Source organism: Pseudomonas sp. NFXW11 (genome assembly GCF_049887815.1).
Taxonomy (GTDB): domain Bacteria; phylum Pseudomonadota; class Gammaproteobacteria; order Pseudomonadales; family Pseudomonadaceae; genus Aquipseudomonas.
This window is the reverse complement of sequence record NZ_JAGEKI010000001.1, coordinates 631,399-687,317: the sequence shown is the minus strand read 5'-3', so window position 1 is coordinate 687,317 and position 55,919 is coordinate 631,399. Positions and strand designations below refer to the sequence as shown.

53 protein-coding genes and 1 pseudogene (2 of these 54 only partly in view) are annotated in these 55,919 nt (G+C 63.4%); 39 read left to right on the top strand and 15 right to left on the bottom strand.

Translation table 11 applies throughout. From position 1 onward, the window contains the following. Positions 1–1,389 carry the 3' portion of a catalase/peroxidase HPI gene (katG, locus tag J4P02_RS02985; RefSeq protein ID WP_426187608.1) on the top strand. Its footprint begins 792 nt before the window's first position, so only the last 1,389 of its 2,181 coding nucleotides appear in the window; the start codon falls outside the window, past its left edge; it ends in the stop codon at positions 1,387–1,389. Positions 1,390–1,577: 188 nt separating this feature from the next. On the opposite strand, the gene J4P02_RS02980 is transcribed toward katG, so the two are convergent. Further along, complete coding sequence (locus J4P02_RS02980) at positions 1,578–2,003, bottom strand: hypothetical protein (protein ID WP_426187606.1); 426 nt, start codon at positions 2,001–2,003, stop codon at positions 1,578–1,580. A 189-nt stretch (positions 2,004–2,192) separates the two neighbouring features. Here J4P02_RS02980 and J4P02_RS02975 point away from each other — a divergent pair, with 189 nt between their 5' ends. The 9 genes from J4P02_RS02975 (at position 2,193) to J4P02_RS02935 (ending at position 8,843) form a co-directional block, all read left to right on the top strand. After that, the gene (locus J4P02_RS02975; RefSeq protein ID WP_426187604.1) at positions 2,193–2,456 is read left to right on the top strand and encodes a hypothetical protein; all 264 of its coding nucleotides are present in this window, start codon (positions 2,193–2,195) and stop codon (positions 2,454–2,456) included. 2 nt (positions 2,457–2,458) lie between these two features. Continuing rightward, positions 2,459–2,647: a DUF6360 family protein gene (locus tag J4P02_RS02970; RefSeq protein ID WP_426187602.1), complete on the top strand. Its 189-nt coding sequence runs from the start codon at positions 2,459–2,461 to the stop codon at positions 2,645–2,647. A gap of 254 nt (positions 2,648–2,901) precedes the next feature. After that, a complete protein-coding gene (locus tag J4P02_RS02965; protein WP_426187600.1) occupies positions 2,902–3,189 on the top strand; it encodes a DUF3077 domain-containing protein in 288 nt (95 codons plus the stop codon). 378 nt (positions 3,190–3,567) lie between these two features. Continuing rightward, positions 3,568–4,395, top strand: a complete 828-nt coding sequence (locus J4P02_RS02960) for a hypothetical protein (RefSeq protein WP_426187598.1) — start codon at positions 3,568–3,570, stop codon at positions 4,393–4,395. Between the two features lie 188 nt (positions 4,396–4,583). Further along, on the top strand, positions 4,584–5,840 hold the full coding sequence (locus J4P02_RS02955) for a hypothetical protein (protein ID WP_426187596.1): 1,257 nt from the start codon (positions 4,584–4,586) through the stop codon (positions 5,838–5,840). Between the two features lie 3 nt (positions 5,841–5,843). Next, positions 5,844–6,977 (top strand): hypothetical protein, encoded by a 1,134-nt coding sequence (locus J4P02_RS02950; protein WP_426187594.1) that lies wholly within the window; start codon positions 5,844–5,846, stop codon positions 6,975–6,977. 354 nt (positions 6,978–7,331) lie between these two features. Next, the gene (locus J4P02_RS02945; protein ID WP_426187592.1) at positions 7,332–7,505 is read left to right on the top strand and encodes a hypothetical protein; all 174 of its coding nucleotides are present in this window, start codon (positions 7,332–7,334) and stop codon (positions 7,503–7,505) included. Next, positions 7,502–7,783, top strand: coding sequence for a hypothetical protein (locus J4P02_RS02940; protein WP_426187590.1), 282 nt, complete (start codon positions 7,502–7,504; stop codon positions 7,781–7,783). Before J4P02_RS02945 ends, J4P02_RS02940 begins: the two co-directional genes overlap by 4 nt. Before the next feature lie 127 nt (positions 7,784–7,910). Beyond that, positions 7,911–8,843, top strand: coding sequence for a hypothetical protein (locus tag J4P02_RS02935; protein WP_426187588.1), 933 nt, complete (start codon positions 7,911–7,913; stop codon positions 8,841–8,843). 177 nt (positions 8,844–9,020) lie between these two features. Here J4P02_RS02935 and J4P02_RS02930 read toward each other — a convergent pair whose 3' ends face one another. Then, complete coding sequence (locus tag J4P02_RS02930; protein ID WP_426187586.1) at positions 9,021–9,707, bottom strand: HD domain-containing protein; 687 nt, start codon at positions 9,705–9,707, stop codon at positions 9,021–9,023. Further along, positions 9,704–10,312 carry a TetR/AcrR family transcriptional regulator gene (locus tag J4P02_RS02925; RefSeq protein WP_426187584.1) on the bottom strand — a complete coding sequence of 203 codons (609 nt, stop codon included), beginning with the start codon at positions 10,310–10,312 and terminating at the stop codon, positions 9,704–9,706. Before J4P02_RS02925 ends, J4P02_RS02930 begins: the two co-directional genes overlap by 4 nt. Before the next feature lie 106 nt (positions 10,313–10,418). On the opposite strand from J4P02_RS02925, the gene J4P02_RS02920 reads away from it, so the two are divergent. The 4 genes from J4P02_RS02920 to J4P02_RS02905 all read left to right on the top strand — a co-directional run bounded on the left by J4P02_RS02920 (position 10,419) and on the right by J4P02_RS02905 (position 13,329). After that, entirely contained in the window at positions 10,419–11,933 is a 1,515-nt protein-coding gene (locus J4P02_RS02920) for a 2OG-Fe(II) oxygenase (RefSeq protein WP_426187582.1), read from the top strand. A gap of 32 nt (positions 11,934–11,965) precedes the next feature. Beyond that, positions 11,966–12,235, top strand: a complete 270-nt coding sequence (locus J4P02_RS02915; RefSeq protein ID WP_426187580.1) for a hypothetical protein — start codon at positions 11,966–11,968, stop codon at positions 12,233–12,235. A 114-nt stretch (positions 12,236–12,349) separates the two neighbouring features. Continuing rightward, entirely contained in the window at positions 12,350–12,871 is a 522-nt protein-coding gene (locus J4P02_RS02910) for a hypothetical protein (RefSeq protein WP_426187578.1), read from the top strand. 173 nt (positions 12,872–13,044) lie between these two features. Next, the gene (locus J4P02_RS02905) at positions 13,045–13,329 is read left to right on the top strand and encodes a hypothetical protein (protein WP_426187576.1); all 285 of its coding nucleotides are present in this window, start codon (positions 13,045–13,047) and stop codon (positions 13,327–13,329) included. A 15-nt stretch (positions 13,330–13,344) separates the two neighbouring features. Here J4P02_RS02905 and J4P02_RS02900 read toward each other — a convergent pair whose 3' ends face one another. Then, positions 13,345–13,986 carry a cupin domain-containing protein gene (locus J4P02_RS02900; RefSeq protein ID WP_426187574.1) on the bottom strand — a complete coding sequence of 214 codons (642 nt, stop codon included), beginning with the start codon at positions 13,984–13,986 and terminating at the stop codon, positions 13,345–13,347. A 73-nt stretch (positions 13,987–14,059) separates the two neighbouring features. Continuing rightward, positions 14,060–16,021, bottom strand: a complete 1,962-nt coding sequence (locus J4P02_RS02895) for an FAD-dependent oxidoreductase (protein WP_426187572.1) — start codon at positions 16,019–16,021, stop codon at positions 14,060–14,062. Positions 16,022–16,235: 214 nt separating this feature from the next. Here J4P02_RS02895 and J4P02_RS02890 point away from each other — a divergent pair, with 214 nt between their 5' ends. The 13 genes from J4P02_RS02890 (at position 16,236) to J4P02_RS02830 (ending at position 32,407) form a co-directional block, all read left to right on the top strand. After that, complete coding sequence (locus J4P02_RS02890) at positions 16,236–17,297, top strand: ABC transporter substrate-binding protein (protein WP_426187570.1); 1,062 nt, start codon at positions 16,236–16,238, stop codon at positions 17,295–17,297. A gap of 73 nt (positions 17,298–17,370) precedes the next feature. Then, entirely contained in the window at positions 17,371–18,168 is a 798-nt protein-coding gene (locus J4P02_RS02885; protein ID WP_426187568.1) for a class II aldolase/adducin family protein, read from the top strand. Between the two features lie 88 nt (positions 18,169–18,256). Further along, the gene (locus tag J4P02_RS02880; protein WP_426187566.1) at positions 18,257–18,895 is read left to right on the top strand and encodes a TetR family transcriptional regulator C-terminal domain-containing protein; all 639 of its coding nucleotides are present in this window, start codon (positions 18,257–18,259) and stop codon (positions 18,893–18,895) included. Between the two features lie 83 nt (positions 18,896–18,978). Beyond that, positions 18,979–19,695, top strand: a complete 717-nt coding sequence (locus tag J4P02_RS02875; RefSeq protein WP_426187564.1) for a response regulator — start codon at positions 18,979–18,981, stop codon at positions 19,693–19,695. Between the two features lie 58 nt (positions 19,696–19,753). Further along, complete coding sequence (locus J4P02_RS02870; RefSeq protein ID WP_426187723.1) at positions 19,754–20,494, top strand: substrate-binding periplasmic protein; 741 nt, start codon at positions 19,754–19,756, stop codon at positions 20,492–20,494. Further along, a complete protein-coding gene (locus tag J4P02_RS02865; protein WP_426187562.1) occupies positions 20,491–22,746 on the top strand; it encodes an ATP-binding protein in 2,256 nt (751 codons plus the stop codon). The genes J4P02_RS02870 and J4P02_RS02865 overlap by 4 nt, the downstream gene beginning before the upstream one ends. Before the next feature lie 208 nt (positions 22,747–22,954). Continuing rightward, positions 22,955–24,358, top strand: coding sequence for an amino acid permease (locus J4P02_RS02860; protein WP_426187560.1), 1,404 nt, complete (start codon positions 22,955–22,957; stop codon positions 24,356–24,358). Between the two features lie 318 nt (positions 24,359–24,676). Continuing rightward, on the top strand, positions 24,677–25,468 hold the full coding sequence (locus J4P02_RS02855; RefSeq protein WP_426187558.1) for an enoyl-CoA hydratase/isomerase family protein: 792 nt from the start codon (positions 24,677–24,679) through the stop codon (positions 25,466–25,468). A 95-nt stretch (positions 25,469–25,563) separates the two neighbouring features. Beyond that, positions 25,564–26,724 carry an acyl-CoA dehydrogenase family protein gene (locus J4P02_RS02850; RefSeq protein ID WP_426187556.1) on the top strand — a complete coding sequence of 387 codons (1,161 nt, stop codon included), beginning with the start codon at positions 25,564–25,566 and terminating at the stop codon, positions 26,722–26,724. 17 nt (positions 26,725–26,741) lie between these two features. Further along, complete coding sequence (locus tag J4P02_RS02845) at positions 26,742–28,841, top strand: acetate--CoA ligase family protein (protein ID WP_426187554.1); 2,100 nt, start codon at positions 26,742–26,744, stop codon at positions 28,839–28,841. 10 nt (positions 28,842–28,851) lie between these two features. Then, positions 28,852–30,459 carry a 5-guanidino-2-oxopentanoate decarboxylase gene (locus J4P02_RS02840; RefSeq protein WP_426187552.1) on the top strand — a complete coding sequence of 536 codons (1,608 nt, stop codon included), beginning with the start codon at positions 28,852–28,854 and terminating at the stop codon, positions 30,457–30,459. A gap of 28 nt (positions 30,460–30,487) precedes the next feature. Next, positions 30,488–31,696 (top strand): pyridoxal phosphate-dependent aminotransferase, encoded by a 1,209-nt coding sequence (locus J4P02_RS02835; protein WP_426187550.1) that lies wholly within the window; start codon positions 30,488–30,490, stop codon positions 31,694–31,696. A gap of 9 nt (positions 31,697–31,705) precedes the next feature. Continuing rightward, positions 31,706–32,407: an NAD(P)H-dependent oxidoreductase gene (locus J4P02_RS02830; RefSeq protein WP_426187548.1), complete on the top strand. Its 702-nt coding sequence runs from the start codon at positions 31,706–31,708 to the stop codon at positions 32,405–32,407. Positions 32,408–32,464: 57 nt separating this feature from the next. Here the strand turns inward: J4P02_RS02830 and J4P02_RS02825 are convergent, their stop codons facing one another. The 7 genes from J4P02_RS02825 to J4P02_RS02795 form a co-directional block, all read right to left on the bottom strand. Further along, positions 32,465–33,250, bottom strand: coding sequence for a hypothetical protein (locus J4P02_RS02825; protein ID WP_426187546.1), 786 nt, complete (start codon positions 33,248–33,250; stop codon positions 32,465–32,467). 113 nt (positions 33,251–33,363) lie between these two features. Continuing rightward, on the bottom strand, positions 33,364–33,714 hold the full coding sequence (locus tag J4P02_RS02820) for an SLOG family protein (RefSeq protein WP_426187544.1): 351 nt from the start codon (positions 33,712–33,714) through the stop codon (positions 33,364–33,366). Then, positions 33,702–35,387 (bottom strand): Na/Pi cotransporter family protein, encoded by a 1,686-nt coding sequence (locus tag J4P02_RS02815; protein ID WP_426187542.1) that lies wholly within the window; start codon positions 35,385–35,387, stop codon positions 33,702–33,704. The genes J4P02_RS02820 and J4P02_RS02815 overlap by 13 nt, the downstream gene beginning before the upstream one ends. A gap of 27 nt (positions 35,388–35,414) precedes the next feature. Continuing rightward, entirely contained in the window at positions 35,415–35,615 is a 201-nt protein-coding gene (locus J4P02_RS02810) for a hypothetical protein (protein ID WP_426187540.1), read from the bottom strand. A gap of 108 nt (positions 35,616–35,723) precedes the next feature. Further along, the gene (gene mgtA, locus J4P02_RS02805) at positions 35,724–38,435 is read right to left on the bottom strand and encodes a magnesium-translocating P-type ATPase (protein WP_426187538.1); all 2,712 of its coding nucleotides are present in this window, start codon (positions 38,433–38,435) and stop codon (positions 35,724–35,726) included. A 292-nt stretch (positions 38,436–38,727) separates the two neighbouring features. Beyond that, positions 38,728–39,012: a hypothetical protein gene (locus tag J4P02_RS02800; RefSeq protein ID WP_426187536.1), complete on the bottom strand. Its 285-nt coding sequence runs from the start codon at positions 39,010–39,012 to the stop codon at positions 38,728–38,730. Positions 39,013–39,414: 402 nt separating this feature from the next. After that, positions 39,415–39,765, bottom strand: a complete 351-nt coding sequence (locus J4P02_RS02795) for a hypothetical protein (RefSeq protein ID WP_426187534.1) — start codon at positions 39,763–39,765, stop codon at positions 39,415–39,417. 305 nt (positions 39,766–40,070) lie between these two features. Here J4P02_RS02795 and ltnD point away from each other — a divergent pair, with 305 nt between their 5' ends. The 6 genes from ltnD to J4P02_RS02765 all read left to right on the top strand — a co-directional run bounded on the left by ltnD (position 40,071) and on the right by J4P02_RS02765 (position 46,542). Further along, entirely contained in the window at positions 40,071–41,015 is a 945-nt protein-coding gene (ltnD, locus tag J4P02_RS02790) for an L-threonate dehydrogenase (protein ID WP_426187532.1), read from the top strand. A 10-nt stretch (positions 41,016–41,025) separates the two neighbouring features. After that, the gene (gene otnK, locus J4P02_RS02785; protein WP_426187530.1) at positions 41,026–42,318 is read left to right on the top strand and encodes a 3-oxo-tetronate kinase; all 1,293 of its coding nucleotides are present in this window, start codon (positions 41,026–41,028) and stop codon (positions 42,316–42,318) included. Then, entirely contained in the window at positions 42,315–42,953 is a 639-nt protein-coding gene (locus J4P02_RS02780) for an aldolase (protein ID WP_426187528.1), read from the top strand. The genes otnK and J4P02_RS02780 overlap by 4 nt, the downstream gene beginning before the upstream one ends. 189 nt (positions 42,954–43,142) lie before the next feature. Beyond that, the gene (locus J4P02_RS02775; protein ID WP_426187526.1) at positions 43,143–44,606 is read left to right on the top strand and encodes an SLC13 family permease; all 1,464 of its coding nucleotides are present in this window, start codon (positions 43,143–43,145) and stop codon (positions 44,604–44,606) included. A 21-nt stretch (positions 44,607–44,627) separates the two neighbouring features. Further along, positions 44,628–45,410, top strand: a complete 783-nt coding sequence (gene otnI, locus J4P02_RS02770) for a 2-oxo-tetronate isomerase (RefSeq protein WP_426187524.1) — start codon at positions 44,628–44,630, stop codon at positions 45,408–45,410. 64 nt (positions 45,411–45,474) lie between these two features. Beyond that, on the top strand, positions 45,475–46,542 hold the full coding sequence (locus tag J4P02_RS02765; RefSeq protein ID WP_426187522.1) for an alpha/beta fold hydrolase: 1,068 nt from the start codon (positions 45,475–45,477) through the stop codon (positions 46,540–46,542). A gap of 152 nt (positions 46,543–46,694) precedes the next feature. Here J4P02_RS02765 and J4P02_RS02760 read toward each other — a convergent pair whose 3' ends face one another. From J4P02_RS02760 to J4P02_RS02750, 3 genes are all read right to left on the bottom strand, one after another. Continuing rightward, positions 46,695–47,507, bottom strand: coding sequence for a DeoR/GlpR family DNA-binding transcription regulator (locus J4P02_RS02760; RefSeq protein WP_426187520.1), 813 nt, complete (start codon positions 47,505–47,507; stop codon positions 46,695–46,697). A gap of 125 nt (positions 47,508–47,632) precedes the next feature. Next, complete coding sequence (locus J4P02_RS02755) at positions 47,633–48,226, bottom strand: hypothetical protein (RefSeq protein ID WP_426187518.1); 594 nt, start codon at positions 48,224–48,226, stop codon at positions 47,633–47,635. Positions 48,227–48,233: 7 nt separating this feature from the next. Further along, a complete protein-coding gene (locus J4P02_RS02750; RefSeq protein ID WP_426187516.1) occupies positions 48,234–48,971 on the bottom strand; it encodes a substrate-binding periplasmic protein in 738 nt (245 codons plus the stop codon). 187 nt (positions 48,972–49,158) lie between these two features. On the opposite strand from J4P02_RS02750, the gene J4P02_RS02745 reads away from it, so the two are divergent. The 6 genes and pseudogenes from J4P02_RS02745 to J4P02_RS02720 form a co-directional block, all read left to right on the top strand. After that, positions 49,159–50,196 (top strand): lysozyme inhibitor LprI family protein, encoded by a 1,038-nt coding sequence (locus J4P02_RS02745; protein WP_426187514.1) that lies wholly within the window; start codon positions 49,159–49,161, stop codon positions 50,194–50,196. A gap of 221 nt (positions 50,197–50,417) precedes the next feature. Next, positions 50,418–51,614, top strand: a complete 1,197-nt coding sequence (gene fabV / locus J4P02_RS02740) for an enoyl-ACP reductase FabV (protein ID WP_426187512.1) — start codon at positions 50,418–50,420, stop codon at positions 51,612–51,614. A gap of 327 nt (positions 51,615–51,941) precedes the next feature. Further along, entirely contained in the window at positions 51,942–52,640 is a 699-nt protein-coding gene (locus J4P02_RS02735; protein WP_426187510.1) for an AzlC family ABC transporter permease, read from the top strand. Next, positions 52,640–52,951: an AzlD domain-containing protein gene (locus J4P02_RS02730; RefSeq protein ID WP_426187721.1), complete on the top strand. Its 312-nt coding sequence runs from the start codon at positions 52,640–52,642 to the stop codon at positions 52,949–52,951. The genes J4P02_RS02735 and J4P02_RS02730 overlap by 1 nt, the downstream gene beginning before the upstream one ends. 63 nt (positions 52,952–53,014) lie before the next feature. Further along, a complete protein-coding gene (gene nudK / locus J4P02_RS02725; RefSeq protein ID WP_426187508.1) occupies positions 53,015–53,965 on the top strand; it encodes a GDP-mannose pyrophosphatase NudK in 951 nt (316 codons plus the stop codon). Positions 53,966–54,136: 171 nt separating this feature from the next. Then, positions 54,137–55,919, top strand: a pseudogene (locus J4P02_RS02720) (bifunctional diguanylate cyclase/phosphodiesterase); it runs 788 nt beyond the window's last position.

Sequence of the window (55,919 nt, the reverse complement as noted above, 5' to 3'; positions counted from 1 at the left end):
CCGGCCAGCCATGTCGGCCCTGAGCCCGAAGCCGCCGGCCTGGAACAGCAGGGCCTGGGCTGGCGCAGCAGCTTCGGCAGCGGAGTAGGGGGCGATGCCATCACCAGCGGCCTGGAAGTGATCTGGACCACCACCCCGACCCGCTGGAGCAACGACTTCTTCAACCACCTGTTCGGCTATGACTGGGAACTGACCACCAGCCCCGCCGGTGCCCATCAATGGAGCCCCAAAGGCGGCGCCGGGGCCGACAGCGTGCCCGACCCCCACGACCCGGGCAAACGGCGCACGCCGTCGATGCTCACCACCGACCTGGCGCTGCGTTTCGACCCGGCCTACGAGGCCATTTCCCGGCGCTTCCACCAGCACCCCGAGCAACTGGCCGAGGCCTTTTCCCGGGCCTGGTTCAAGCTCACCCACCGCGACATGGGCCCGCGTGCCCGCTACCTGGGGCCGGAAGTGCCGAGGGAGGAGCTGATCTGGCAAGACCCGATTCCAGCCGTGGATCACCCATTGATCGATGCCCAGGACATTCAGCAGCTCAAGGCACAGCTACTCGCTTCGGGGCTGAGCGTGGCGCAGCTGGTGTCCACCGCCTGGGCCTCGGCCTCGACCTTCCGCGGTTCCGACAAGCGCGGCGGCGCCAATGGCGCACGCATTCGCCTGGCGCCGCAGAAAGACTGGGAGGTGAACCAGCCGCAGCAACTGGCCCAGGTGCTGGGCACCCTGGAAGGCATCCAGAGCGCCTTCAACAGTGCCCAGGCCGCTGGCAAGCGCGTGTCTCTGGCCGACTTGATCGTGCTCGGCGGTTGCGCCGCAGTGGAACAGGCAGCGCAGAATGCCGGCCATCGCATCAGCGTGCCCTTCGCCCCGGGGCGCATGGACGCCAGCCAGCAGCAGACCGATATCGATTCCTTCGCCGTGCTCGAACCCCTGGCCGATGGCTTTCGCAACTACCTCCGGCCGGGCCAGGGCGCCAGCGCCGAAGCCCTGCTGGTGGACAAGGCGCAACTGCTGACCCTTACCGCCCCGCAACTGGTGGTGCTACTGGGTGGCCTGCGGGTACTGGGGGCCAATGTCGGGCAGTCGCCCCACGGCGCGTTCACCTCGCGCCCGGGTACCCTGAGCAACGACTTCTTCGTCAACCTGCTGGATATGGGCACCCAATGGCAGCCCCAAAGCGACAGTCACGAATTGTTCGACGGCCGCGACCGCGCCACCGGGCAGGCCAAATGGACCGGCACCCGGGTCGACTTGCTGCTGGGTTCCAATTCGCAACTGCGGGCCCTGGCGGAGGTGTATGCCAGCGCCGATGCCGAGGGGCAGTTTGTCCAGGACTTTGTTACGGCCTGGGACAAGGTGATGAATCTGGACCGATTCGATCTGCACTGAGAAGGCGGCAAGCTGGCTGAAACAGCGAGTGCCTCACCAGGGGGTCATGCTGTTCAGCCCAGCAACCGCCCAAGCGAAAAGCACCCGTGGCGAGGGAGCTTGCTCCCGCTGGGTCGCAAAGCGACCCCAACAATGGGACTGCTACGCAGCCCAACGGGAGCCAACTCCCTCGCCACCCAACCAAGGCTTTAGCGAGTCTTCAGGTAGTCATTGAGAAAGGCCTGGGCATCGCCATAGCTGGACTGGTTGCTGTCATAACCCACCCGCAGCGGCTTGGCCTGCCCCGGCAGATGCAACTCGCCATAGCCATCCTGCAGCACCAGCACCACGAATTTCTGGCCATCGACCGTGGTGAAGTAACGGGTGTCCTTGGCGGTTTGCTCTACGCTCATTTTCTGGATGCGCATATTCCAGTCGTGGTCCACATCTTCCAGCTGCACCAGCGCCTGATTGTCGCTGCGCTCACCGATGCGTAAGGTCCAGACCTTCGCCCCCTGGCCGAAATAGGCCATCATCTTGTCCGCCACCTGTGGCCGTTCCTCGGCCTGGGCCAACCCGGCCCCCAGCATCAACGCCATGGCCCACAGGGCCGCCCAACGGCTAAAAAGCTGCATCCTTCAAGCTCCTGAAAAAATACAAGGGCGGTTATTGAAGCGAAGCTGCACGGCGCTGCCAAGCACCTGAGTGCCGCAGGCAATAAAAAAACTGCTCTCACCACCCACCGTGCACCCAGCACAAGTGCGCTACCATCCGCCGGCCCGGCAAGGTAGCCGGCAAGCCCAGCTTTTTCAGGACCACACCCCATGAGCCAATTGACCGCGCTGATCGAGCAAGCCAGAGCAGGGCTTAGCGTCCAGCAAAACATCCCCGCCGCCGCTTGGGAGGCCATTGCCAAACAGTGCGCTGAAGCGGAAGTTGCCGACATCAAAACCCGCATCGCCTCGCTGAAAGCCGCCAGGGAAGCCGTCGAAGACTGGGATGGCGATACCCGGGATGACCTGTATTTTGCAATTGCCAACTTCAACCGCTTGCTGGAATTGGCCCTGGCCAATGGGCAGGGAGAATAAGCATGGCGATTGCAGATGCAGGGGATTACTTCGAGAGCAGTGATGGCGAGGTGCGGTTATGGATAGAGCAGGGCAGCTCGATTCAGATCAAGGCGCTGAGCGAGCAGGGCGATCCGGTTGAGTTGAATGTGCAGCAGGCGTTGGAGTTGGCGAGGGTGCTGCAGGTGTTTGCGGGACGGCTGCAGGAATAAATGCACTTTCTAGCCGGGCGCCGTGACATAACCGGCGACGCATTAGCGGTTGTTCCATGCTGAGCACCGGCCTAGTCTGCTTCGGTCGCTGCAACGCCAGCGACCGGGCCTGAGAACCCGATCAGATACAGGCATATTTTTGATCAGGGAGTATCAATTATGTATGCCGGTAATCTTTCTGGGCTTTGCTGCTGCACCCTTCTTCCTTCCTCGCAAAACCGCATCCTCTGCCCGCCTTTGGCGGGAGGTGCCCGATGAGCACTGCAACTCCGATCAAGACCCAGGGCTTTGTCACCTTTGGCAGTTGCGCCGACCCTGAACTCACACTGTTTCGCGTCAATGCGGATGTGCCTTTGCAACAGGCGCTGGAGCAGGCTTCAGTGCTGCTGTACTACGCCAAGAAACTCGCGCTGGATGCGGCCATGGAAGAGCAGGGCGAGCGCTATGCCTGGGCTGCGCATTTTTTGGTGGAGATGGGGAAGGCGGTGATTGATGATGTGGGGTTGGGGTTGGGGGAAAGAGGGAGTGAGGGAGGGGACTGAGTTAGGGCTATACCGTACTACGTAGATAGAGGCGCCGCTTATTGCTGGTTGGTAAGCGGCGTTTTTATGACTTCAGGGGCGGCTTTCGGCCATAAGCGGACGCTCAGCAATGGCCGCCCCATAGTGGATCAATCTTCAAGCTGGCCAGCTGTCTATGTCGGAGCGAAGGATGTCCGGCACCGCGAATGGAACGCTAACTCAAACCGATTTGCCATTCATGAGCCATCCTCCGCTTTCTTCGGAGACGAAAGCCGGTTCCTGGACCAACTCTTGGAACACATCAAGTGCTGGGAAGCTCAGCTGGCTGACTAGGCTGGGCAAGCTTTATGATGTCAGTTTGTGCAACTGGGCCCTGCGGGCCCCTTTCTGGAGGAAGGAATGCTCAAGTGGTGGTGGAAAGATCGCTGGGAAAGGAAGCTGTTTTATGGTTTTTTGGCAAGCTTCACCTTTCTCTTGATGGTGAAGATTAAGTTTCCCGTCCCTACCTTCATGGCATCACCTAACTGGGCATACTTGATTTCAGCTCTCCAGTCCAAAGCCTTCGAGGACATCGTCGGCGACCTTATGACCGGTATCGCTGCGGCTTACATCTTCTACATCTTCATTGAAATTTTTCCGAGGCATCACCGGGAAAAAAATTCACTGCGCGCCTTGAATTACATTCTGGCATCTGTAGTGGACTCGTATGTGAATATCAGGACGTTCGGCCACGAAGATCTTATTAGCCATAATGATCTGGCGCTGCTTGAATCCCAGAGCACAAAAAAACTGATTGACGAGCTACAAAGAAAGCGTGAGAGGCGGAAATTCAGCGTTCAAGATTTTGCTCGGCTCAGGGTGATGCTGGGGTGTGTGAATTCACGAATCCAAGACATCCGCTTAGCTCTCCCAATAGCTGCAAGCCTTTCTCCAGAGCATGCTCTTCAGTGGCTGCAACTGTCTGACAGAGCCCGATTAATCCATGAGCAATTCGGCAAGGAGCCTGTTGGAATGGATGGCTGCTTTGAGCCCGAGCATGTCTTTGGAACCCCTAGTAAGGGAATGAATGATAGCAATGACTTGTATGTTGCTTACAGGCAAGGCTTGACGTTCTATGCAGATGGCTTGGCTCAGCGGCTTGTGCAATTCGTTACGGAGATCGAGGCGTGGATAAAGCTGCCAGTTGAATCAGATATTAACAGGCATGAAATCCCTTCAGCTAGCTGATCGACGTCGTGAAGCGAGGAGCTTCAAAACATTGTAGATTCGCTGCGCGTAGTGTCCGCACTGGAAAGATGGCGTTGTCGTGGCCAGACATTAAAAATCAGGTAACCTGCGTGCTTGGAGCGCTGGAGAGACCTCCAGTGCAAAGCAGCTCATCAAGGACCTAACGGGGGCAGCAGATGGATTTGAGCTTGGATAAAGAGACAACTGGCGCGTGGATTATTCACCACTCTAGGAAAATTGCTTCGGATACTGCAGCACCGGCAGAGTATTCAGTTCTAGACGAAGCCGGAAAGGCTGCACAGCTTTTAATGCGGCTCGGAGAAACTAACGAATCCAATCTTGGGAAGCAGGAGGTTGCCGCAATCGCTATGGCTACCGGCCTGAACCCTCGGGTTGAGCTTCCGCACTACCTAGAGCTCCTCAAGGCTAAGCGTTTGATTGATACCGGCGGGGATGAAATTCAAGTTATAGGTGTGACGACCCGCGCAGTTTTGTCACATGCAGCCGACATTTTCAAAGATGCTCAACCGGGTATGCATGAGCATGCAGCGATTGCTATTGGGGAAATGGCGTCTCAAGCTCCAGTCTCGCTCATCATTGCCAAAGAGTTCGTTGGCGACAGTTACAGAATGAAGTCATCTGACGTTGATGATTTCATACGGCGCTCCACTGAGATTGGCTTCATAGATCAAGAGGGCGATGACCCTTCGAATATTTTGCTATTTAATGGAAACCTATTCAAAAAGGACTCAGTAAGCAAATCCGCCAGAGTACTCTCCTCTCTTTCAACAGCAGAGCAAAGTAGTTTTCTATCAATAACAGAGAAACTTAAAGGCGTAGGCTGCATTTACGCTGACAATTGCGAAAGGGAGCTTGGAGTACCACTTTTTGAGAAACTCAAGGCGGCTGGCGTTCTAGAAGTAAACACAGTTTCTAACGAGCGAGGTGATCACGCTTTTGTGACGCTACCTGGTGCTTTCCACAAATATGTAAGCCCATTGATCGACGACACTTTCGACATGGCAAAAGCCCTCGTGTCTGCCTTATCATATGGAATGCAACTACGCCCAGCCTCACAAGGGCGGATTCTTAGTTTCGACTGGATCTTGGACGCTCTGATTGCGGGCCGGACTATTGGCCCCGCTTCTGCAATCGGCGCAGACTATCGCGTTTTGGAGCAGAACCGAGTCATCCAATTGTTCCCCGCTAGTTCTGGTATGTTCCGCATGAAACTGCTAAAAAAAGAAGTTGGTGAGCTTGCCCTTCAAGTTCTCAAGCGCGGGAATGCAAATGCGGAAGCAATAAATACGCCCCCAAGCGCTCCTATGACTAATTATCAAGGGCCAGAGTACGCACGCGAGCAAACAAGAAAAAGACAATCACAACCGAGCAAGCGCCATACTCATGATATCCTGAGTACACTTCGGAGCAAGAGAGGAATCTGATAAATGGCCAAGACTGGAGATAAGGGCTACGTACTAGAGGAGCTTCTTCGAGCTTACTTTCTTCGAGCGGGAATGTACGCAGTCCGCGGTGTGCCACTACAACTCGATGGCGACGACTTAACAGATGTCGACATATGGATCTATGAGCAATCAAATGGTTCTTCTCGCAGACGTCAGATCGTGGACGCGAAGTCAAAGCTGAAGCCCAAAGCTATCGAGCGCGTATTGTGGACTAAGGGCTTGCTTGAATTACTCCAGGTTGATGGGGCACACGTCGCCACGACTGATTGCAGGTCTGTAATTAAGGACGTTGCAACGCGCCTTGGAATATCGATCCTTGATGGCGCGGATCTCAAGCGAATGTCGGAAAGTGAAAAAATTATATTTCCAGAAAGACTCAGCGAAGAAGATCTCGACAAGTTAATAAAATCGATAGATAAGGGCCGTAGGAGCAAAGAATTTCAAACTGGCTACCAAGACCTAAAGGCTGGGTTAATTGATGAATTTGGCCCAGGGACGGTGAACAGATCGCTAGATCACTTCATTGCCTTTTCACGTTTATTAGCGTCCAGTCACCCCAGTAGTCCTGCAGCCGAGACAGCGCTGCGACTAGCATATATTGCTGCATCAATAATTGCGCTGACATTAGATTTCTGTCTTGCAAAAGTTTTCTTTAAATCAGCAGAAGACAGACGAAAAACCATCTCCAACATCATTAGATTCGGCGATGAAGAGGAAGGCTCTGGACTTGAAAAGGTTCGAGTTGCTGCTGCTCTGATTGAACGCTATACACCGAATGGCCGGGCAGTTTCGCAATCAATGCTTAACTCGATACGTACAGACCTCCAAAATATCCCTGCCGAAGTGATCACGGATCATGTGTTGACGCAGATGAAAGGCGTTTCGCTATTTCAATTAGCACGCTCATTAGAATCCGAAGGATTTAGGATAAAGCCACGAGGGTTCGACCAACTAAAATTGGAGGAGAAATCCTTCCTCGGGGTGCTACTGGATTTCGCAGGGCTGGAGCGCTCAGCATTTGCGGATTCTTGGATTGGAGGCTCTGCACAGATACAGGAGGCTCCGAAAAGTACCGAGGCTAATGCGACAGGCTCACTTTTTGAAAATCTTTATTAACTGAAAGCTGGAGCATTGTCTGTTCGCACGGACAGCAATGCTCCCCAAACATGTTTTCTTATGCCCAGCTTGCCTGACGACCGATACCGGACCCTTCTAATGAATTGAATATTGATTTTGACGAGCCGGCGAACAAGTTCGGTAGCGGCGAGCTAACATGCCACGGTGTTGAGGTACAGCTACATGAACGTCCGCTTTTGGCCGAAAGCCGCCGATCAAGAGAGGCAGCAGACGGCCAGAAGCGACCTCTCAGACATTTGAACAGTCAGAGTTAGCTAGCTGGCTAAAGTAAAGATCGAAAATGCCGACATAGTGAGACGATCGCTATCATTATATTTATAAGGATGTAATTCAATGTGGGCAAAAATCGTAAGTATTTTCTTGTCTTTATTCGAAACTTGGTCAAAGCTGCCTGACGAAACAAAAGAAAAAATCATAGATTCGATTGTAGATGTTTTCAGCGATCTATTTCGCCAGCAATATAGATCATCAAAAGGCGGTTCAAGTAAGGAGCAAGGTGACGCATGAGTACAAAAGACTACTTGGTTACTAAAGCCAGTACTCAGGTATTGGCTAATGCACTGACAGATGTGGAGTTTTCGGTAGGGTCAGCAGCTATTGCAACGTTGGGCAAAACGAAGGCTGGCGAGTTTGCTGGGGAAGTTGTGGAGCTTGTAAGCAATAAAGAATTTTTGTCACAGCTAAGTAATGATATCGGTGAGCCTGCCGAAGCTGAAACTGAAGAGCAATTTATAGCGCGTGCTAAAAAAACCATGAAAGCACTTTTGAAGTCTAAGCTGAAGTAAGTTTGTTGGTGTCTTTATGGTATTTACCAATATTCCCTAGCCATACAAAAATCGAGGTCGTGTAAAGCCTTACAGTTTTTTCGCTGGCGGCACTAAGCTTTATAAATTTGACGCAAGGAGTAGGAAGTTGACCGAAAGCCCCGAGTCGCCCTCAAAACATCATGTATTTGGTCGTGCTTTGAATGATGTCGAGCATGCCATAAGTATGTATGCCTACAGTTATTGCACTATGCCTGCTGAAGCTATTTACGACAAAGCCATTTTGCAATCTATGATGAGCGTCATTGAAACGTGTCACATTTACTGCATCGGATACACACCAATTGTGGATTTCACTGGTGCAAGCCAAACGGGAGATGAACTTAATATACAACTGAATGTATTAAGCAAAGAATACACCGTAACGTACTCAATACCTGGTTTAATCTATAAGGTGGAGGACGGTTATAACTTCCTGGAGGATGCGAGCGGAGAAAGGTTTTGGCCTGATATGGAGCATGTACAAGCTCGTTTAAGCAATGAATTTAAAGCTGTTACTTTCGACGTAAAGTATATTGGCCAAGCATACGGTCAAGACGGCTCAAGAAACGCCATTGATCGACTTCTTAAACATGAAACCCTGCAAAAAATAGCGCTAAAGGGAGTTCCATTAGGATACAAACTGACTCTGCTATTACTTTCCATTCAGCCTAGCAATCAACTTATTACAATTATGAACCCATTTGCTAAAAATGGTGATAGCGGTGAAGCACGGATAAAACAAGGATTGGATAAAGCGCAAAATACTACAGAGGCGGAAAAAATTTCTCTGTATGAAGCAGCGCTAATTAGATATTTTTATCCAGAATTTAATAAGGAATTTAAGGACAGCTTTCCGTCTACTAATCTAAAAATTCTTCAAGATTGCTATGATAAGGATTTTGGCGCCGTTGTAGCTGAAATCTGCATAGATGAACTACCTTTCATGTTGTTTTCAGATAAGATTGAGCCAAAATTTTATCACGTCGCAAAGCATAACTTGCACAAGAGTGAAGATCGAAAAATGTTCTTTGGCATTTGATCTTTTGTCAGAATGAATTGCCCCTGATTTTTAGACATGGGACAACTGCTTTTGGCCGATTCCTGTCATTTGAAAAGGACATCTGCTCCCAAGACTCAGCAGCGAATTAGGGGTCTTGTCGTTATGCTCAGACACCGAGAAAGGTAGTCTCTCCTCGCTGCCACGCGAACCCAATTCTCAGTCAAGCCTGCCAATAGCACGCCCAAGATTCTCCCGCGCCTGCCGCTCAAATGCCTCGAAGTAAGGCGCACTGGTATAGATGCGCCCACGACCCAGAAACCCCTCCAGTACCTGGCGTCGCTTCAGGCGATACACCGACAACGGAACATATTGATACTCCCGGCGAACTTGCCGGTCATACTCCTCAAACCGCTCAATAGATGCCCCAAGAATCGCCAGATCCGTATCCACCAGCACTGCTTCATCCACCGACGTCGGGGCGCTGGCGTGTCGGGTCACCATGATCAGCTCGTAAAGCCTGCGTCGTACTTCTTCCGCAAGGCCGCTATCACTAGCCACCTGGTCCAACCACTGTGCGCTGCGCAGTTCGTTGTCGCTGCGCAGGGGGTCGTAGATGGCGTCGTGGAACCAGAGTGCAAGGTCGATTTCGGCAGGGGCCTGGCAGGTGGTGTTGAGCTGGCGGCGCACTTGCAGGCATTCGGCCAGATGCTGGCGGTTATGGTAGACGCGGTGGGGCTCGTCGTAGTGTCGGATTAGTTGTTCGTAGGTTTCTCGCGACGGGGCTGTGGCCCCAAGCTCCGTCCAGAGCCGAGCCCAGGCGGCAAAACTCACCGCTTCAAGGGGGCCGAGGTCGTCTGGCTCCCTGGCGTGGAATAGGTTGCTGGCTGCTGTCTGTTCGGTCATAGCGCTTGCTCCGCATCCATATAGCGCTCCACCCAGGCGATCAGGGTCGGTGCGGCGAAGGCTGTTGGCAGCAGCGGTCGAGCGCTGGTGGAGAGGGTGAAGGCGCCCTGGATAAAGCAGCTGATGCCCGCCACCAATGAGTCGAGCCCCCGGGCGCGGCGGCCGCGTTCGGCGAGGCGCTGGCGCAGCAGTTTTTTCAGCAGTTTCATCTGCGCCGCCAGCGCCGCCTGGTACACCTCGCGTACATCAGGGTCGTGCGCTGCTTGCTCGCCAATCATCACCCAGGCTGCGACCGCATCGGGCTGCGCATCCTCGCCGTAGCCCAGGTGGGCGGTGATATAGGCCTCAAGCCGTTGCTCGGCGGTTGCGGCCGAGGCGGCCCGGGATTCGTAGCGCTGCTGGGCGTAGCCGGCCAGGGCATCCACCAGGGCCACCAGGATTTCGCGCTTGTCGCGGAAGTGGTAGTGCACCAGGCCAGGGGTAAGGTCGGCGTGCCGGGCGATGGCCGCGATGGTGGCGCCCGGGTAGCCGGTGTTGGCCATCACGGCCTGGAGTGCCGCCACGATCTGGCTGCGTCTTTCATCGGTGTTCGAGCGCCGTGCCATGTGCGTATTTCCAATATTGGTCACACAACCAGCTTAGCATTGACATTGATCTTGCGGCACCCTAGCTTTCGCAATATTGGTTGTGAAACCAACTTTGGAGAGTGCGATGAATTCCTTCGCTGAACTGCTGCTGGCAAGCGCCGCTGTACCCTCGGCCTCGGTCGAGCTGCCGTTGGGTGACTCGGTGCGCTGTGTGCTGGTCCACGGCTTTCTCTCGGCCAGCGAGTGCCAGGCCCTGATAGAGGCAACGGAGAACTGTGGGTTCGTCAGCGCCGGGCCCGACTATCCGTCTTCCTACCGCGACAATGACCGGATCGTCGCCGACGACCCGGCCCTGGCCCAGCGACTGTTCGAGCGCTTGACCCACTGCGCCTCGCGGTTGCCGGAGCTGGGTACTGTGCTCGATGAGGACGGCTGGCGCCGGGTCGGCATCAATGAGCGGCTGCGCTTTTGTCGCTACCGGCCCGGCAGCCAGTTTCGTGCCCATCAGGACGGGGTGCACCATCGCCAGGGCAGCGAGTCGCGCCTGACCTTTATGATTTACCTGAATGACCATGCCTTCAGCGGCGGCGAGACGCTGTTCTTCGAGGAGCGCTCCGCGGCCATGGCGAACCAGGGCGTTACCCTCAGCCTACGCCCGCGCCAGGGCAGCCTGATCCTGTTCGACCACCGGCTCTGGCACGCCGGCGCCATGGTGGAGTCCGGGCAAAAATACGTGATGCGCAGTGATCTGATGTACGAGCCTGAGCATTGCCCACAAGCCGAGGGGCCCTTCCAGCCGGGCCACCGCGGTTACCTCTGGGCCCTGGCCGACCTGGGTGACAGGGGTTTTGCCAGTGCCGGGCGTGACGCCAGCATCCGGCTTTGGGATCGCCAGGGCAGCGGGCTGGGGCAGCTTGAGGGGCATACACAGTCGATCCTGGGGCTGGTGGAATCTGCGCCGGGCGAGCTGGTTTCCCACTCGCGGGACCGTACGATTCGCCATTGGTGCTTGGCGAGTGGGAAATCCAAAGTACTCGGCACAGCGGATTCGGCCGTGCTGTCCTCGGCAAAATTAAGCTGTGGCCGCCTGGTGACCGGGACCGCTGACGGCAGTGTGACGCTGTGGAACCTGGAGACAGGTGCCGCGGATAGTGTTCAGGCCCACGACTGCTGGGTCTGGGCGCTCGCGCCTTTGGCTGACGGTGGTTTCGCCAGCGCATCGGAGGATGGCAGGGTCAAGCTGTGGCAGCCCGAGGGCTGGCGCTGTACTCAGGTGATCGATCTGGGCCGGCCGCTGCGGACGCTGGCGACTTGGGTCGATAGCGAGGCGGGCATCATCCTGGCCGCGGGCGATATCGACGGCAGGGTGCATCTGTTGGCCATCGACCCGACACTGAAGCACCTGGATAGCCTTGACGCCCACTACGGCCCGGTTCGGCGTGTGCGATTTGAAGCCAGGCAGGTGCTGCTGACTTGTGGCGAGGATGGATTGGTTCGACGGTGGGATCTGCGATCACGCCAGAGTGTTGTGATTGGGCAACATGAGAACTTTGCAACCGATGTTCTGCCAATGGGCGGCGGTGGTTGGATCAGCTGCGGATATGATGGCCGGATAATCATGCAGGGCGCCAAGGCCTAGCGCTTTGAGGTCGGCAACAGGGAAGGAAACAAATGAAGTTTAAAGACGGTGACAGGGTAAAAATCAAGCCCCACTTGTGGTGGCCGAATGGCGCAGTTGGGGTGGTTTCCTTACCTCCAGAGTTTATAAACGAAGCCATGGCGGGTGAGGTGGAGCTCACGGGTACTCAGCGAACCATTGCTGGAAAAGACCGAATTATTACCAGTATTTGGATCAAATTTGACGAGCCGACGATGGATTACAGTGATGACGGCCCCTACACCGGCGGAGAGGTTCGCATGGAATATTTGGAGCCTATATGAAACAGCTCGGTGTTATTTTCCCGTCCCGCGGTATCTGCTTCCGTTAAGCCAGAAGCGAATCTAAAGGCGTTTGCATAATATCTGCCTCTATCTCCCATCTACATGAGGTGCCTGATGTCTGGCCGCTACTCCCCGTCCCCAACAAGAGCTGCACAGGACCTGCAGAACGCACGCACGCTTTTGGGAAAGCGACTGAGCTTGCTGCTGCACAACCAGTATTATTTCAATGAGGAGAGGGACCTGAGAGACATAGGCTCTCTAGAGTGGCGTTTTGGCGATCGAGAAGTTTTGTCCATGTATCTTCTGAGTGATGGCGAGAGAGTAGGAGCGGACTTACTGCCATCTGATACGCCAGATTCCTTCGAGATAGAGCCGAACCAGACCTGCTCCTGGAAGAGGGAGAATCTGCTTGCAGGTTTATCAGCAACCCGCCTCGAGAACACAAGAATTTGCGCAGTTGAGGGGATTCTTGACTCCTTCAACGGGCAAGAGCCCTGGTTGGCCGGATTCAGAGTTACGTTCGAGACCAATGACTCTTTGATCTACCTTAACCAAGGCGACGATGCTGTCGTATTGATTAATACACTACCGCCAGTAAGTCCGGACCTCGAAACCCGCTACGTTAGTTTCATTTAATGGCAGCTCCGGGTTGACCGCGGCCCTTGGTGAGGAGCGGCTTTCTACTGTGAGGTCAACCAGTTGACACCATTAGCTAAGTCGCCCTGCGGGTGTTTCTTAGCCCAGTGTTTCTCGAACTCGACATCATTCTGAAGTCTGTATAACTAAACCCTCTGTTTAAGAAATCAAACATGGCCGTTGCAATCATCGAGTTCAGAAAAATGCTTGAAGCCGCTCGGCGCTATCTAGCGGGAGTCGGCACCCTCGCTGAGTTGAACGGTCGGGTAAGGGCGACATTGGAGGCCGGTCATTTCTGGAGAGCAGCGGCGCCGCTAATGGAAACTGCCCGAGACTGGGAACGCATGGTTAACCGCACTTGGAATGAGATGGGTGAGCAAGGTGCTCCGCTGAGCGAGATCCAGTTCAGCGAATGGTTGCGGCAACAGTTCTATTTCCCCGCCCGCGATATCCAGTAAGTCACTCAAGCCCCCTCAAAACGTCGGCGGCGTAATCACCCACAACACCACCGCATCCTCCTCCCCAGGATTCCCATACTTGTGCGGCTCCTGGCTGGAAAAACTAAAGCTATCGCCCTCGCTCAGCTGAAAATAGCGTTCCCCCACCCACAGCTCGAAGCACCCCGACAGCACATACCCGGCTTCCTCGCCCTCGTGGCTGTAGCTCTCCTTGCTGTAGGTGCCCGGGGGAAAGCGTGAGTGCAAAAACTCCAGCTGGCGGGTCGGCTGCGGGGTCAGCAGTTGGTCGACGATGCCGTTTTCATAGTTGACCTGCAGCCGCTGTTTCTTGCGCACCACATAGCCTTGGTCTTCCGGTGCGGTCTGGGTTTCGCTGGCGAAGAACCATTGGATGGTCACCCCCAGGCTACGGGCGATATTGAACAGGGCGGGGATGGAGGGGTAGGCCAGGTTGCGTTCCAGCTGGCTGATGTAGCCGGCGGTGAGTTCGCTCTGCTTGGCCAGTTCACTCAGGGTCAGGCCGCGGCGTTTGCGCAGGCCACGAATGCGCGTGCCGAGAAACTGCGGGCCGCCGGGGGCGCCCAGGGCCTCGCTGTCGGTGACGGACCGGGCCTCGGGCGACGGGGCGGTGGGCGGCGTCTTGCTGCGGTTGTTCATGGCGGGCTCCAGGCCGGGAAGGCGGGCGCATCCGAGCGCCCCGCCTGCAAAAGCCCTGGAGTATAAAACAGCCTCAAAGCGCCCAGGCGACTTTCAAGCCTTCATGGATGGCTTCTTCCACGGTGCGCGGCGCCAGGCAGTCGCCGATGCGCTGGAATGGCACCAGGCCCTGGAGTTGCTCGCCCAGGTCGTCCACCGCTTGATGGCCCTGGCACAGCACCAGGCTGTCGACGTTTTCCAGCAGCATGGGTTCGCCGCTGGCCGTGTGTTGCAGGTAGACCGTGCTGTCGTCGCAGCCGTAGAGGCGGGCGTAGGGAATGATCGGAATCGCCAGCTTGTGCAGCTCCCCGGCCAGTTGGTCGCGCACATACAGCGGCAGGCTTTCGCCGCAGTGGGTGCCATTGACCGCCAGTTGCACCTGGTGCCCGGCGCGCACCAGGCGCTCGGCGATGCCGGGGCCGATCCAGTCGCAGCGCCAATCGACCACCACCACGCTGCGGCCCAGTTGCACTTCATCGCGCAGTACTTGCCAGGCGTCCACCACTTGCAGCTCGCCGCCGCGCTCGAAGTTCGGCCAGTAGGGCTGGGCGCCGGTGGCGATGATCACCTGATCGGGTTTTTCCCGCTCGACCAGGGCGCGGTCGACCCGGGTGTTGCGCAGCACCTCAACGCCCGCCAACTGCATCTCCCGTTGCAGGTTGGTGCTGGCGCCGCCGAACTCGCTGCGCCGGGGCAGCAGCTGCGCCAGCAGTACCTGGCCGCCGAGCTGGCTGCCGGCTTCGTAGAGGGTCACCTGGTGCCCGCGCTGGGCGGCGACGGCGGCGGCTTTCATCCCGGCCGGGCCGCCGCCCACCACCATGATCCGCTGGCGCCGGGCAATGGCCCGGGGTTGGCCGTAGATCAGTTCGCGGCCGGTTTCCGGGTGCTGGATGCAGGAAATCGGCAGGCCCTTGTGGAAGTGGCCGATGCACGCCTGGTTGCAGGCGATGCAGGCGCGCACATCCTCGACACGGCCGCTGTCGCTCTTGTTGGGCATTTGCGGGTCGCAGATCAGCGCCCGGGTCATGCCGCACACATCGGCCTGGCCCCGGGCGATGATCGCCTCGGCTTCCTGGGGCTGGTTGATGCGCCCGGTGACGAACAGCGGAATGCTCAGCCCGGCCTTGAAGCTGCCGGCCTCGCGGGCCAGGTAGGCCGCTTCCACCGCCATGGGCGGTACGATGTGCACCGCGCCGCCGAGGGAAGCCGAGGTGCCGGCCACTATATGTACGTAGTCCAGCTGCCCTTGCAGGTGTTGCACCGCCGCCAGGGATTCGTCCTCGGTCAGGCCTTCGGGGTCACGCTCATCGGCGGAAATGCGCAGGCCGATGATGAACTCGGCATCGGTGCTGGCGCGCATGGCGTCGAGCACTTCGCGGATAAAACGCAGGCGCTGCTGCAGCTCGCCGTTGTAGCCGTCAGTGCGACGGTTGACCCGCGGGTTGAGGAACTGCGCCGGCAGGTAGCCGTGGCTGGCCACCAGCTCCACACCGTCCAGCCCGGCCTGATGCAGGCGCCGGGCGGCGTCGGCATAGCCCTGGATGATCTCCTCGATCATCGCCTGGTCCAGGGCCCGGGGCATCACCCGGAAGCGCTCGTTGGGCACCGCCGACGGCGCGTAGGCCACCGCCAGCAGGCCATCGGCCGACTCCATGATTTCCCGCCCGGGGTGGAAGATCTGCGACAGCACCACAGTGCCGTGGGCGTGGCAGGTGTCGGCCAGGCGCCGGTAGCCGTCGATGCAGCTGTCGTCGGTGGCCATCAGCACATGGCTGGTGTAGCGCGCACTGTCATGCACCCCGGCCACCTGCAGCACGATCAGGCCGACACCGCCTTCGGCCCGGGCCCGGTGATAGGCAATCAACTGTTCGTTGACCTGGTTGTCGGTGGGCATCGAGGTGTCGTGGCCGCTGGACATGATGCGGTTCTTCAGGCGTTTGCCGCGGATCTGCAACGGCTCGAACAGGTGGGGAAAGGCGGGCGCGAGGGTCGTCATGGGGCGGGGCTCCAGGCTGGCCGGCGGAATGGGGCAGGGCCGCGGCGTTGTTATTATGAGCCTATACAAATTTACCTGTAGTAAAAAATCAACTTGTTTTTTTACTGGTGCTTGCAGTAGCTTCGATCCGTGCCCGTTTCCGGGGCCCACCTCACAACAATAAAAAAGGGCCATGCCGCCGCGTGCGGCGTGGCACCGCGACGAGGAACCAGCGATGAAAGCGCTCTCTTGCAAGTGTGTTCGTTCTTTCCTGGCCCTGAGCCTGGCCACGGGGCTGACCCTGGGGCAGGGCAGCGCCCAGGCCGCCCCCGACATGGTGGTCGTGGGCTACGGCGGAGCCGGCCAGAAAGCCCAGGATGTGGCGTTGTTCCAACCCTTCAGCCAGGCCGATGGCAGCAAGCTCATGCAGAGCGAGTACAACGGCGAGATGGCGCGGATCAAGGTCATGGTGGACACCGGCAATGTCGACTGGGACCTGGTGCAGATCGAAGGCCCGGACCTGATGCGCGGTTGCGACGAAGGCATGTACGAGCGCCTCGACTGGAAAGCCCTGGGCCGTGCCGAGCAGCTGATTGCCGATGCCGCCCAGCCTTGCGGTTCGGCGGTGCTGGTGTGGAGCGTGGCGATTGCCTACGACCGCAACAAGCTGGCCCAGGCCCCCGCGTCCTGGGCGGATTTCTGGAACGTCAAGCAGTTCCCCGGCAAGCGCGGCCTGCGCAAGCGCGCGGTGTACAACCTGGAGTTCGCCCTGCTGGCCGATGGGGTCAAGGTCGAGGATGTGTACAAGGTGCTGGCCACCCCCGAAGGCGTGGACCGGGCCTTTGCCAAGCTCGGCGAGCTCAAGCCCTATATCCAGTGGTGGGAAGCCGGGGCCCAGCCGGCGCAATGGCTGACCGCCGGCGATGTGGTGATGACCTCGACCTACAGCGGGCGCATCGCCGCCGCGGCCCAGGGCGGTGCGCCGCTGGCGGTGGTCTGGCCCGGCAGCCTGTACGGCATGGACTACTGGGCGATCATCAAGGGCTCGAAACACGTGGACCAGGCCAAGCGCTTCATCGCCTATGCCAACCGCCCCGAGGCCCAGGTCAAGTACGTGCAGCAGATCCCCTACGGCCCCACCAATACCCAGGCCGCGGCCCAGCTCGACCCGGCCCTGGCACAGTGGGTGCCCACCTCGGAACAGAACCTCAAGGGCGCCCTGGCGATGAACGTGGAGTTCTGGGTCGACCATGGCGAGGAGCTGGAAGAGCGCTTCAACGCCTGGGCCAGCAAGTAGCCCAGACGGGCTGGACGTCGCCCGACGTCCGGCCCTATTGTTGCCCGGCCCACCTGCCTGGAGAAAACCAATAATGAACAAGACCGCTCCCAGCTCCGCCCCCAGCGCCCCGGTGCGCGACGCCAGCGAACAGCGCCTGCGCGAAGAGTTGGCGGCCTGCTACCGGCTGATCGCGCACTTTCGCATGACCGACCTGATCTTCACCCATATCTCGGTGCGCCTACCGGGCCCCGAGCACCATTTCCTGATCAACCCCTACGGCCTGATGTTCGACGAAATCACCGCCTCCAACCTGGTGAAGATCGACCTTCACGGCCAGGCCGTGGAGCCTTCGCCCTACCTGGTCAACCCCGCGGGTTTCGTGATCCACAGCGCCATCCACGGCGCCCGGGAAGATGCCCAGTGCGTGCTGCACACCCACACCAAGGCCGGTTGCGCGGTGGCGGCGCTGAAGTGCGGGCTGCTGCCGGTAAACCAGATTTCCATGGAGTTCTATGGCCGCGTGGCCTACCACGACTATGAAGGGGTGGCCCTGGACCTGGCCGAACAGCAGCGGCTGGTGGCCGACCTGGGCAACCACAGCGTGCTGATGCTACGCAACCACGGCCTGCTCACCGTGGGCGAGACCGTGAGCCAGGCGTTCCTGCGCATGTACTACCTGGAGAAGGCCTGCGAAATCCAGCTGGCGGCCCAGGCGGCGGGGGAGATTGTGCTGCCCCCGGCGGCGGTCTGCGCCCATACCGAACGCCAGTTCAACGACCCGGGCCGGCCCTTGCAGGAAGGCGAGCTGAACGACCCGGACGCCATGCAGCTGGCCTGGGGCGCGCTGTTGCGCCTGCTGGACCGGGTGGCGCCCGACTACCGCGAATGAGCCCGAGGGCAGGGCTGGATCAGCGTGGGCGGCCTGCTGTACAGTCGTTCAGTTTTCGCCCTCCGGCCACTGCCCAAGGAACCTGCCCATGAGCCAGGAAGCGCGCTTTTCCCGCCTCGAACCCGACCTGCGCAAGGCCGAGCTGATCGAGGCGACCCTGGTCTGCCTCAAGCGCCACGGCTTCCAGGGCGCCTCGATCCGCAAGATCAGCGCCGAGGCCGGGGTCTCGGTGGGGCTGATCAGCCATCACTATGCCGGCAAGGACCAGCTGGTGGCCGAAGCCTACCGCGCCATCACCACTCGGGTGATGAACCTGCTGCGCGAGGCCATGGCCCAGGCCGCGCCCGATCCGCGGCAACGGCTGTCGGCGTTCTTTCGTGCCTCGTTCTGCGCCGAGCTGTTGGACCCCAGGCTGCTGGATGCCTGGCTGGCGTTCTGGGGCGCGGTGAAAACCGCCGAGGCAATCAACCTCGCCCATGAACATTCCTACGCCGAGTACCGCAACGAACTGGCCGGGCTGCTGGGCCAACTGGCGGGCGACCAGGGCTGGGCCGGGTTCGACGCTGACCTCGCGGCCATCAGCCTCAGCGCCTTGCTCGACGGCCTGTGGCTGGAATCCGGGCTCAACCCCGGCACCTTCAGCCCCCAGCAGGGGGTGCAGATCTGTGAAGCCTGGGTCGAGGGGCTACTGGCCAGCCAGGGGCGCGGTTTCATCAGGCCGACATAGGGCTGTTGATCGGTTGTTCAGTAATGGCTAGGCTGCTGCGTTGTAAGTGATCTCTCTAATAAAAATAATCAGGAACACAGGCGATGACTCCTCGGGTTTTGATCGTCGACGACGATCCGCTGATTCGCGAATTGCTCCAGGCTTACCTCTCGCAAGAAGGTTATGAAGTGCATTGCGCCGCCACCGCGGAGCAGGCCGAGGCCTTTCTCGGCGAGCACACGGTGGACCTGCTGATGCTGGATATCCGCCTGCCGGGCAAGGACGGCCTGACCCTGACCCGCGAGCTGCGGGTGCGCTCGGAGGTGGGGATCATCCTGATCACCGGGCGCAATGACGACATCGACCGCATCGTCGGCCTGGAATGCGGCGCCGACGACTATGTGATCAAGCCCCTCAACCCTCGCGAACTGGTGTCCCGGGCCAAGAACCTGATCCGTCGCGTGCGCCATGCGCGCCAGCCGCAACCGGCGGCGGTGAGCCCAAGTTCGGTCAAGCAGTTCGCCGCCTGGGCCCTGGACACCGACCGCCGCCGGCTGATCGACGCCCGGGGCGGCGAAACCCTGTTGACCCACGGCGAATACCAGCTGCTGAGCGTGTTCCTGCGCAACAGTGGCCATACCCTGAGCCGCGACCAGTTGATGGACCAGATCCGCAACCGCGAATGGGTGCCCAACGACCGCTCCATCGATGTGCTGGTGGGCCGCCTGCGACGCAAGCTGCACGACGACCCCGCCGAGCCGGAGCTGATCATCACCATCCACGGCGCCGGTTACCTGTTCACCGCCAGCGTGGCCGCCTGAATTGCGCCACCGTGCCCTGGGTCTGGGTCTGGGTCTGGGTCTGGGCCTGTTGCTGCTGATGGCCCCGGCCTGGGCCCGGCCGCTGGCGCGCTATTGCGATTACCCGGTGTACCCGCCGATTTCCTGGAGCGATGGCCAGCAGGTGCGCGGCCTGGCGCCGACCCTGGTGCGCCAGGTGCTGGAAGGGCTGGGTTATGAGGTGCAGATCGTGGTGCTGGGCAACTGGAAGCGCTGCCTGCTGGACGCTGCCGCCGGCCGGGTGGATGTGGTGCTGGCCTACAGCACCGGCCAGCGCCAGCAGGACCTGCTGTTCTCCCGGGTGCCGGTGCTGCGTGAAGAGGTGGCACTGTTCGTCAATCGCCGCCGGCCGCCGCACTTCCTCCAGTTGCAAGACCTCACCGCCTACCGTGGCGGGCTGCTGTTCGGCGAAAGCTACGGCCAGGACTTCGACCGCGAGGTGGTGCAGCACGGCAATATCGAGTGGGTGTCCAGCAGCCAGCAGAATTTCGGCAAGCTGATCCGCCAGCGCATCGATTTCATTCCCCATGAGCGCCGCACCGGGCAGCTGTTTATCGAGCGCTTGCCCGGTGCCCAGGACATAGTCGCCTTGCCCCAGGCGGTGAGCGTCGACTACCTGCGCCTGGCCCTGTCGCGCCAATCGCCGCTGGCCCCGCGCATGGCCGAGATCGATGCACGCCTGCAACAGTTGAACGACAGCGGCGCCATCCAGCGCTGGCTGGAGCAGAGCCAGGCCGACTACCGCGCCATGCTCAAGGCGCAAGCGGCGGCTGCGCCATGATGCGCCTGCACCCCGGTGGCCTGCTGCGACGCCTGCTGCTGTTCATCCTGTTGTTCAGCCTGTGCTTCACCCTGATCGCCAGCGCGGTGCAGCTGTACTTCGAATACCGCCGGGAAATGCGCGATATCGACAGCCGCATGGAGCTGATCCGCGCCGGCTACCTGGGCAGCCTGGAGCGCAACCTCTGGGACCTCAACCAGGAGCAACTGACCGTGCAATTGCAGGGCCTGGTGGACTTTTCCGATGTGGCCCGGGTGCACCTGGTCAGCAGTGATTTCGACTTGCAGCAGGGCAGCGCCACGCTGATCGGCCCGCTGCGGGTGGAGCGTTTCCCCCTGGGCTATCAGCCGCCGTCGGGGCCACGGCGGGAGCTGGGCGAGCTGCAAGTCAGCACCGACCTGGGGGCGGTGTATCGGCGCCTGTATGCCACCGGGCTCACCAGCCTGCTGTGGATGGGGGTGTTTCTCTGCGGCCTGGCCCTGGCCCTGTCCGGGCTGTTCCATCGGCTGGTGACTCGGCACCTGGAAGTGCTGGCGGCGTTTGCCCGGCGCGTGGCTGGCGGTGATTGGCACGAGCCGCTGCACCTGGACAAGCGCCAGGGGGGCGAGGGCGATGAGATCGACACCGTGGCCCGGGCCCTGGACGAGATGCGCCGCGCCATCCTCGCCGATATCCAGCGCCGCGAGCAGGACCGCCTGGCCCTGCAGGACAACCGCGACGAACTGCAGAAAAGGGTCCAGCGGCGCACCGCCAGCCTGCTGCGGGCCAAGGACGAAGCCGAGGCCGCCAACCGCGCCAAGTCGCGTTTCCTGGCCACCATGAGCCATGAACTGCGCACCCCGCTCAACGGCATCCTGGGCATGGCCGAACTGCTGCGCGACGCGCCTCTGGGCCGCCAGGACCGGCAGCGCCTGCAGGCCCTGCACAAGGCCGGCGAAGGCTTGCTGACGATTCTCAATGAAGTGCTGGCCTTCGCCCGCCTCGAAGAGGGCCAAAGCCGCCCTGAAGCCCGGGACTTTTCCCTGCGCCAGCTGCTGCAGGAAGTCACCACCCTGTTGAGCCCCCGGGCGCTGGAACATGGCACTGCGCTGGAACTGCAGGTGGACCCGCAACTGGCCCCGCTGCAGCACGGCGCCGAGCAGTACCTGCGCCAGGTGCTGAGCAACCTGCTGGCCAATGCCATTCGTTTTACCGAGGGCGGCTGGGTGCGGGTCGAGGTGCAGGTGTTGCCGGGTATGGGCCCCGGCCAGCAACTGCGCTGCTGCGTGCGCGACAACGGCATCGGTATTGCCGAGTCGATGCGCGAGAAGATCTTCGAGCGTTTCGTCCAGGCCAGCGACGAGGTCAGCCGGCGCTATGGCGGCACCGGCCTGGGGTTGGCGATCTGCAAGCACCTGCTGCAACAGCTGGACGGTCGCATCGGCGTCGACAGCGAGCTGGGGCAGGGCAGTTGCTTCTGGTTCGAGCTGGCCCTGGGCATTGGCCGCGAGCAGCCCTCGACGCCCGCGCGCTTGCCATCGCCGGTGGGGCTCAAGGTGCTGGTGGTGGAAGATGTGCCGCTCAACCGCGAGGTGGCGCGCGGCCTGCTGGAGCGTGACGGCCATCAGGTGTGGCTGGCGCCGGACGGTGAAAGCGCCCTGGAACTGTGCCGGCAGCAGGGCTTCGACCTGTTGCTGCTGGATGTGCACTTGCCGGGTATCAGTGGGGTCGAGCTGTGCCGGGAAATCCGTCGCCAGCCCGGGCCCAACCGCCAGGTGCGGATCTTCGCCCTGACCGCCAGCGTGCAGCCGTCCCTGGTGCGCGGTTACCTGGAGGCCGGCATGCAGGGCATTCTCGGCAAGCCCCTGCAGCTCGACAAATTGCGTCAGGTGCTGGCCGGGCAACTGCAGCCAGAGCCCGCGGACAGCACCGCCGCGCTCCTCGACAATGAGTTGCTGGCCACCCATCGCAGCCTGCTGGGGCCGCAGAAGTTGCAGGGCCTGCTGCAGGTGCTGGCCCACTCACTGGACCAGCAGCAACCCCTATTGGCCGAGGCCCTGGCCGCCGAAGACTGCACGGAAATCTTCCACCTGGCCCATCGCCTGGCCGGCAGCGCCGATTCCATGGGCTTCTGCGCCCTGGCCCAGGCCTTGCGGCAACTGGAAAGCGCGGCCCAGGCCCAGGATCGCGGGGCGCTGGGCAACCTGACGCCGACCGTGGAGCAGGCCTGGCAAGCGTCCCGGGCCTTGCTGGAGGAGTTGCTGGGGGCTTGAGCGACAAAATCCTTACGACTTTTTACATCTTCGATCTTTTGCGTCAAACCCACCTTACATGGCTTTCCAATAATCGCTGAAGCCGCGCTCGCCGCGGCCCTCGAAGCTTATTGGAGATAATAATAATGAACTGCCTGCAAGCCGCTTCCGCCTCCCGCACCACCCGATCTTCCCGCGCCCTGCGCCTCACTGACTGCTGAGGTGCGCCATGACCACCCGTACTGAACGTAAAGGCATTCAACTGACCCGCTCCTTGAAGAGCCGGCATATCTTCATGCTGTCCCTGGGCGGCGTGATCGGCACCGGGCTATTTATGGGTTCCGGGGTAACCATCAACCAGGGCGGCCCCTGGGGCGCGATCCTGTCCTACTTGGTAGCCGGGTTCCTGATGTACCTGGTGATGGTCTGCCTCGGCGAGCTGTCGGTGCAGATGCCGGTGTCCGGCTCGTTCCAGGCCCACGCCACGAAATACATAGGTCCGGCCACCGGTTTCATGATCGGCTGGGTGTACTGGATGAGCTGGGCCACCACCGTGGGCCTGGAATTCACCGCCGCCGGCATGCTGATGCAGCGCTGGTTTCCCGCGGTGCCGATCTGGTACTGGTCGGCGCTGTTCGTGGCCTTGCTGTTCGGCATCAACGCCCTGGCCACCCGCGCCTTCGGCGAGGCCGAATACTGGTTCGCCGGGGTCAAGGTGCTGGCGATCCTCAGCTTTATCGTGGTGGGTGCGCTGGTGATCTTCGGCGTCATCCCGCTGCCCAACAGCGTGCCGGCACCGATGTTCGACAACCTCAAGGGCGACTCGCTGTTCCCCAACGGCTTGCCGGCGGTGTTCGCGGTGATGATGACCGTGGTCTACGCCTTCCAGGGTTGCGAGATCATGGGCGTGGCGGCAGGGGAGACTGACCAGCCGGAGAAGAGCATTCCCCGGGCGGTGCGCAATGTGGTGTTCCGCGTGCTGATCTTCTATGTGCTGGCGGTGATGGTGCTGGCGGCGATCATTCCCTGGCAGCAGGCCGGGCTGGTGGAAAGCCCCTTTGTCCAGGTGTTCGACATGGTGGGCATTCCCTACGCCGCCGACCTGATGAACTTCGTGATCCTCACGGCGATTCTCTCGGTAGGCAACTCCGGCCTCTACGCCTCCACGCGCATTCTCTGGGCCATGTCGAAGAACGGCATGGCGCCCAAGGCCCTGTCGCCCCTGAGCCGGCAAGGCGTACCGCTGCGCGCCCTGGCGGTGACCCTGTGCTTTGCCCTGATTTCGCTGATGACCAGCTTTATCGCCGCCGACACCCTGTTCATGGTGCTGATGGCAGTCAGCGGCATGGCCGGCACCGTGACCTGGATCGTCATTGCCCTGGCCCAATACCGCTTCCGCCGCCAGTTCCTGGCCGAGGGCGGCCAGCTCGAACAGCTCAAGTACCGCGCCCCCTGGTTCCCCCTGGTGCCGCTGCTGTGCATCGTGCTGTGCAGCTCGCTGTTCGTGTTCCTGGCCCTGGATGAAACCCAGCGCCCCTCCCTGTACTGGGGCTCGGGCTTTATTGCCCTGTGCTATGGCGCCTACTTCCTGATGCAGCGCAAACGCCAATTGCAGCCCGCCACGGCGCTCTAGCATCGAGCTGCACGTAGGAGCCGGCTTGCCGGCGAAGAGGCCCCTGAGCCTTGTGCCGCTCTTGCGGACGCCTTCGCTGGCAAGCCAGCTCCTACACGCCGGTAGCTGCACCTTGGTGCTTTGTCGAGGGTTGTTCGAAGTTGTAACAGCCCTCTCGCAACAACGTCCAAACCTCCGAATATTTTCAAATAAAAACAATGGGATACATCAATTTTCAGGCTGCATTCAGTCTCCGCTCCAGCCAATTGCCGCCTTGTTGAACACTCGTTTAGTATGGCCCCACTCCCTCATCCCAAACACAATAATTCGAGGACGCACATGAGCCCTTCATCATCCCTGCAGATTCGGCTCGAAGCCGGCGTAGCCTGGATCACCCTCAACCGTCCGGAGCAACGCAACGCCCTGGACATCCCCACCCTGCAAGCCCTGCACGCACAGCTCGAACGCTGCAACGCCGACCCCGCGGTGCGGGTGCTGGTGCTCACCGGCAGCGGCCGCAGTTTCTGCGCTGGCGCCGACCTGGCGGAGTGGGCCGCGGCCGAGGCCCGGGGCGCCCTGGAAAGCTACGGCTGGACCGAAACCGCCCATGCCCTGATGAGCCGCCTGCACAGCCTGGACAAACCCACCATCGCCGCCATCAACGGCACCGCAGTGGGCGCCGGCATGGACCTGAGCCTGTGCTGCGACCTGCGCCTGGCCGGGCAATCGGCGCGTTTCAAGGCCGGCTACACCAGCATGGCCTACTCGCCGGATGCCGGCGCCAGCTGGCACCTGCCACGGCTGATCGGCAGCGAACAGGCCAAGCGCCTGCTGTTTCTCGATGAACTCTGGAGCGCCGAACGGGCCCTGGCAGCGGGGTTGGTGGGTGAAGTTTGCGCCGACGAACAATTGCTGGCCGTGGCCGGGGAGCTGGCGGCACGCCTGGCCACAGGCCCGACCTTCGCCTACGCCCAGACCAAGCGGCTGATGCGCGAAGGCGCTGAACGCAGCCTGGCGCAGCAGCTCAAGGCCGAGCTGGCGGCCGGGCTGCTGTGTGGACGCAGCGCCGACGGCGCCGAAGCCCTGCGCGCCGCCACGGAAAAACGTCCACCCCATTTCACCGGGCTGTAGGCGCGGCCGGGCGGCGTTCCGTTTGCCAGCCAAGACTCCTACGAGAAACGCAAGATCCGCAGCTTTTGCACCGTCACTCAATCACAGGTAGCGCCATGAATTTCCAACTCAGCCAAGAACAAGAAATGTTGGTGGACGCGGTACGCAGTTTTGTCAGCAAGGAGTTGCTGCCCCACGAAGAAGCGGTGGATCGCGCCGATGAAGTGTCGGCCGACCTGGCCGGGGAAATCCGCAGCAAGGCCATCGCCGCCGGTTTCTATGCCTTCAACATGCCCGAGGAGGTGGGCGGTGGCGGTCTCGACTACCTGTCCCAGGCGCTGATCGAACGCGAGCTGGCCAAGTGTTCCTGGGCCCTGCATGTGTTCGTTGCGCGGCCGTCGAAAATCCTTATGGCCTGCACCGGCTCGCAGATCGGCGACTACCTGCTGCCCTGCGTGCAGGGGCGCAAGGTCGACTGTTTCGCCTTGACCGAACCTGGGGCCGGCTCCGATGCCAATGCGATCAAGACCCGTGCGGTGCGTGATGGCAGCGACTTCGTGCTCAATGGCAGCAAGCATTTCATCAGCCATGCCGGGCACGCGGATTTCGCCATCGTGTTCGCGGTCACCGGCACCTATGAGCACAATGGTCGCCAGCGCAACGCCGTGACCGCCTTCCTGGTGGACCGCGACACCCCAGGCCTGACCATTCGCCGTGGGCCCAAGTGCGTGAGCAACCGCGGCTACCACACCTTCGAGATGTTTTTCGACGACTGCCGGGTGCCGGCCAACAAGGTGCTGGGGGAGGTGGGCAAGGGCTGGGACGTGGCCAATGCCTGGCTCACCGCCGGGCGGGTGATGGTGGCCGCCAACTGCGTGGGCCAGGCCCAGCGCGCCCTGGATGCCTCCCTGCAATGGGCCGCCGACCGCAAGCAGTTCGGCCAGGCCATCGGCAGCTACCAGGGGGTGTCGTTCAAGCTGGCGGACATGGCCACGCAGATCCGCGCCGCCGAGCTGCTGACCCTGCACACCGCCTGGAAGATGGACCAGGGCAGCATGACCGATGGCGAGGCCGGCATGGCCAAGCTGTTCGCCAGTGAAGTGCTGGGCCGGGTGGCCGACGAGGCGGTGCAGATCTACGGCGGCATGGGCCTGATGGATGAAGGGCCGGTGGAACGCATCTGGCGCAATGCGCGGATCGAGCGCATCTGGGAAGGCACCTCGGAGATCCAGCGCCACATCATTTCCCGTGAACTGCTGCGCCCGCTGATGCGCTGAGCCTGTGGAGATTGACCATGAATGCTTCTCTGCGTGACAACCTCAAGCGCCTACTGGCGCCCCGGCACCTGGCGTTTGTCGGCGGCCGCAGCATGGCCCGGGCCCTCAAGCGTTGTGCCCAAGGCGGTTTTGCCGGGCCCCTGTGGCTGGTCAACCCGCAGCATGCCGAGCTGGAAGGCGTGCCCTGCGTGGCCAGTATCGAGCAACTGCCCTGCGCCCCGGATGCGGTGTTTATCGCCACCAACCGCGAGCTGACCTTAAGCTGCGTGGCCGAGCTGGCGGCCAAGGGCGCTGGCGGGGCCATCTGCTATGCCTCGGGTTTTGCCGAATCCGGCGCCGAGGGCCAGGCCCTGCAACGGCAACTGCTCAAGGCCGCGGGAGACATGGCCCTGCTGGGCCCCAACTGCTACGGCCTGCTGGACTACCTACACAACGCCGCGCTGTGGCCGGTAGCCCACGGTGGCAAGGCGGCGCAGCGCGGCGTGGCGGTGCTGACCCAGAGCGGCAACTTTGCCTACAACCTGTCCATGAGCGACCGCTCGCTGCCAGTGGCCTATATGGCCTCGGTGGGCAATCAGGCGCAGCTGGGCATCGCCGAGCTGATGGACGTGCTGCTGGACGAGCCCCGGGTCACGGCCATCGGCCTGCACCTGGAAGGCCTGAAGAATGTGCCGGGCTTTGCCCGGGCGGCGTACAAGGCCCTGGAAAAGGGCATTCCGATCATCGCGCTGAAGACCGGGGTGTCGCAGATCGGCACCGAGCTGGCCTTGAGTCATACCAGTTCGCTGTCGGGTTCCGATGCCTTGTACGACGCACTGTTCCAGCGCCTGGGGGTGATCCGCGTCAGCGGCCCGGTGAGTTTTGTCGAAACCTTGAAAGCCGCCTCCTGCGGCCAGTTGCCTAGCGGCCCGAGGCTGCTCGCCCTGGCCTGTTCCGGTGGCGATGCCGGGTTGATCGCCGACTACGCCGAAGGCAACGGCCTGAGCCTGCCGCCGCTGGACGCCGGGCAGTGCGTCGAGCTGGCCCGGGTACTGCCGCGCTACGCCAACCTGGTCAACCCGCTGGATTTCACCACCGCCATCTGGGGCGATGCCCAGGCCCTGCAATCCATGCTCGATACCGCCCTGGGCAGCGAGGCCGATGCGGCCATGCTGGTGCTGGATTACCCGGCCGAATTCACTGGTGAGCGCAAGGAGTGCGACCTGTTGCTGGAGCTGTTCTGCGCCGCGCTGCAAGGTTATGGCCGGCGCGGTTTTGTCACTTCGGCCTTTCCCGAGCTGCTGCCGGCCGCCGCTCGGGAACGCCTGCATGCCCTGGGCATTCCGGCCCTGCAAGGGGTGGAGGAGGGATTGGCGGCCTGGGGCCGGATAGTCACTTATCAAGGACGACGCCAGGCGCTGCTGGAACTGGGTGAAGCGGCGCTGGTGCCGCTGTGCCCGCAGGCCTTTGAAGGCCCGGCCGAGCTGCTGGATGAATGGCAATCGAAACAGGCCCTGGGCAGTTTTGGCTTGCCGATTCCGCAGGGTGTTTTGAGCACTCCGGAACAGGCCCTCGGCGCCGCCGCGGAGGTGGGTTATCCGTTGGTACTCAAGGCGCTGAGCGCACAGTTGCCGCACAAGACCGAAGCCGGGGCCGTGGCCCTCAACCTGCAGCACCCGGAAGCCCTGGAAGCGGCCCTGCGCCTGATGCGCACGCGGATCGCCGAGCATGCGCCCGGCGTGGCCTTTGACCGGGTGTTGCTGGAGCCCATGGCCGCGCCGCCCCTGGCGGAGCTGATTGTTGGCATCAAGCGCGAGAACGACTTCGGCCTGGCCCTGGTGATCGGTGCTGGCGGGGTGCTGGTGGAACTGCTCAAGGACAGCCGCAGCCTGCTGTTGCCCACCACTGAAGGGGCGATTCGCCAGGCCCTGCTGAGCCTGCGCAGCGCAGCCTTGCTGCAGGGCTTTCGCGGGCGTCCGGCAGCCAACCTGGAGGTCCTGGTGGCGGCCATCGGCGCGGTGGCGGCTTATGCGTGCGAGCACGCCGGGCACTTGCTGGAGCTGGATGTGAACCCATTGTTGGTCGGTGCTGAAAGCACCGTCGCGGTCGATGCGCTGATCCGCCTTGGCCAGGCTTGAGGAGAGAGACATGCACAATCAGACCTTGACCGGTGGCCAGGCCCTGGTGCGGCTGCTGGCCGGCTACGGCGTCGACACGGTATTCGGCATTCCCGGGGTGCACACCCTGGAGCTGTATCGCGGCCTGCCCGGCAGCGGTATCCGCCATGTACTGACCCGCCATGAACAGGGCGCGGGGTTCATGGCCGACGGTTACGCTCGGGTCAGTGGCCGGCCCGGGGTGTGTTTCGTGATCAGCGGCCCGGGGGTGACCAATATCGCCACCCCCATCGGCCAGGCCTATGCCGACTCGATTCCGCTGCTGGTGATTTCCAGCGTCAACCACAGCGCCAGCCTGGGCAAGGGCTGGGGCTCGCTGCATGAAACCCAGGACCAGCGCGCCATCACCGCGCCGATCACCGCCTTCTCGGCCCTGGCCCTCTGCCCGGAAGACCTGCCGGAGTTGATTGCCCGGGCCTTTGCCGTGTTCGACAGCCAGCGCCCGCGGCCGGTGCATATCAGCGTGCCCCTGGATGTGCTGGCGGCCCCGGTGGCCCGAGACTGGACCGGCGAGGTGGCGCGGCGCCCACGGCCAGGCCCGGCGGCGGCCGCGGATATCCAGGTGGCGGCGGACAAGCTGCGCAGCGCCCAACGGCCGATGATTATCGCCGGCGGTGGCGCGCTGCACGCCGCCGAGCCGTTGCAGGCCCTGAGCCGTCGCCTGGGGGCGGTGCTGTTCAGCAGCGTCGCCGGCAAGGGCCTGCTGCCGGACGACGCGCCGCTGAATGCCGGTGCCACCTTGTGCGTGGAGCCCGGCTGGCAGTTGATCGCCCAGGCCGATGTGGTGCTGGCGGTGGGCACCGAGATGGCCGACACCGATTACTGGCGCGAGCGCCTGCCGCTGACCGGCGAGCTGCTGCGGCTGGATATCGACCCGCGCAAGTTCAATGATTTCTACCCCTGCTCGGTGGCCTTGCAAGGTGACGCCCAAGCCACCCTGGAAGCACTGCTGCAGGCCTTGCCGCAACAGGCCCAAGCCGCCACGGCGGCAAGCCAGGCAGTGGCCGAGTTGCGCCGCGCGGTGCAGGACGGGCAGGGGCCCTTGCAACAGATTCATCGCTCGATCCTGCAGCGGATTGCCGCCGAGCTGCCGGAGCAGGGCTTTATCGCCAGCGACATGACCCAGCTGGCCTACAGCGGCAACTACCTGTACCCGACTCGGGCCCCGCGCAGCTGGTTGCACCCCACCGGCTACGGCACCCTGGGCTACGGCCTGCCAGCGGGCATTGGTGCCAAGCTCGGCGCCCCCGAGCGGCCGGGGCTGGTGCTGGTGGGCGACGGCGGTTTTCTCTACACCCTGCAGGAACTGGCCACCGCGGTGGAAGAGCTGCGCAGCCCGCTGGTGGTGCTGCTGTGGAACAACGACGCCCTGGGGCAGATCCGCGATGACATGCTCGACCTGGACATCGAGCCCATTGGCGTGCTGCCGCGCAACCCGGATTTTGCCGCCCTGGCCCGGGCCTTTGGCTGCAGCGTCAGCCAGCCGGCCAGCCTCGACGCCTTGCAGCAGGAGCTGCGCAGCGGCTTTGCCCGCAACGGCGTGAGCTTTATCGAACTCAAGCACGCTTGCGCGCGCTGAAGCCCTGACCCCTTTTCTGGAGCATGCCATGCGCTATTCCAAGCTGACCCAACGTATCGCCGGCGACGGCGCCGCCGCCTGGGACATTCACTACCGGGCCCTGGCCAAGCGCGAGCGCGGCGAGCCGGTGTGGCTGCTGTCGGTGGGCGACCCGGATTTCGACACCCCGCAGCCCATTGTCCAGGCGGCCATCGACAGCCTGCACGCCGGGCATACCCATTACGCCGACGTGCGCGGCAAGCGTGCCCTGCGCGAGGCCATTGCCCGTCACCATCAGCGGCGCAGCGGCCAGGCGGTGGACGCCGAGCAGGTGGTGGTGCTGGCCGGCGCCCAGTGCGCGCTGTACAGCGTGGCCCAGTGCCTGCTGGACCCGGGCGACGAGGTGATAGTCGCCGAGCCGATGTACGTCACCTATGAAGCGGTGTTTGGTGCCTGCGATGCCCGGGTGGTGCCCTTGCCGGTGCGCGCCGAGGACGGCTTTCGCCCACGGGTGGCCGAGGTGGCCGCGCGCATCACCGGCAACACCCGTGCCCTGGTGCTCAACAGCCCGCACAACCCCTCGGGGGCGAGCATTCCCCGGGCCACCTGGGAGGCCCTGGCGGCGCTGTGCATCGAGCATGACCTGTGGCTGATCTGCGACGAGGTCTACAGCGAGCTGCTGTACGAGGGCGAGCATGTCAGCCCGGCCAGTTTGCCGGGCATGGCCGGGCGCACCGCGACCCTTAACAGCCTGTCCAAGTCCCATGCCATGACCGGCTGGCGCCTGGGCTGGGTGGTGGCGCCGATGGCGCTTGCCGCGCACCTGGAGAACCTGGCGCTGTGCATGCTCTATGGCTCGCCGGAATTTATCCAGGACGCCGCCATAGTCGCCCTGGAGCAGCCCTTGCCGCAGTTGCGGGAAATGGCTGAGGCCTACCGCCAGCGCCGCGACCTGGTGTGCGACTGCCTGGCCGATTGCCCGGGCGCACGGCCGCTGAAGCCGGATGGCGGCATGTTCGTGATGGTGGATATCCGCGCCACCGGGCTCAGTGCCCAGGCCTTCAGCAAACGCCTGCTGGACGACCATGGCGTTTCGGTACTGGCCGGCGAGGCCTTTGGCCCCAGTGCCGCCGGGCATATCCGCCTGGGGCTGGTGCTGCAGCCGGAAGGCTTGCGCGAAGCCTGCCGGCGGATCGCCCGCTGCGCTGAAGATTGCCTGGCCCAGCGGGCCGCTCCTGCCACTGTGCACACTGTTTGAGGACGCTTTATGAATGTGTTGATCGTTCACGCCCACCCCGAGCCGAACTCCTTTACCGCCGCCCTGCGGGACCAGGCGCAGCGCACCTTGCAGGACCAGGGGCATCAGGTGCAGGTCAGCGACCTGTATGGGATGGGTTGGAACCCGGTGGCCAGCGCCGCGGATTTCGCCCAGCGGGAGAACCCGGACTACCTGGTGTATGCCCTGGAACAGCGCCTGGGGGTGAAGAACGCCAGCATTGCCGCCGACATCCAGGGCGAGCTGGAAAAACTGCTGTGGGCCGACCTGCTGATCCTCAACTTCCCGGTGTTCTGGTTCTCGGTGCCGGCCATGCTCAAGGGCTGGATCGACCGGGTGCTGGTGTCCGGCGTGTGTTATGGCGGCAAGCGCTTCTATGACCAGGGCGGGCTGGCGGGCAAGAAGGCCCTGGTGACCCTGACCCTGGGGGGGCGCGAGCATATGTTTGGCGAAGGGGCGATTCATGGGCCGCTGGAGGACATGCTGCGCCCGCTGCTGCGCGGCACCCTGGCCTATGTCGGCTGTGAGGTGCTGGAGCCTTTCGTGGCCTGGCATGTGCCCTACATCAGCCACGAAGCGCGGGAGGACTTTCTGCACAGCTACCAGCAGCGCCTGCAGGGCCTGATGAACGAAGCGCCGCTGGTGTTTCCGCGCCTCGATCAGTTCGACGAGGCCCTCAGGCGCAAGCGCTGAGCGGCAAGCTCCAAGCTCCAAGCTCCAAGCTTGAGGCTTGCCGCTTGAAGCTGCTTCTCAGAAACGCAGGGTGGCGCCTGTGGTCAGCCAGCGTTCGCGGCCTTCGGTCAGGTGCTGGCCGAGGATCAGGTCCAGGTCCAGGTGCTGGCCCACATGCAGGCGCGGCCCGGCCTGCCAGCCTTGTTCGCCGCCGCGCTGGCCATAGCGCTCGGCGATCAGGGTCAGGCTTTGCACCAGGTCGTATTCGACCCCGCCGCCCCAGGTTTCACGGTGCTTTTGCTGGCCGTCGTCATAGGCGTGGCTCCAGCCGGCATTCAGGTTCAGCCGCAGGCGCTCGCTGGCGCTGAAGGTCAGCGGCAGGCTCAGGTCGCCGCCGTCGAAACTATGCTGGCGGTGGGTCGCCCAGTGCGCGGAACCGGCCAGGGCCAGTTGCAGGCCCAGGTCTTCGCGGTTCAGCAGTTGCAGCTTGATTTGCGGGCTGAGCTGGGTTTCGCCATGGCCGTCGGCCTGTTGGCGCTGCAAGGCCGCGCCCAGTTGCACCCCGGGCAACTGGCTGAAGGTACAGGCCGGGGCGAGCACGCTGCCGTGGGTGGAACCCTGGTGGCGCTGGCTCTGGTACCAGAGGTCCACATTGCATTCGCCAGGGGCATTGATGGCGCCGTCGTCCACCACATAGGCACCACCCGCGGCCTGGGCCTTGGAACACAGGGCCAGGGTGGCGGTGGCGCCGGCGGTGAGGGCGAGGAACAGCAGGTTGCGCTTGAGCATGCGGGTCTTGGCCGCAGGCAGGGACTGGCCCCAGGCATTGGAGCGCGAGGGGCGGTGTGGACGGTGGTGGGACATGGCAACTTTCCTTGGGTGACAGGCAGGGAAGGGCGCCGGGGCGTTTGGGCCCGGGGCGTGGTGCTTGGCAATGGCCGTGGATGGGTTATCAGGTAGGCGCGGGCGCGGGGCGGCTAGGGATCGTCCACCGACAGGCAGCGAATGCCACGGGCCCGGGCCTGGGCCAGCAGCTCTTCGGTGTCGTCGCCACCGGGCAGGGCGAGGACGATATCGGCGCGGCTGTCGGCCAGCATAAAAGCGTTGCGCAGGCGCTCGGCGTGCTTGCCGTGCATCTGCCAGTTGGGCGGGTAGCGGACGATATCGGCACCGGTTTCCCGGGCCCAGTCCTCGATCTGCGCGCCGAGGAACTGGCTGCCGCCATGGATCACCACCCGCACCTCATGCAGGCGCTGGAAGGCCTGCAGCACCTGGCGGCACAGGCGGCCGTTGCTGTAGTGGCGGCCGGCACAGATCAGTACGCGCATGGGTTGTGCTCCTGATGGCTGGCCACTGGCGTGGTAGCGGCCTGGTGTTCGCGCTCCCGCTCCCCGGCACGCTCCAGGGCCGGGTAGGCCAGGGCGGCGATATGGTGGTGAACCCGGCGATAGTCCCGCAGCAGACGCTGGAAGATATCCCCGGACTCGGCCCAGGCGCTCTGGTCCTCGCGCAGCTGGCGAAAGTGCTCGCGGCCGGCGGCGGCTTCCAGGCGCCGCACATTTTCCTTGCGTGCCAGCAGTTGGTGGGCGGTGGGCAGGTCTTCCCGCAGGAACACGGTAACGGCCAGGCTCAGGCTTTCCAGCAATTCCTGGTGCAAGGGGTAGAGGGTGCCCAGCTCGAAGGCCGAGAACGGCTCGCCGCGGCGCAAACGTCGTGCCGCCAGTTGCGCCAGGCTGCTGGCGAGAATGTCGCCGGCGTGCTCCAGGTTGATCACCAGCAGGAGGATCTCCTGGGAGCGGTCGGCGTCCTGGTCGCTGATGCCTTCCTGGCCGATGTCCGCCAGGTAGGCACGGATTGCCGCGCTGAGCAGGTCCAGGGACTGGTCGGTGTGGCGCACCTGCTCGGCATGGCCGAGGTGGGCGCTGCGCAGCAGTTGCAGCACCCGGTCGAGCATGCCCGAAAGCATGTCGGCCATGCGCAGGGCTTCCCGGGCGGCGTTGGCCAGGCCGATATTGGCCACTTCCAGGCCGGCCTGGTCCAGGTACAGCGGCATGCCCGGGTCGCTGGCCACGGGTGGCGCCGGCAGCAGCCGGGTCAGCAGTGTCGCCAGGGGCCCGGTGAGGCCGATAAACAGCAGGCCCAGCACCAGGCTGAAGGCGCTGTGCAGCAATACCACCAGCAGTTGCGGTGGCAACTGAGCGATGCTTTCCAGCTGAGCCAAGTAGGTGATCCACGGCATAACCAGGGCCACCCCCAGCAGGCGCACCAGCAAGTTGCCCAGGGGCAGGCGCCGGGCCACGTTGCCGTCGGCGCCCAGCAGCGCCGGCAGGGTGCCGCCCAGGTTGACCCCCAGCACCAGGGCCATGCTGGTGGCTGGCGACAGCAGCCCGGTGGCGGCCAGGGAGGCGATCAGCAGCACTACGGCGACGCTGGAATGGCACATCCAGGTCAGCAGCATGGCCACCAGCAGCGCCAGCAGCAGGTCGCCGTCGAGGCTGCTCATCACCAGCTGGAACACAGGCGTGTTTTCCACCGCCTTGAGGGTCGAGCCCAGCTGGCCCAGGGCCAGGAGCATCAGGCCCAGGCCGATCAGCGCGCAGCCGAGGCTTTCCAGGCGCGAATCGTCACGCAGGCGCAGGCCGAGGAAACCGCACAGCAGCAGGATCGGCGCCAGCAGCGACAGGTCGAGGCTGAGCAGTTGGACCACCAGGGTCGAGCCGATATTGGCCCCCAGCATCACCGCCAGCGCCGGGGCCAGGCCCAGGGTGCCGGCGGCGCTGAAGGAACTGGCCATGAGGCTCACCGCGGTGCTGCTTTGCAGGACCCCGGTGATGCCGATGCCGCACAGCAGCGCCAGCCAGCGGTTGTTCAGGTGTTGCCCGAGCCAGCGCCGCAGCGGGCTGCCAAAGCCTCGCAGGAGTGAGCCGCAGATCATCTGCGAGCCCCACAGCAGCAGCGCGATGGCGCCGGCCAGGTTGATCAGAAGAGTGGTGCCCGACATGAGTATTCTCCCGGGACTGTCTGGGCTTCAGGCAATCGCCAGCCGCACCGAGGCGCGGGTGATGGCGGCGCTGGCGCCCAGTAGCAAACGAATTTCAACCGCGCTCAACAGGCCGCGGACATACAGCCGGACGCTGAGCCGGGTCAGCAGGCCGGCGCTGGCGCTGAGGCAATAGACCAGTAGTGCGCGGGGCGCACGTTGTAGCGATGCAAATGGCTGAAAGTGCATGGCGCGGCTCCTGGCAGGCGAAGCGGGTCGCCGTCGGCGTGGTGCCGACGTTGGCGAGGTGTCTGGGTAGCCCGGCGCGAGGCGTGCCCCGCGCTGGGTTTCAGGCCCTTAGAACCACTGCTTGAAGCGGCGGATGTACAGGGTCTTCATGGTCTGGGCGACCACGCAGTAGGCGAGCAGGGTGCCCACCAGCCATGGGAAGTATTCCCAGGGCAGCGGCACCAGGCCGACCATGCTGCCCAGTGGCGAGAAGGGCACGTAGATGCCCAGGGCCATCACCAGCCCGGTGGCCAGCATCACCGGCAGGGCCGCGGTGCTCTGGATGAACGGGATCTTGCGGGTGCGCAGCATGTGCACCACCAGGGTCTGCGACAGCAGGCCTTCGATAAACCAGCCGGACTGGAACAGGGCGGCCATTTCCACGCTGTTGGCGGCGAACACGTACCACATCAGGGCGAAGGTGGTGATGTCGAAGATCGACGAGGTCGGACCGATCCACAGCATGAAGCGGCCGATATTGTTGGCGTCCCACTTGCGCGGCTTGGCCAGGTATTCCTTGTCCATCTTGTCCCAGGGCAGGGCCAGCTGGGAGAAGTCGTACATCAGGTTCTGCAACAGCAGGTGGATCGCCAGCATCGGCAGGAAGGGGATAAAGGCACTGGCCACCAGCACCGAGAACACGTTGCCGAAGTTGGAGCTGGCGGTCATGTTCAGGTACTTCATGATGTTGCCGAAGGTCTCGCGACCCTTGATCACCCCTTCCTCCAGCACCATCAGGCTCTTTTCCAGGAGGATGATGTCTGCCGATTCCTTGGCGATGTCCGTGCCGCTGTCCACCGAGATACCCACGTCGGCATCCCGCAGGGCCGGGGCGTCGTTGATCCCGTCGCCGAGGAAACCCACGGTGTGGCCGTTGGCCTGCAGGGCCTTGAGCACCCGGGACTTCTGCAGTGGGGTGAGCTTGGCGAACACTGTGCGCTCTTCCACCAGGCGCGCCAGCACCTGGTCGTCCATGTGCTCGATGTCCCGGCCCAGCAGCGGCTCGCCGGCTTCCAGGCCGACTTCGCGGCAGATCTTCGCGGTGACTATGGGGTTGTCGCCGGTCAGCACTTTTACCGTCACGCCGTTGTCGCGCAGGGCAGCAATCGCCGGGCCGGCGGTTTCCTTGGGCGGATCGAGGAAGGTCAGGAAGCCTTCGATCACCAGCTCGCGCTCGTCGCTGGCGCTGTACTGGCTGCGGGCCTCGCCCTTGGCCAGCTCGCGGGTGCCCACCAGCAGCACGCGGAAACCGTCGCGGTTGTAGTCCTCGGCCAGTTGCAGCAGGGCCTGGCGGCGCTCGGCGTCGAGCGCCACGGCGATGCCGTCCTGGCGCACCCGGGTGGCGGTTTCCAGCATCTCTTCCACCGCGCCCTTGCACACCATCAGGTGCTGGCCGCGGGCGTCGGCGAGGATCACCGACAGGCGCCGGCGGACGAAGTCGAAGGGCAGCTCGTCGACCTTGCGCCAGGCAGCGGGCGGGGTGAACTGCGGGTTGTCGGCGGCGAAGCTGACGATGGCGCGGTCCATCAGGTTCTTCATGCCGCTCTGGTGGTGGCTGTTGAGCCAGGCCAGTTGCAGGACTTCATCGCAGCGGTTGCCGCTGATATCGACATGGTGCTCGAGGATGATCCGGTCCTGGGTCAGGGTGCCGGTCTTGTCGGTGCACAGCACGTCCATGGCGCCGAAGTTCTGGATCGCGTTGAGGCGCTTGACCACCACCTTGCGCTTGGCCATGGCCGCGGCGCCCTTGGCCAGGTTGGCGCTGACGATCATCGGCAGCATTTCCGGGGTCAGGCCCACGGCCACCGCCAGGGCGAACATAAAGGCCTCGGCCCAGTCGCCCTTGGTGAAGCCGTTGATCAGCAGCACCACCGGCACCATCACCAGCATGAAGCGGATCAGCAGCCAGCTGACGCTGTTGACCCCGCGATCGAAGGCGGTCTGCGAGCGTGAGCCGACGATGGAGCGGGCCAGGGAGCCGAAGTAGGTGCGCCCGCCGGTGGCCACCACCACCGCCGTGGCGGTGCCGCTGACCACGTTGGTGCCCATGAAGCAGATGTTCGGCAGGTCCAGCAGGTCTTGCTGGTCGGCGGCCAGGGCCTTGGCGGATTTCTCCTGCACGGCGCCCAGGGTGTCGTACTTTTCCACGGGCAGGGCTTCGCCGGTGAGCACCGCCTGGCTGATGAACAGGTCGCGGGACTCGATCAGGCGGATGTCCGCCGGGATCATGTCGCCGGCCGACAGCTGGATGATGTCGCCCACCACCAGCTCGCGCATCGGCACTTCGCGCACCCGGGCCTGCATGCCCATCTGCTCGCGGCGCAGTACCGCAGCGGTGGTGCGCACCATGGCCTTGAGCGCTTCGGCGGCCTTGGCCGAGCGGTGTTCCTGCCAGAAGCGCATCAGGCCGCTGGCCAGCACCATCACCAGCACGATGATCACCCCGGTGAGATCGGTTTCTTCGCCGGCCTGCAGCGGCAGCCAGAAGTCGGTGAAGAAACTGATACCGGTCAGGGTCATCAGCACATAGATGAAGGGGTTGTTGAAGGCTTGCAGCAATTGCACCAGGGCGTGTGGCGGACGGTCGTGGGCGACCTCGTTGTGGCCGTCCCGTTGCAGGCGGCCTTCGGCGTCCAGTTCGGTGAGGCCGGCGGTGCTGGAGTTGACGTTGGCCAGGGTCACGGCCAGGCCGTTCTGGGCCTCGCGGGCGGCGCGCATCGACAGTTTCTGGCTGTCGTTGCTGGCGCTGGTGCTACGGGAAGTTGCGGTTTTTACAGTCATTGTGTGTGCTCCTGCCGCCTGGCTGCGGCTCAACACACCGACAACTCAACTAATTAAAGGCGAGCGCAAGTATGTCGAACCGCAGATGAGCGATCGATTCTGATCTTGGCGTTTTTCAGGTTTTAACGTTCGCTGGCCAAACAATGAAATTGCCTGGGCAGCGAACCTACTACTGGCCTCTTCCATAACCTTCTCCAATGAGACTTAGTTGTTTAAAGGCAATAAGGGGCCCGCAAGTTTCTGAACTAGGAAACTTGTCTGGAAACTGCGGAAAGTGTCCGTCAGATGCGGGTCAGGCGCGTGCCCCGAGGTACAGGCCGAGGATCAGCCCGGCCTGCTGCAAGAGCGCCAGCGCGCCCCGACACTGCGGGTCCTGGCTGTCGTCCAGGCTCCAGCGCTGCTGTAACTGGCCGCTGATCGGGCAGACGCGCCAGTTGGCCCGCAAAGTGGTGCCGGTCGAGGGGGCGGAAGGGGCATAGGGCGAGCGCGCCAGAACCTTGGGCTCAGGGCGCAGCCTGACCCGCATGGTGGCCGCAAAGGCGCGTACGCCGGGCATTACAGAAGTAGTGAAGTGCATAACTTGTGCCTCGTGACCGGAGCGTTTCCGGGGAGGCAAGTTACGTTGGAGCGTCAAGCCCTAGCGCAGCTCACCCGACCGCGGAGTCGAGTCCCGTCATTTTCAGGGGTGCCTGGCAGCTGCGCAGCGGCAGTGACCAGACAGCGTCTAGATACTGTGTCCATTGGCTTCTTTGGTGAGTTGAAAAAGGGCCGGATTTACCGGCCCGCGCAATTTACTCAGGGGGCTCTGGGGAGTCAAGTATAAATTGCCCGGGAAAGTTGCTGGCTGCTGAAGTTTCAGCTGAGGTTCAGCCAATAGCGACAGTTAATTAACCGAGGAAGGGAATATATAACGGGCCAAATAAAAAGTGCTCATGACCGATGAAGGCTTCATGAGCACTGGATATAACCGGTAGGAGCATCAGTTCAGCAAGTGCCGGGAGATGTCCTTGTAAGTGTCGCTGTCGGTGGCGGCCATCAGTTGCCGGCCATCCTTGAGGGTGCCGATAAAGGTCACTTCGTTTTCCGTACCGGCCATCAGATACCCGGCAATCGCGCCCACCGGGCCCAACAGCATGGCGCCGGCAATGCCGTAGCCCAAGGCGTCCTTGTTGGCGATGGGACTTTCAGTGGCGATTTCCAGGCTCTTGAACGCCGATGCCTTGATATCGACACCGGTGCTGTTGAATGGCGTCTTGAGCCTGAAGGTGCCGTGCCGGTACTCGCCGGCGCCTTGCAGAAAATCACCCGATAACACTTCGATCTTTGCCATGTTGAACCGTCCTTATCCAAGCATAACTAGATTAACCATTGAGCTCTCGGTGACCGGGAGCGTCAACGCAGTGGCGATGAAGGGTGCTACCGCCAGTCTGCCGCCCTCATGTCCTGAGCCTCTGCCTGGATGGGGCGCTCAATGCTGATCCAGATCAGGGCTGTGAAAGGTTGTAGCAGCCCCCACTGGCCGGCCCCCGAGCTTCCGACCAGCGGTGGCCTGCACAGGGGTGGGCCGGGTGCCTGAGAGTGATGTTAAAAAATGTTAGATTGAAAAATGTCTTCACATAATCCGTTCATTGGTGGATGATCGCCAGCAGCCCGATCACAACTTCTGGAGTCCCCATGAATAACAACAATGTCGGTGTCATCGGTCTTGGCGCCATGGGCCTGGGCATCGCCCGTTCGTTGCTGCGCAACGGCTTCAATGTGCATGCCTGTGATGTCCGCAGCGAGGTCAGCGCACAGTTCGCCAGTGAAGGCGGCGTGGCCTGCGCTTCGGCGGCGCAACTGGCCGCCGAGTGCGAAGTGATCATCACCGTGGTGGTGAATGCCGAGCAGACCCACAGCGTGCTGTTCGACGAGGGCGGGGCGGTGGCCGCCTTGCGCCCCGGCAGCCTGGTGATCGGCTGCGCCACCGTGGCCCCGACCTACGCCGTGGAACTGGGCCAGCGCCTGCAGGCCCTGGGCCTGCAGTACCTGGATGCGCCGATCTCCGGTGGTGCGGCCAAGGCCGCGGCGGGGGAGATGACCATGATGACCTCGGGCCCGGCTGCCGCTTACGCCAAGGCCGAGGCCGTGCTCGCGGGCATGGCCGGCAAGGTCTATCGCCTGGGGGAGGCCCATGGCCTGGGCTCCAAGGTCAAGATCATCAACCAGTTGCTGGCCGGGGTGCATATTGCCGCTTCCGCCGAGGCCATGGCCCTGGGCCTGCGCGAAGGGGTGGACGCCGACGCCCTGTACGAGGTGATCACCCACAGCGCCGGCAATTCCTGGATGTTCGAGAACCGCGTTCCGCACATCCTCAAGGCCGACTACACGCCGCTGTCTGCGGTGGACATCTTCGTCAAGGACCTGGGGCTGGTGCTGGATACCGCCCGCGCCAGCAAGTTCCCGCTGCCGCTGTCGGCCACCGCGCACCAGATGTTCATGCAGGCCTCCAGCGCCGGTTTCGGTCGCGAGGACGATTCGGCGGTGATCAAGATCTTCCCCGGTATCGACCTGCCGGTGGCCAAGCCCGATGTCGAGTGAGGAACCTGTGATGACCACTGCCAATCCACGCCCATTGCTGGGCTGCATCGCCGACGATTTCACCGGTGCCACCGACCTGGCCAATATGCTGGTGCGTGGCGGCATGCGCACGGTGCAGAGCATCGGCATTCCCGGCGCCGAGGAGGCCGGCGGGCTGAATGCCGACGCCCTGGTGATTGCCCTGAAATCCCGCACCACGCCAGCCGCCGAGGCGGTGGCCGAATCCCTGGCGGCGTTGCACTGGCTGCGGGAGCAGGGCTGCGAGCAGATTTTCTTCAAGTACTGCTCGACCTTCGATTCCACCGCCGCGGGCAATATTGGCCAGGTCAGCGAGGCCCTGCTCAAGGCCCTGGGCGGCGATTTCACCCTGGCCTGCCCGGCGTTCCCGGAGAACGGCCGCACGGTGTTCCGCGGCCACCTGTTCGTGCAGGACCAACTGCTCAACGAGTCGGGTATGCAGCAGCACCCGCTGACACCCATGACCGACGCCAACCTGGTGCGCGTACTGCAGGCGCAGACTGCGCTGCCAGTGGGCCTTTTGCGTTATGACAGCATTGCCCTGGGGGTGGACGCGGTGCGGGGCAAGATTGCCGAGTTGCGGGCAAAGGGCGTCGCCATGGCGATTGCCGACGCGCTGTCCGATGCCGACCTCTACACCCTTGGCACAGCCTGCGCCGACCTGCCGCTGCTCACCGGCGGTTCCGGGCTGGCCCTGGGCCTGCCGGAGAACTTCCGCCGCGCCGGCAAGCTGCGCCACCGGGATGCCGCAAGCCTGCCCCAGGTGGCAGGCGGCGAAGTGGTGCTGGCCGGCAGCGCCTCGCTGGCCACCAACGCCCAGGTGGACGCCTGGCTGGAGGCCGAGCGTCCGGCCTGGCGCATCGACCCGCTGGCCCTGGCGGCCGCTGAGCCGGTGGTGGCAGAGGCGCTGGCCTTTGCCCGGGAGCAGCAGGACACGGTGTTGATCTACGCCACCAGCACCCCGGAAGAGGTCAAGGCGGTGCAGCGCCAGCTGGGTGTCGAGCGTGCCGGAACCCTGGTGGAGAACGCCCTGGGCGAGATTGCCCGAGGCCTGCGTGACAGCGGTGTGCGGCGCTTTGTGGTGGCCGGCGGCGAAACCTCCGGCGCCGTGGTCAAGGCTTTGGGGGTGCGCCTGTTGCAGATCGGCGCACAGATCGACCCCGGGGTTCCGGCCACGGTCAGCAATGGTGCCGAGCCCTTGGCCCTGGCGTTGAAGTCCGGCAACTTCGGCGGCCGCGACTTTTTCAGCAAGGCCCTGGGCCAACTGGCGGGAGGTCAGGCATGAGCCGGGAAAACGCTCTGCGCGAAGAAATCTGCGACGTTGGCCGCAGCCTCTATCAGCGCGGCTATACCGTGGGCAGCGCCGGCAATATCAGTGCGCGGCTCGACGATGGCTGGCTGATCACCCCCACCGATGCCTGCCTGGGGCGCCTGGACCCTGCGGCCATCGCCAAGGTCGATCGGGCGGGGCAGTGGCTCAGTGGCGACAAGCCGTCCAAGACCCTGGCCCTGCATCGCCAGGTGTATGACCGCAACCCTGCTGTGGGCGGGGTGGTGCATACCCACTCCACTCACCTGGTGGCGCTGACCCTGGCCGGAGTCTGGCGGCAGGATGACATCCTGCCGCCGCTGACGCCCTACCAGGTGATGAAGGTCGGGCACATTCCGCTGATCGGCTACCAGCGTCCGGGTTCGCCCAAGGTCGCCGAGCAGGTGGCGCAACTGGCCAACCAGGTACGCGGGGTGATGCTCGAGCGCCTGGGGCCGGTGGTCTGGGAAAGCAGCGTGTCCAAGGCCAGCTACGCCCTGGAGGAGCTGGAGGAAACCGCACGCCTGTGGTTGCTCAGCCAGCCGCGGCCGGAACCCCTTGGGCGAGCCGCCCTGGAGGAGTTGCGCAAGGCGTTCGGCGTTACCTGGTAAACGCACCCCTGTAATAACAAGGCTTTACTCCAGCCTGTGCCCGGGAGCCGTCAGCGGCCTCTCGTCGGGGTCGGCTGGCCGCTAAAAAACAATAACAACAGGACATCCCGAGATGAATGACTGCACCTGCTTTACGGGTTCCCGCGCGATCTGCCACACCCGCCCGCAACCTTGTGGAGGGCTGTCGCTATGAGCCCATTGTTGCTGATGATCACTGCTGGGGCCGGCATCGCCCTGTTGCTGTTCCTGGTGCTCAGGTACAAGTTCCAGCCCTTTGTGGCGCTGATGCTGGTGAGCATTCTGGTGGCGCTGGTGGCCGGGGTGAAACCCGCCGATCTGGTGGCCACCATCGAAGGCGGCATGGGCAAGACCCTGGGCCATATCGCCATCATCATTGCCCTGGGCGCCATGATCGGCCGCATCATCGAGCTATCAGGCGGCGCCGAGGCCCTGGCCAAGACCCTGATCCAGCGCTTCGGTAACCGGCGCACGCCCCTGGCCCTGACCATCGCCGGTTTCATTATCGGCGTGCCGGTGTTCTTCGAGGTCGGGGTAATCATCCTGATGCCCCTGGCCTATGGTGTGGCCCGTAGCGCGCGCAAGCCGCTGCTGGTGTTCGCCTTGCCGATGTGCGCTGCACTGCTCACCGTGCACGCCTTCCTGCCACCCCATCCGGGGGCGGTGGCGGCGGCCAGCCAACTGGGCGCCGACCTGGGCCGGGTGCTGATGTTCGGCCTGCCGCTGACCGCCTTGCTGTGCTACGTCGGCTACCGGGTGGCGGCGCGCATGACCCGGCGCAACTACTCTATGACCGACGATATCCGCGCCGAGGTCTATGGCCCGCACGTCACCAATGAGGACCTGGCCGCCTGGAACAATGGCGCCGAGCAGCCCGCCAGCCCCCAGGCAATGGCGGCGGTGGCCCATATGGGCCTGGAGGAATCCACCGGCAACCTGGCGGCGAAACTGCCAGCGGCACCGCCACCGGGGTTCGGGCTGATCGTCAGCCTGATCCTGCTGCCCATCGTGCTGATTCTGCTGGGCACCCTGGCCACGTCCATGCTCGCCCCGGAGTCGACCCTGCGCGCGGTGCTCACCGTGCTCGGCGCGCCCCTGGTGGCGCTGTTGCTGGATACGCTGCTGTGCGCCTGGCTGCTGGGTTCGCGCCGTGGCTGGAGTCGCAGCCAGGTGTCCGATGTGATCGGCTCGGCGCTACCCGGGGTGGCCATGGTGATTCTGATTGCCGGCGCCGGCGGGGTGTTCGGCAAGGTGCTGGTGGACACCGGCATCGGCGCGGTGGTGTCCGAGATGCTGCGCACCACCGGCCTGCCGGTGCTGGCCCTGGGCTTTCTGCTGACCATGCTGCTGCGCGCGGTGCAGGGTTCCACCACCGTGGCCCTGGTGACCACCGCCGGGATCATCGCGCCGCTGATCGCCACCCTGAACCTGAGCCCCAACCATATGGCCTTGCTGTGTCTGGCCATGGGCGGTGGCGGTCTGGCCATGTCCCATATCAATGACGCCGGGTACTGGATCTTCACCAAGCTGGCCGGGCTCAACGTCGCTGACGGCCTGCGCACCTGGACCCTGATCACCACCTTGCTCGGCACCCTGGGGTTCTGTATTACCCTGCTGCTCTGGCCGTTTGTCTGACCCTCGTTTCCAGGAGTTCACATGCCTCGTTTCGCTGCCAACCTCAGCATGCTCTACCCGCAGCATGACTTCCTCCAGCGTTTCGCCGCCGCCGCGGCCGACGGTTTCACTGCGGTGGAGTACCTGTTTCCCTACGACTACAGCCCCCAGGTGCTCAAGCAGCAACTGGACGACCATGGCCTGCAGCAGGCGCTGTTCAATGCCCCGCCCGGTGACTGGGCGGCGGGGGAGCGGGGCATGGTTTCCCTGCCCGGGCGCGAGGCCGAATTCCGCCAGGGCTTCGAGCAGGCCCTGGAGTACGCCGCAGTGCTGGGCAACTCGCGGGTCCATGTGATGGCCGGCTTGCTGCCTTCGGAGCATGAGCGCGCCCGGCACCACGGGGTGTACCTGGAAAACCTGGCCCATGCCGCGGCCCAGGCGGCCAAGGTGGGAGTAACTGTGCTGCTGGAACCGATCAACACCCGGGACATGCCGGGCTTCTTCCTCAATCGCCAGGATCAGGCCCAGGCCATCTGCCAGGAGGTGGGGGCCAGCAACCTCAAGGTGCAGTTCGACTGCTACCACTGCCAGATCGTCGAAGGCGACCTGGCGGTGAAACTGCGCCGCGACCTGGCCGGAATTGGCCATGTACAGATCGCCGGGGTGCCGGATCGCCACGAGCCGGACCTGGGCGAGCTCAACTATCCCTACCTGTTCCAACTGCTGGACGATCTGGGCTATGACGGTTGGGTCGGCTGTGAATACCGCCCCCGTGGCGACACGTCCGCCGGCCTGCAATGGCTGCGGGACTGGCAGGCGCGCTGAGCGTTTGCCGCCCCCTGGCGTACCGGGGGGCTACTCCCATAACAACAAGCACAGGAGTTTCCCCATGCAGCGTTTTGCCTGCCGGGCCGCGCTCGGCCTGATTTTGTCCCTGGGCGGCGCCTCCCTGGCCAGCGCCGCCAGCCTGCCAGCGGCCACCCAGGGCGACTGGGTGGCCCCGCTGTTTACCTTCCACAACGGTGAGCAGTTGGCCAACCTGAAGCTGCACTACATCACCCTGGGGGACCCGAAGCATCCGGCGATCCTCTACCTGCACGGCACCTACCGGCCGGCCAGCGACCTGTTGAGCAAGGATTTTGGCGGTGAACTGTTCGGCCCCGGGCAACCCCTGGACGCCAGCAAGTACTACATCATCGCCACTGATGGCATCGGCGTCGGCCAGTCGAGCAAGCCCTCGGACGGCCTGCGGACGCGCTTTCCCCAGTACAACTACGAGGACATGGTCCAGGCCCAGTACCGGCTGCTGACCGAAGGGCTGGGGGTCAAGCACCTGCGGCTGATCATCGGCAATTCCATGGGCGGCATGCAGGCCTGGATCTGGGGCCAGAAGTGGCCGCAGATGATGGATGCCCTGGTGCCCATGGCTTCCCAGCCGGGGGAAATGTCCTCGCGCAACTGGATGATGCGCCGCCTGCTGGTGGAGTCGATCAAGCAGGACCCGGCCTGGGAGCAGGGCGACTATCGGCAACAGCCGCCATCCCTGCGCCTGGCCAACGCACTGTTTGCCACTGGCACCAGCGGCGGCACCCTGGCCTATCAGGCCCTGGCGCCGACCCGGGCCCAGGCCGACCAGTTGGTGGAGCAGCGCCTCGAGGCCAGCCAGGGGGCCGATGCCAATGATTTCATCTACCAGTGGCAGTCTTCGGCGGACTACAACGCCGCGCCGGGGCTGGGCAAGATCCAGGCCCCGGTGCTGGTGATCAACGCCGCGGATGACGAACGCAACCCGGTGGAAACCGGCACCCTGCAAGCGGCGCTGAAACAGGTGAAAAATGCCCGCCTGCTGCTGATTCCCGCCAGCGCCGAAACCCGCGGCCACGGCACCACCGGCATGGCCCGGTTCTACGCCCGCGAACTGGGACAGTTCATGGCCGAAACCGAGAAGACCCACTAACGGCCAATGGGTACTTTTTGTGGCGAGGGAGCTTGCTCCCGCTGGGAGGCGCAGCCGCCCCAAACCCGGACGGCGCGATTTTCCAGGGATTGAGGGGCGTCAGGCATTGCGTCTGCTGCGCAGACGAGCGGGAGCAAGCTCCCTCGCCACGTTCAGGGTTGTGCTGGCAGCAGCAGTTCCACGCCGTGCTTGCGGATACCGTCCGCCGCTGCGGGGGCCAGGGCGGCGTCGCTGATGATGATGTCGAACTGCGCCAGCTCGGCGATCTTGTACATGCTGAAGGTGCCGTACTTGGAACTGCTGGCCACCAGCACCACCTGGGTCGCCGATTGCATCGCCACTTGCTTGACCTCGACCTTCAGCGCCGAGGGGGTGGTGATGCCCCGGTGCAGATCCCAGGAACTGGTGGAGATAAAGGCCACGTCGGTGACCACCTGGCGCAAGGTGGCCACTGCCAGCCCGCCGACACAGGAATGGTTGGAGTGGTCCAGCTGCCCGCCGGTGTGGATCACCGTCACCTGGGGGGCATCCATCAGGGCCTGGGCCACGCCGAAATCGTTGGTCACCACGGTCATCCCCGACAGGGCCTTGATGTAGGGCACGATTTCCAGGGTGCTGGTACCCGCGTCCAGGTAGACCGTCATGTCCGCGTGCAAAAGGCTCGCCGCCAGCTTGGCCATGGCCTGCTTCTGTGGCAGTTCCACCACCGCCTTGGACTGATGGCTGGGCTCGCTGTGCAGCTGGCTGGCGATGCGCACCCCGCCGGTCACCGAATGGGCGCGGCCTTCCTGTTCCAGCAGGGCAATATCCCGGCGCACGGTCATGTGCGAGCAGTCGAACATCTCCATCAACTGATGCACGCTGAGCACCTGGTGCTTGCGCAACTGGCGCAGGATCTGCTCGCGGCGCTGCTCGGGAATCATCGGCGCGCCGCTGTCACTGGCAAGGTCCTTGGGGGTAGGCATTGAAGCTCCGGTTTGGCGGGTCGGCAAAGGCAGAAATCGGCACGCCATAGTAGCGAATGTAGCCGCCGCGGACGAGATTTAGTGCCGTGTGCAAGTCAGGAAATTCAAGCGACGGGGTAGGAGCCTCAGCCTGCGGTCAACAGGCGCTTGAGCAATCGGGTCAGCGGCTGGCGGGCCTTGCGGTGCTTGAACGGCCCCGGGATGTGCAGCAGAAAGCTGCGCCAGGGATAGCCACCGGGATTGCGCTCCACGGACTCCAGGTAGTCATGCAGGGCCAGGGCCGATTCGCGGTTGAAGGCCCAGAGCATCTGGCCTCTGTAGGCCACGGAAAAATAGGCTTCGCTGGGCCAGTTCAGGGGGTGGCGCGCCGAGTAGTGACAGTGCTCGCAGTGCAGCGACCCCAGGTCCAGGCCGTGATCGCGGTACCAGTAGGCCGAACGCTGCCAGTGGCTGGGGCTGTAGCCTTCGGGCAACTGGCCCAGGCTCTGCGTCGGGTCGCCATGCAGGCCGGGAAAGTACAGGGCGTAGTGGCGGTAGTGGCCGCAGCTGTCCTGCTCACTCCGGTACTCCAGCAATGGATGGGCCTGGAAGAACGGCACATCGACCTTGCGCTCGATGGCCCTGGCCACGACGAAATCGAAGCCGGCCCGGCCGCCGCACTGCGGGCAGTTGAGCGCCAACTGATGGGGCATGGGGCGCCATGGGTTAAGGCTAGTCATGGGTGAATCAATCTACCTGTGGCGTGGTCTGGTCGATATGCCAGCGCTGCTTGAGCTGCTGCAGGCTGCCATCGCGCTTCATTTCATCCAGGGCTTGCTGCCAGCGGGCGACCTGCTCGGCATCGACCTTGGGCGAGAAGGCGATATAGGCGTCCTGGTGCATCAGCGGCATCTGGTAGCGCAACTGGTCGAGGGGCAGGCCCTGTTCGGCGGCGAAGGTGCCCACGCTCATGGTGTCGGCCACCACGTACTGCACGCGGCCGATCTGTAGCAGGCGCATCATGATTTCCGGGCTGTCGACGCCCCACAGGTTGTCCAGCCCCTGTTGCTTGAGGTAGCTGTAGACCAGCCATCTGCGTGGCACGGCGATCTGCCCCCGGGCCTGGCGCAGGTCGCTGACCCGGGCGGCATCGCTGCTGCGGGCGTAGAGCGCGGTTTCGGTGCGCATCAAGGGGCCGACCCACTGGTAGCGCGATTCACGCTCGGCGGTGCGCAGGATGGTGAACACCGCGGTATCGGCGTCCTTGCCGGCATCGCGCAGGGCCCGCAGCATCGGCAGTTGCAACACCTGGATGCGATCGCCGCTGCGTTGCGCCAGGGCCTCGACCAGATCAACGCCAAAGCCGGTCATGTGCTCGCCCTGCTGGAAGTGCAGGGGCGGGTGATTGTCGGTCAGCATGCGCAGCTCGCCGGCATGGGCCGTGAGGCTCGACAACCACAGCAGCGCCCACAGAATCCGCATCATGCAGTGACCTTGAAAATCCAAAGTGCAGAGCTTAGTACGACTGGCCATTGGCTGTCGCCGATAAACCGTGCTGGATCTGCAGTCTTTTCGAGCGGTCGGCCGGGGCTGTTTGCTGCGTCTCGGGGGTCGCTGCAAAGCGCGCTCTGCGGGTATCCTTGCGCCGCCTTTTGCAGAATGGACTCGCCCCATGTTTATCCCTTCCCGCCGCGTATGGCCGGCCAGCGCCCTATTGCTCGCAACCCTGGCCTGCACCCCGGGCGTACAGGCCAGCAGCTTCGACTGCAGCAAGGCCACCACTCAGAGCGAGCAGGCCATTTGCGCCGACCCTTACACCGCCGGGCTCGACGCGCAGCTGGCCCAGGCCTGGAGCCTGGCCCTGGGCCAGTCCAAAGCGCCCAAGGCCCTGCGCCAGGATCAGCGCCAATGGCTCCAGCAGCGCGAGCAGTGCGCGGCGAACCTGGCCTGCCTGCGGGGCAGTTACCTGAGTCGCCTGATCGAGCTGCGCTATGTGAATCAGCCGTTCAACTGGCCGGGCACCTGGCAGCGCATGTCCCTCAGCCCCTTCTACGCCGGTGAGCTGGTGATTCGCAGTCTGGGCGGCGAGCGCCTGGATTTCGAGATCTCGGGCATGGGGGGCGCCAACTCCGGGGCGCTGCAAGGCGAGGCGCAGCTCAAGGGCGAGCAGGCCAGTTACGCGGCCGAGGGCTGTCGCCTGACTTTCAAGCGCCAGCAGGCGTTTATCGAGGTCAGCCAGGAGGGTGAGTCATACGATTGCGGCGCCGGCATGGGGGTTTCCTATGCCGGGCGCTATGTGCCCTCCAAGCGCGAACTGGAGCTGCACTACGACCTGCTGAGCAGTGCCCTGGTGCGCACCGAAGACGAAGACCGGCAAGCCCGCCAGCTGCTGGGGGCCGACTATCAGGCGCTGCTCGACAGCGGTTCGCTGTTCACCGCGGAAAACTCCGCCGACCTGCCGGATGCCGAGGTCACCGAGCTGTGGCTGCGGGGGGCGGCCAATACCAATGCGGCGATTTTCGTCCGTGGTGCCCAGGGCCAGCTGTGGGTGGCCCTGCTGGTGCTGGTGGACGATACCGATGACGTGCGGGTGCGCTACTACACCACGGTCCCGGAGTGGAGGCAGAGCCTGCCGGACGTGGTGCAGAACTGGTACGAAGCGCGAATCAAGGGCAAGATCAGCCGCCCGGCGCTGGACATGATGCCCTGAGTGCCGGCGCAGATGCCTGGCGGATATTTCGCCGGATGGCGGCTGAAGCCGGCCGGCGCAACTGCTAGAGTCTTGCCCCTGGCGACAGGCCGCCGGCGGCCCCTGGCGGACAAATTCTGACGGTTGGTGACGCGAAGCCTTGGCGAGCGTCTACGACTAGTGCAAGTGACACTGCCGCCGCCGTTATCGGCGTCTGGCACATTGAAATTGGGAGAGTGTGAATGGTCATCAAACCCCGCGTTCGCGGCTTTATCTGTGTGACGACCCATCCGGTGGGTTGCGAAGCCAACGTCAAGCAGCAGATCGATTACGTCACCCAGCAGGGCGCCATTGAAGGCGGGCCGAAGAACGTACTGGTGCTCGGCGCCTCCACCGGCTACGGCCTGGCTGCGCGCATCACCGCAGCCTTCGGCTGTGGCGCCAACACCCTCGGGGTGTTCTTCGAGCGCGGCAGCGTCGACGGCAAGCTGGGCACCGCCGGCTGGTACAACACCGCGGCCTTCCACAAGTTCGCCGAAGCCAAGGGCCTGTACGCCAAGAGCATCAACGGTGACGCCTTCTCCGATGCGGTCAAGGCCGAGACCATCGAAGCCATCAAGCGCGACCTGGGCAAGATCGACCTGGTGGTCTACAGCCTGGCGGCGCCGCGCCGCACTCACCCCAAGACCGGTGAAGTGCTGAGCTCGACCCTTAAGCCCCTGGGCAAATCGGTGACCCTGCGCGGTGTCGACACCGACAAGGAAGTCGTCAAGGAAACCACCCTGCAGCCGGCCACCCAGGAAGAGATCGACGGCACCGTGGCGGTGATGGGCGGCGAAGACTGGCAGATGTGGATCGACGCCCTGCATGAAGCCGGCGTGCTGGCCGAAGGCGCCAAGACCACCGCCTTCACCTACCTGGGCGAGAAGCTGACCCACGACATCTACTGGAACGGTTCCATTGGCGAAGCCAAGAAGGACCTGGACCAGAAAGTCATCGGCATGCGCCAGCAACTGGCCGACCTGGGCGGCGACGCGCGGGTGTCGGTGCTCAAGGCCGTGGTGACCCAGGCCAGCTCGGCGATCCCGATCATGCCGCTGTACCTGTCGCTGCTGTTCAAGGTGATGAAGGAGCAGGGCAGCCACGAAGGTTGCATCGAGCAGGTCTACGGCCTGTACAAGGACAGCCTGTACAACAGCGAGCCGGTGATCGACCAGGAAGGCCGCCTGCGCGCCGACTACAAGGAACTGCAACCCGAGGTGCAGGACCGCGTGAAGCAGCTGTGGGACCAGGTGACCAGCGAAAACCTGTACCAGATGACCGATTTCGTCGGTTACAAGCAGGAGTTCCTGCGCCTGTTCGGTTTCGAGATCGAAGGTGTCGACTACGAAGCCGATGTCGACCCGGACGTGAAGATCAGCAACCTGATCCAGCTGTAATCCGGCTCCCGCGTCACCCCAGCGCCCCTCCCTCGTGAGGGGCGCTGTCGTTTCCGCCCGGGTATTTCCTGTAGGAGCCAGCTTGCTGGCGAAGGGGCCCACGAGCCTTGCATCGCCCTTGCGACCGAATTCGCGAGCAAGCTCGCTCCTACGATGGCCCGACACACCCCACAGTTTTTTGTAGGAGCCGGCTTGCTGGCGAAGGGGCCCGCAAGCCCTGCACCCGGCCAGCGCCTACGAGGGCAGGAGGCAATTGCGCAAGATCGTTCAAGCCAGGAGCCTGGGCAACTGGCACAGTCAGCGTCCGTTCTTTGTGTGCAGGGTGTCATGTCCAGCGTTCTTCTACCGCGCGCCGCCTTTGTTCGCGGCGCCATCGCCATCGTCCCGCTGTCCCTGGCCACCGCGCCCTGGGGGCTGCTGGCCGGTTCCATGGCCATCGAGGCCAATCTTTCGCCGCTGCAGGGCCAGGGGCTGTCGAGCATCGTGTTTGCCGGCGCCGCGCAATTGGTGGCCATCGGCATGCTCAAGGGCGGGGCGGGGATCTTCTCGATCCTCTTGACCACCTTGCTCCTGACTTCCCAGCACCTGCTCTACGGCATGAGCATGCGCTCGGTGATCTCGCCCTTGCCGGGGCGCTGGCGCGTGGGCCTGGGCTTTCTGCTCACCGATGAGCTGTTCGCCCTCACCAGTGCCCACGACAAGCAGCAGTTCGACCGCTGGTACGCCCTGGGCGTGGGCCTGACCTTCTACGTGGCCTGGAACCTGTTCACCCTGCTGGGCATCGTGCTGGGCAAGAGCATTCCCGGGCTTGAACACCTGGGGCTGGATTTTTCCATCGCTGCCACCTTTATCGCCCTGATCACCCCGCTGGTGCGCAATGTGCCGACGGTGGTCTGTGTCGCGGTGTCGCTGTTCTGCTCGGTGCTGTTCAGCTATTGGCACTGGGGCTCGGCGCTGGTGCTGTCGGGCCTGGCGGGCATGACCGCGGGTTTTCTCTGCAACAAGCTGTATCGGGGGCGCGCATGATGGTCTGGGCAGTGATTTTCGGCATGGGCCTGCTGGTCTTTCTCAATCGCTATGTGTTTCTCGAACCGCGGTTGCCGCTGCGCCTGAGCAGCAACGCCCGGCAGTTCCTGGGGTTTGCGGTGCCGGGCATGCTCACGGCGATCTGCGGGCCCATCGTGTTCATGCCCGACCACCAGTTGAACCTGCAGTGGCACAACCCTTACCTGCTGAGCTCCCTGGTGGCCATCGCCCTGGTGATCTACACCCGCAATACCCTGGTCAGCATGCTGCTGAGCATGGGTTTCTTTTTCCTTCTGCGCTGGTGGTTCTGAAGGCGGTTTGCGGTAGCCTGTTGCACCTTCGGCGCAGGCCAACCCACAACCCCAGGAGCAGCAATGACCGAGGAAACGATCCGCATCACCGCTGAGGAAACCCTCTCCAGCAACTGGTACCTGCTGAAGAAGTACAGCTTCGAGCTGCGCCGCCGCGACGGCAGCTGGCAGCCGCAAACCCGCGAGGTCTACGATCGCGGCAATGGCGCCACCATCCTGCTGTACAACCTGGAGCAGCGCACCGTGCTGCTGACCCGGCAGTTCCGCATGCCGGCCTTCGTCAACGACCACAGCGGCTACCTGATCGAGACCGCCGCCGGCCTGCTGGACAACGCCAGCCCCGAGGTGCGCATCCGTCAGGAAGCGGAGGAGGAGACCGGTTACCGGGTCGGCGAGGTGCAGAAGGTGTTCGACGCCTTCATGAGCCCGGGTTCGGTGACCGAACGGGTGCATTTCTTCATTGGCCGCTATCAGGCCGGGGACCGGGTCAACGACGGCGGCGGCCTGGAACACGAGGGCGAGGATATCGAGGTGCTGGAGCTGGATATCGACCAGGCCCTGGGCATGATCCAGACCGGGGAGATCGCCGACGGCAAGACCATCATGCTCCTGCAATACCTGCAACTGCATGTGCTCAAGCCCCGCAGCCTGATGGTGCTGGTGGCCGGCCCTTACCGCTCCGGCACCGGTGACGACCCGGCGCTGCTGGAACGCAATGTAAAGGCCATGGAGCAGGCCGCGGCCCAGGTGCTGGCGGCGGGGCACTTCCCGGTGCTGGGGGAATGGGTGGCGCTGCCCCTGACCCGCCTGGCGGGTTCGCGGGCGGTGGGCGATGGGGTGTATCAAGCGCAGTTCCATGCCTATGCCGAACGCCTGTTGCAGCGCTGCGACGCAGTGCTGCGCATCGGCGGCGCCTCGGCCGGGTCGGACGCCATGGTAGGCATTGCCCAGGGCCTGGGGCTGGCCATCTATCACCAGCTGGAGCAACTGCCCCGGGTCGCTCCCGGCAACTGATGCCTGCCGGCCGCCGCGGCGGCCGGAATTCCCCGATCTCCATGCCCCGGGCCTTTCTTCAGGCCCGGCGGGCAAATACTGTCTATCGTCAATAGGCAAGCGCAGGCTTGCTCAAGCTTCGCGTGGGCTGGAACACACCGCTCGGTTTATCGCTATGGCGCCTGGAGCACTATGGAAAACCTCGGTCTTGATCCTTCTCGGAGGCACGGCACCTCCAACCAGGCGCTGACCCGGGCCACCTTGCTGGGCTGTTCGGGGCTATTGCTGGCGCTGTTCCTGTTCACCGGGGTGCTGCTGGTGTACATCGCCCTCGAGCAGAACCATGACGCCGAGCAGCACAACCGCCTGGATCTCGACAGGGCCCTGCAGGCCTTCGACAGCAGCGCCCGCACCACCCTCAAGGACTACGCCCTGTGGGGCGACGCCTATCAGCACCTGCACCTGCAGGTCGACCTGGACTGGGCCTTCACCCGGCAGAACTTCGGCCCCACCCTGTATCAGGAGCTGGGTTTCGACGGGGTGTTCGTAATCGATGGGGCCGGCCGCACCCGCTATGCCCTGGTGGCAGGGCGCTTGAGCTCGATCGATGCCCGGGACTGGCTCGGGCCGCAACTGGCGCCGCTGGTGGCTGCCACGCGCGAGGCGGGCGGCGGCAAGGCCCTGGGTCACTACCTGGCGATTGGCGACACCCCGGCGCTGGTGGTGGCCGATGTGCTGAGCCCGGGCAACGACCCGCAGGTGCGCCCCGACAGCGGGCCGCAGTCGGTGCTGATCTTCGTTGCCCGGCTCGATCCGCCGCGCCTGCTGGCCCTGGGCCAGGGGTTGGGCATCGAGCAGTTGCAAGTGGCTGCGGCCAAGCCCAGGGACGCGCTGCCGACCCTGGCCTTGCCCGATGGCGCCGGCACCCTGCAATGGCAACCGGCGCGCCCGGGGCACCAGTTGCTGCTGCTGGTGATGCCGCTGCTGTTGCTGGCGGGCCTGCTGGTGGGGCTGATGGCCGGCGTCCTGCTGCGCCGGGCGGCATCAGCGGCGCGGATCATGGACCAACAGGTGCAGGCCCTGCGCGCCAGTCGCTGGGCCCTGGTCAACAGCGAGGAGCGCTTTCGCGATGTCGCCGAAGCCGCCTCCGACTGGATCTAGGAAGTCGACTCACACCTGTGCTTCATCTACCTCTCCGAGCGTTTCGAAGCGGTCACCGGGCTGGCCCGCGAGACGGCCCTGGGGCGGCCGCTGGACGAGTTGCTGAGCGCCGAGCAAGGCTCGTTGCGCCATTGGCTGGCCGCGCCGGAGCGGCGCCAGCAGGGCATTGTGCATTGCCGCTACCTGGACGGCCGGCAGCAGCCGCGGGTCTGTCGGCTGTCGGTGCGGGTGCTGACGGGCGGGGGCTATCGCGGCACCGCTAGCGACATCACCGAGGAAGTCGCGGCCCGCCGTCGGGTCGAGTACCTGTCGCAGCACGACGCCCTGACCGGGCTGGCCAACCGCACGCGCATGCAGGAATTTCTCGAGGGCAAGTTGCTGGCCCTGCCAACCTTGCAGGAACCCCTGCTGATGCTCAGCGTCGATCTGGATCGCTTCAAACCGGTGAATGACCTGCTGGGCCACGCCGCGGGCGATCAAGTGCTGCATGAGGTTTCCCAGCGCCTGTCCCAGTGCCTGCGCAGCGAAGACCTGGTGGCCCGGGTTGGCGGCGACGAATTTGTCCTGGTGGTGCCGGGGCAGGTCAGCCAGGCGGAGATCGAAGGCCTGTGCCGGCGCCTGATCGAACAGATCGAGGAGCCGTTCTACATCGCCGGGCAGGAGGTGTTTATCAGTGCCAGCATCGGCATCGCCCGGGCCCCGACCGATGCCAGCCTGGCCGAAGAGCTGCTGCGCTTTGCCGATATCGCCCTGTACGAGGCCAAGGCGGCGGGGCGCAGCACCTGGCGTTTCTATGCCGCCGACATGAATGTAC

What these genes read in the sequence shown, in the direction of transcription:
- otnK (WP_426187530.1), top strand. Translation starts at nt 41,026, where the DNA reads ATGACCACTGCCAATCCACGCCCATTGCTGGGCTGCATCGCCGACGAT.
- J4P02_RS02875 (WP_426187564.1), top strand. Translation starts at nt 18,979, where the DNA reads ATGACTCCTCGGGTTTTGATCGTCGACGACGATCCGCTGATTCGCGAA.
- otnI (WP_426187524.1), top strand. Translation starts at nt 44,628, where the DNA reads ATGCCTCGTTTCGCTGCCAACCTCAGCATGCTCTACCCGCAGCATGAC.
- J4P02_RS02745 (WP_426187514.1), top strand. Translation starts at nt 49,159, where the DNA reads ATGTTTATCCCTTCCCGCCGCGTATGGCCGGCCAGCGCCCTATTGCTC.
- J4P02_RS02855 (WP_426187558.1), top strand. Translation starts at nt 24,677, where the DNA reads ATGAGCCCTTCATCATCCCTGCAGATTCGGCTCGAAGCCGGCGTAGCC.
- J4P02_RS02910 (WP_426187578.1), top strand. Translation starts at nt 12,350, where the DNA reads ATGTCTGGCCGCTACTCCCCGTCCCCAACAAGAGCTGCACAGGACCTG.
- J4P02_RS02925 (WP_426187584.1), bottom strand. Translation starts at nt 10,312, where the DNA reads ATGGCACGGCGCTCGAACACCGATGAAAGACGCAGCCAGATCGTGGCG.
- J4P02_RS02800 (WP_426187536.1), bottom strand. Translation starts at nt 39,012, where the DNA reads ATGCACTTCACTACTTCTGTAATGCCCGGCGTACGCGCCTTTGCGGCC.
- J4P02_RS02885 (WP_426187568.1), top strand. Translation starts at nt 17,371, where the DNA reads ATGAACAAGACCGCTCCCAGCTCCGCCCCCAGCGCCCCGGTGCGCGAC.
- J4P02_RS02820 (WP_426187544.1), bottom strand. Translation starts at nt 33,714, where the DNA reads ATGCGCGTACTGATCTGTGCCGGCCGCCACTACAGCAACGGCCGCCTG.
- J4P02_RS02835 (WP_426187550.1), top strand. Translation starts at nt 30,488, where the DNA reads ATGCGCTATTCCAAGCTGACCCAACGTATCGCCGGCGACGGCGCCGCC.
- J4P02_RS02755 (WP_426187518.1), bottom strand. Translation starts at nt 48,226, where the DNA reads ATGACTAGCCTTAACCCATGGCGCCCCATGCCCCATCAGTTGGCGCTC.
- J4P02_RS02965 (WP_426187600.1), top strand. Translation starts at nt 2,902, where the DNA reads ATGAGCACTGCAACTCCGATCAAGACCCAGGGCTTTGTCACCTTTGGC.
- J4P02_RS02970 (WP_426187602.1), top strand. Translation starts at nt 2,459, where the DNA reads ATGGCGATTGCAGATGCAGGGGATTACTTCGAGAGCAGTGATGGCGAG.
- fabV (WP_426187512.1), top strand. Translation starts at nt 50,418, where the DNA reads ATGGTCATCAAACCCCGCGTTCGCGGCTTTATCTGTGTGACGACCCAT.
- J4P02_RS02845 (WP_426187554.1), top strand. Translation starts at nt 26,742, where the DNA reads ATGAATGCTTCTCTGCGTGACAACCTCAAGCGCCTACTGGCGCCCCGG.
- J4P02_RS02760 (WP_426187520.1), bottom strand. Translation starts at nt 47,507, where the DNA reads ATGCCTACCCCCAAGGACCTTGCCAGTGACAGCGGCGCGCCGATGATT.
- J4P02_RS02730 (WP_426187721.1), top strand. Translation starts at nt 52,640, where the DNA reads ATGGTCTGGGCAGTGATTTTCGGCATGGGCCTGCTGGTCTTTCTCAAT.
- J4P02_RS02960 (WP_426187598.1), top strand. Translation starts at nt 3,568, where the DNA reads ATGCTCAAGTGGTGGTGGAAAGATCGCTGGGAAAGGAAGCTGTTTTAT.
- J4P02_RS02735 (WP_426187510.1), top strand. Translation starts at nt 51,942, where the DNA reads ATGTCCAGCGTTCTTCTACCGCGCGCCGCCTTTGTTCGCGGCGCCATC.
- J4P02_RS02795 (WP_426187534.1), bottom strand. Translation starts at nt 39,765, where the DNA reads ATGGCAAAGATCGAAGTGTTATCGGGTGATTTTCTGCAAGGCGCCGGC.
- J4P02_RS02865 (WP_426187562.1), top strand. Translation starts at nt 20,491, where the DNA reads ATGATGCGCCTGCACCCCGGTGGCCTGCTGCGACGCCTGCTGCTGTTC.
- J4P02_RS02810 (WP_426187540.1), bottom strand. Translation starts at nt 35,615, where the DNA reads ATGCACTTTCAGCCATTTGCATCGCTACAACGTGCGCCCCGCGCACTA.
- J4P02_RS02940 (WP_426187590.1), top strand. Translation starts at nt 7,502, where the DNA reads ATGAGTACAAAAGACTACTTGGTTACTAAAGCCAGTACTCAGGTATTG.
- J4P02_RS02900 (WP_426187574.1), bottom strand. Translation starts at nt 13,986, where the DNA reads ATGAACAACCGCAGCAAGACGCCGCCCACCGCCCCGTCGCCCGAGGCC.
- nudK (WP_426187508.1), top strand. Translation starts at nt 53,015, where the DNA reads ATGACCGAGGAAACGATCCGCATCACCGCTGAGGAAACCCTCTCCAGC.
- J4P02_RS02880 (WP_426187566.1), top strand. Translation starts at nt 18,257, where the DNA reads ATGAGCCAGGAAGCGCGCTTTTCCCGCCTCGAACCCGACCTGCGCAAG.
- J4P02_RS02905 (WP_426187576.1), top strand. Translation starts at nt 13,045, where the DNA reads ATGGCCGTTGCAATCATCGAGTTCAGAAAAATGCTTGAAGCCGCTCGG.
- J4P02_RS02950 (WP_426187594.1), top strand. Translation starts at nt 5,844, where the DNA reads ATGGCCAAGACTGGAGATAAGGGCTACGTACTAGAGGAGCTTCTTCGA.
- ltnD (WP_426187532.1), top strand. Translation starts at nt 40,071, where the DNA reads ATGATCGCCAGCAGCCCGATCACAACTTCTGGAGTCCCCATGAATAAC.
- J4P02_RS02815 (WP_426187542.1), bottom strand. Translation starts at nt 35,387, where the DNA reads ATGTCGGGCACCACTCTTCTGATCAACCTGGCCGGCGCCATCGCGCTG.
- J4P02_RS02765 (WP_426187522.1), top strand. Translation starts at nt 45,475, where the DNA reads ATGCAGCGTTTTGCCTGCCGGGCCGCGCTCGGCCTGATTTTGTCCCTG.
- J4P02_RS02840 (WP_426187552.1), top strand. Translation starts at nt 28,852, where the DNA reads ATGCACAATCAGACCTTGACCGGTGGCCAGGCCCTGGTGCGGCTGCTG.
- J4P02_RS02945 (WP_426187592.1), top strand. Translation starts at nt 7,332, where the DNA reads ATGTGGGCAAAAATCGTAAGTATTTTCTTGTCTTTATTCGAAACTTGG.
- J4P02_RS02975 (WP_426187604.1), top strand. Translation starts at nt 2,193, where the DNA reads ATGAGCCAATTGACCGCGCTGATCGAGCAAGCCAGAGCAGGGCTTAGC.
- J4P02_RS02775 (WP_426187526.1), top strand. Translation starts at nt 43,143, where the DNA reads ATGAGCCCATTGTTGCTGATGATCACTGCTGGGGCCGGCATCGCCCTG.
- J4P02_RS02850 (WP_426187556.1), top strand. Translation starts at nt 25,564, where the DNA reads ATGAATTTCCAACTCAGCCAAGAACAAGAAATGTTGGTGGACGCGGTA.
- J4P02_RS02750 (WP_426187516.1), bottom strand. Translation starts at nt 48,971, where the DNA reads ATGATGCGGATTCTGTGGGCGCTGCTGTGGTTGTCGAGCCTCACGGCC.
- J4P02_RS02830 (WP_426187548.1), top strand. Translation starts at nt 31,706, where the DNA reads ATGAATGTGTTGATCGTTCACGCCCACCCCGAGCCGAACTCCTTTACC.
- J4P02_RS02920 (WP_426187582.1), top strand. Translation starts at nt 10,419, where the DNA reads ATGAATTCCTTCGCTGAACTGCTGCTGGCAAGCGCCGCTGTACCCTCG.
- J4P02_RS02895 (WP_426187572.1), bottom strand. Translation starts at nt 16,021, where the DNA reads ATGACGACCCTCGCGCCCGCCTTTCCCCACCTGTTCGAGCCGTTGCAG.
- J4P02_RS02870 (WP_426187723.1), top strand. Translation starts at nt 19,754, where the DNA reads ATGGCCCCGGCCTGGGCCCGGCCGCTGGCGCGCTATTGCGATTACCCG.
- J4P02_RS02930 (WP_426187586.1), bottom strand. Translation starts at nt 9,707, where the DNA reads ATGACCGAACAGACAGCAGCCAGCAACCTATTCCACGCCAGGGAGCCA.
- J4P02_RS02825 (WP_426187546.1), bottom strand. Translation starts at nt 33,250, where the DNA reads ATGTCCCACCACCGTCCACACCGCCCCTCGCGCTCCAATGCCTGGGGC.
- J4P02_RS02860 (WP_426187560.1), top strand. Translation starts at nt 22,955, where the DNA reads ATGACCACCCGTACTGAACGTAAAGGCATTCAACTGACCCGCTCCTTG.
- J4P02_RS02980 (WP_426187606.1), bottom strand. Translation starts at nt 2,003, where the DNA reads ATGCAGCTTTTTAGCCGTTGGGCGGCCCTGTGGGCCATGGCGTTGATG.
- J4P02_RS02890 (WP_426187570.1), top strand. Translation starts at nt 16,236, where the DNA reads ATGAAAGCGCTCTCTTGCAAGTGTGTTCGTTCTTTCCTGGCCCTGAGC.
- J4P02_RS02780 (WP_426187528.1), top strand. Translation starts at nt 42,315, where the DNA reads ATGAGCCGGGAAAACGCTCTGCGCGAAGAAATCTGCGACGTTGGCCGC.
- mgtA (WP_426187538.1), bottom strand. Translation starts at nt 38,435, where the DNA reads ATGACTGTAAAAACCGCAACTTCCCGTAGCACCAGCGCCAGCAACGAC.
- J4P02_RS02915 (WP_426187580.1), top strand. Translation starts at nt 11,966, where the DNA reads ATGAAGTTTAAAGACGGTGACAGGGTAAAAATCAAGCCCCACTTGTGG.